This is a genomic window from Nocardioides sp. Soil_C_8 (assembly GCF_057656315.1).
In genome coordinates this window covers 224,429-279,124 of sequence record NZ_JBDGKQ010000005.1, presented here as the reverse complement: position 1 = coordinate 279,124, position 54,696 = coordinate 224,429, and the positions used below count along the sequence as shown (strand labels likewise).

The following is a 54,696-nucleotide window of genomic DNA, read 5'->3' as shown; positions in this document are numbered from 1 at the left end:
CGACGAGGGATCGGCGCTCGACGCCTGGGACGCCGAGCACGCGGCACTGCTCGAGGAGATCGCGCGCGTCGCGGACCTCTCGGCGAGCACGCTCGCCCTGGTGCGCGAGCGACGTGTCCGGTGGCCCGGCCCCTACGACCCCGAGTGGTCGTAGAAGCCGCGTCCGCTCTTCCTGCCGAGACGCCCGGCGGCGACCATGTTCTTCAGCTCGACCGGCGGCCGGAACCGCTCCCCGTGCGCGGCGTGGAGGCCGGTGAGTGCGTCGAGGTAGGTGTCGAGGCCGTTGAAGTCGCCGAGCTCGAGCGGTCCCATCGGATGGTTGAAGGCGAGCTTGACGGCCTTGTCGATGTCCTCAGGCGTGGCCAGACCCTCCTCCAGCATGTGCAGCGCCTCCATCCGGAGGATCGCGGAGAAGCGCGAGGTCAGGAAGCCCGGGCTGTCCTTGCGGCACACCACGGTCTCCTTGCCCAGCGACGCCGCGAACGCCTCTGCGCGGGCGAGGGTCTCGGGCGAGGTCTCCAGGCCGACGACCAGCTCGACGAGCCGCATCAGGACGGCCGGGTTGAAGAAGTGCATGCCCACGACCCGGTGGGCGGCGTCACCGAGCACCGAGGCGATGGCGGTGATCGAGAGCTGGGACGTGTTGGTGCCGAGCACCGCGTCGTCGGGCGCGTGCTTGGCGACCTCTGTCAGCACGTCCTGCTTCACGTCGAGGCGCTCCAGCACGGCCTCGACGACGAGGTCGACGTCGCCGACCGCGTCGGCGATCGAGACCGTCGGGCGGATGCGGGCCAGCACGTCGGCCCGGGCAGCTGCCTCGAGCTTGCCCGACTTCACGAAGCGGTCCAGGCTCGTGCCGATCGCCGCGAGGGCGCCGTCGAGCCGGTCCTGCGACACGTCGACGAGCCGGACGTCGTGACCCCTCATCGCGCTCAGCTGGGCGATGCCGTTGCCCATCACGCCCCCGCCGACGACGGCGACCTTCTGCGTGACGTGCTCGGCGACGTGCTCGGTGACGTGCTCGGCGACGTGCTCGGCGACGTTGTCCACCATGGTTCAGAGCCTCTCGATGATCGTTGCGTTGGCCATGCCCGACCCCTCGCACATCGCCTGCAGGCCGTAGCGGCCCCCGGTCGCCTCGAGGTGATGGAGCAGGGTCGTGAGGAGGCGCGTCCCAGACGCGCCGAGGGGGTGGCCGAGCGCGATCGCCCCGCCGCGGGGGTTGAGCCTGTCGAGCGGCATCCCGAGCTCGCGCTGCCAGGCGAGCGGCACGGACGCGAAGGCCTCGTTGACCTCGGCCGCGTCGATGTCGTCGATGGTCAGGCCGGCCCGCTCGAGCGCCATCCGCGACGCGGCGATCGGTCCCGACAGCATGAGGATCGGGTCGTCGCCGACGACCGTCATCGACACGATCCGGGCGCGGGGACGCAGGCCGAGCTGCTCCGCGGCCCGCTCGCTCGTCACCAGCACGGCCGACGAGCCGTCGGCGAGCTGGGAGGAGTTGCCGGCGGTGACGCCCCACTCGATCTCGGGGAAGCGGGCCTCGTCGGCCTCGTTGCGGAAGACGGTGGGCAGCCCGGCGAGCCGCTGGGCATCGGTGCCCTCACGGATCGTCTCGTCGGTCGCGAAGGTGGCGCCGGTGCCGTCCATCAGGTCGACCGGCACGATCTCGCGGGCGAAGTGCCCATCTGCACGAGCGGCGGCAGCCCGGGCGTGGGACTCGACGGCGTAGGCGTCCATCTCGTCGCGCGTGATGCCCCACCTCGCCGCGACGAGCTCGGCGGCGACGCCCTGGCCCGTCAGCCCGGGTGCGTAGCGCTCCTGCACCGACGGCCCGAACACGTCGGCGCCGGCACGGGCCGATCCCATCGGCACGCGACTCATGCTCTCGACGCCACCGGCGAGCACGACGTCGTGGCAGCCGGCCATGATCGACTGGGCGGCGAAGTGGACCGCCTGCTGGCTCGAGCCGCACCGGCGGTCGATGGTGGTGGCCGGCACGTGCGCGGGGTAGCCGGCACCGAGCCAGGCGATCCGCCCCGGGCAGGCGGCCTGCTCGCCGCCCTGGCTCACGCAGCCGACCATCACGTCCTCCACACGTCCGGGATCGATGCCCGAGCGCTCCACGACGCCCTGGATCGTCTGCCGCAGCAGCTCGACCGCGTGCACACCGGACAGCCCGCCCCCGGGCTTGCCCTTGCCGGTGCCGGTCCGCACGGCGTCGACGATGACGGCGTTGTCCATCCGTTCCTCCTGTGTCCCTGTGGGGCGCTCAGCGGGGCTGCGCGACGACGCGCGCCTCGACCGGGGCCAGCAGCCCGTGCATGTTCAGGCCGAGCACCTGCTCGGTCTCGTCCGTCCCCAGCCCGAGGTCCTGGATGACCTGGATCTCGCGGGCGGGGTCGGCGGTCGGCCAGTCCGAGGCGAAGACCACCTTGTCGGCGCCGTGGCGCCGGATGAAGTCGCGCACCCGGTCGGGGTCCACCTGTCCCAGGCTGGGCGGCCAGGAGGTGTCGACCACGATCCCGGAGCCGCAGATGACCTCGAATGCCTCGTCGAGGTGGTGGTAGCCGCCGAAGTGGCAGGCGATCACGTGGACGTGCGGCACCGCCCTCGCGAGGTCGCGCAGCAGCGCGGGAGTGCTGCCGGCGACCGGCTTCCCGTCGCCTCCGGTCCCGACATGGACCACGGCGACCATGCCCGCGTCCATCGCGTCCATCCGCTCCACGAGCCGTGGGTCGTCGAGGCCGAAGCCCTGGTAGAGCGGGTGCACCTTGATGCCGACGAGGCCGTGCTCACGCAGGTGGCGCACGTTGTCCTCGACGGGCAGGTCGACGTGCACGGCACCCAGGGGTACGACGTCAGCAGCGGCGATCGACGCGCTGAACCGGCATACCTTCTCGACGGCGTCGGCGTCGTTGGCCACGCCGAGCACGACCGAGCGGTCGACGCCCGAGGCGGCCATGCTCGCGCGGAGCCCGGCCAGGGTGCCGTCGCCGACGTGCTCGAACCCGGTGCCGTTGGCCGAGAGCGCGCGGTGGGCGACCTTGTCGGGCCACACGTGGGTGTGCGCGTCGATGATCACGGGAGGTACTCCCCCGGCAGGTCGCGCGCGATGGTGAGGCGGAGGACCTCGTTGGCGCCCTCGTAGATCCGCATCGGCCGCGCCTCGCGGGCGTACCTCTCGATGTCGGAGCCGGCGATGAGCCCGAAGCGGCCCATCACCTGCACGCACCGGTCGGTGACCCGGTCGGCGGCCTCGGTCGCGGCGACCTTGGCCAGCGACGTCATCGAGATCGCCTTCAGCGGGTCCTGACGCGCCGACCAGGCCGCGTAGTAGGTGACCCAGCGGGCCTGCTCGAGGTCGATCTTGGCGTCCGCCAGCAGCGCCGCCACGGCCGGCACGCGAGCCAGCGGCTTGCCCTTGTTCTGCCGCTCCTGCGAGTGCTTGACCGCGAGGGCGAGTGCGCCCTCGGCGAGCCCGACCGCCGCCGCGCCGACCGAGACGCGGAAGATCGCGAGGGTGCCGAGCGCGGCCTCGAGACCCTTGCCGGGCTCGCCGAGCCGGTCGGCGTCGGTGACCCGGACGCCGTCGAAGAAGACCTCACCGATCACGTGGGGCGCGACCAGGTCGGGGGTCTCGCCGAAGGAGACGCCGGGGCTGGTCCTCGGGACGAGCACCAGCGAGAGCGCCTCGTCCTCGCGGACGAGCACGGCGTAGACGTCGGCGTAGGGAGCGTTGGAGATGAACGACTTGGCGCCGTTGATGACGTAGCCGTCACCGTCGCGGGTCATCGTGGTGGTGATGCTGCGCAGGTCGCTGCCGGTCTGGGGCTCGGTGAGCGCGACCGCCGAGAGCGCGTCCATGCTGGCGATCCGCGGCAGCCACTCGGCCTTCTGGGCCTCGGTGCCGACGGTCGTGATCGCGTTGCTGCCGATGCCCTGAAGGGCGAAGAGCGCGTCCGCCGCCGAGCTCGCCGACATCAGCTGCTCCCGGACCAGGGAGATGGCGAGCGGGTCGAGCCGCTCGGTCTCGCCGCCGTAGGCCGACGGCACCATCAGCCGGGCGAGGCCGCTGTCGCGCAGGATGCCGCGCAGCTCGTCGGTGAGCACGTTCTGCTCGTCCCACTCGTGGGCGTGCGGTCGCACCTGGCGGGCCACCTCGGCGGCGCGCTCGCGGATCTTCAGCTCCTCGGGGGAGAACGAGAAGTCCATGTCAGTCCTCCTGGGTCACGGGCGTGGTCATGTGGTCGGCTGGAGCGCGGTGCGGTCGACGGCGCCCTCGCGGCCGGCCTCGCGCAGCGGCGCCTTCTGGAGCTTCCCGGAGGGTGTGACCGGGAGCCGGTCGACCACCTTGAGGAAGCGGGGGACGGCGAAGGCAGGGATGCGCTGGTCGCAGAACGACCACAGGTCCTCGACCTCCAGGGTGGCACCCCCCGAGGCGACGACCACGGCCATCACCTCGTCCTCCGCTCCCATCCCGTCGGCGGGCACCGCGATGACGGCGCACTCGGCGACGGCCGGGTGGGCGAGGATCGCCTGCTCCACCTCGTAGGAGCTGATGTTCTCGCCGCGCCGGCGGATGGCGTCCTTGAGCCGGTCGACGAAGTAGTACCAACCGTCCTCGTCCTTGCGCAGCCCGTCGCCGGTGTGGAACCAGCCGTTGCGCATCGCCTCGAACGACTTCTCGGGCATGTTGTAGTAGCCGCTGCAGATCGTCCACGGGACCTTCGGTCGCACGACCAGCTCCCCCACCTCGCCGACCGGCACCTCCACGTCGGTGAAGGGGTCGACCAGCCTGACCTCGAACCAGTCGGACACCTCGAGGCCGGCCGCACCGGGCGGGCGCGGGACGTCGTACGGCGTCAGGATCGGCATCGACACCTCGGTGAGGCCGAAGTTCTCCACGAGCTCGGCGATGCCGAAGCGCTCCTTGAACTCGTCGGCGATCCGCGACGGGTTGGGCACGGCCCAGACGCAGCGGAGGTCGTTGTCGCCGTCGGCCTCGCCGACCGGCTGCTTCCACAGGAAGTCGGACATCACGCCGACGAGGTTGGTGACGGTCGCGCCGCTGTCGCGGATCCACCCGGTCCACCGGCTCGCGCTGAACTTCTCGTGCAGCACGAAGCGAGACCCCTTGATGAGGGCGGGGTACGCCGCCAGGAACTGCGCGTTGCCGTGGAAGAGCGGTCCCACCGAGAGGTAGACGTCGTCCTCGGTGAGCCGGACGAGCGAGGCGCCCTGGTCGGCGAAGAAGTAGAGCTGGGAGTGCGACATCGCGACTCCCTTGGACAGGCCGGTCGTGCCGGAGGTGAAGAAGATGCCGGCGAGCTCGCGGTAGTCGGCGGTCGGGAGGTCGACCACCTCCTCGGTCGCCCGCAGCGACCCGAACGGCTCGGCGGCGAACCCCGCCTGCTCCAGCGCGGCGATCGCGCCGGTCACCTCGTCGTCGGGCCCGACGAGGTAGAACCGACGGATGGACCCGCACTCGGCGGCGCTCTCGACGAAGCGCTCGGCGAGCTCCGGTGTGATGACCGCGGCCGACGGGCCGGCGGTGCGCACCTGGTGCTCGAGGAAGGACCCGCGGTAGGCGGTGTTGATCGGCACCTCGGCGATGCCGGCGAGCGAGGACCCGAACCACGCGAGGATGTAGTCCGGGCAGTTGGGCATCATGATCAGCAGCCGGTCACCCGGCGCGTGCCCGCGCTGCAGGAGGCCCGACCCGATGCGCTCGGCGGCGGCGAGGGTCTCGGCGTACGTCATCTCGAGGCCCCACGTGGGTGCGTCGAGGTAGACCTTGTCGGGGAGCCGGGCTGCCCGTGAGCGCAGCACCTGCGGCAGGGTCCACTCGGCCTGGTCGGCGTCGGTGGCGGAGTGGTCGCGGTAGGTCTGCACCATCAGATGTCGCTCCTGCTGGTGAAGTCGGGCCGGCGCTTCTCCATGAAGGCCGCGGCGCCTTCGCGCATGTCCTTGGAGCCGATGGCCTGCACGAGCATCCCGAGGCCGCTGGCGTAGGCGTCGCGCGTGGCGTTCCACCACACGTTGGACGAGATCTTCGCGATCTCGAGGTAGCGCGGGCTCATCCGGGCGAGCTCGGCCACCATCGAGTCGACGGCTCCCTCGAGCTCGCCGTCGGCCACGACCTCGTTGAGCCAGCCGAGCTCCAGCGCCTCGCGCGCGGGATAGCGGCGGCAGAGGAAGGCCACCTCCTTGGCGCGCTTCTCGCCGATGTTGATCGCGAGCAGGTTGGTGCCGCCGAGGACGGGGGCGCTGCCCACCTTGACCCCGGTCTGGCCGAGCCAGGCCGACTCGACCGCGATCGCCAGGTCGCACGCGACCACGAGCTCGTTGCCACCGCCGGCGGCGACGCCGTTGACGGCCGCGATGACCGGCTGCGGCGCCGTGCGGATCTGCTCGAACAGCTCCAGGCTGCCGTAGAACATCGAGCGCAGCTCGTGCACGTCGGGGTCGGCCAGGTTGCCCAGGAAGCCGCCCGCGCAGAAGGAGTCCTCGGTCCCGGTGATCACGATCGCGGTGGTGTCGGTGGCCGACGCCTTCTTGATGGCCGCGATCATCGTGGCGCACATGTCGGGGTCGTAGGCGTTCTTCCGGTCGGGCCGGTTGATCCGGATCCAGGTGGCCCCCGCGCGCTCCTCGACGAGGACGTCCTCGTTCGCCTGCGCGCCGGTCGACTCAGCCATGCTCGGGCTCCTCTTCTCGTGACTCCGGTGACGGGTCGTTGCTCCACGCGACCAGCAGCTCGGCTGCCTCGCGGCACGACATCCCTTCGGTGACCCCGGCCGCACGGGCCAGGTCGTTGGCGGCACTGATGACCCCGGTCTCCCAGCTGCTCATCGCGTCGCCCATGCGGGCCGTGCGCGCGTCGACCGCGGCGCCCGGCACCCCCCGGGCGGAGAGCACGGGGAGGGCGGCGACTCCGGAGCGGTCGCGCCCCATCCCGCCGTCGGAGCAGATGAAGGCGTGGGGCATGAACTTCTCGAGGTAGGGCACCGCGCTGCGGCCGGTGTGGCCGGCGGTGACCAGGACGTTGGTGCCGCGGTCCTCGGGGAGGCCGAAGGCGATCGAGTCGGTGCACACCACGGTGCGCCCCGATGGGTGCTCGAGCATCGTGCGGCGGTTGGTCACGTCGGAGGCGGACGCCGGCGCGACCACCGCGCCGCTCAGCATCGCGCGGGCCGCCTCCTCGACGCCCTGCCCCTCGCGCACGCCGAGGTCGCGCGCCGGCTGGTTGGCGAAGGAGATCCGGCCGTGGGTCCAGACGTCGACGCCGTCACCGAGCAGGACGCCCGAGACGTCGACCGTCGCGGCCGGGAGGTCGCGCGCCTCGAGGTACCACAGGCCGGCGATCGACGCGCCCTGCGGGCCGATGCCGCAGTCGAGCCCGATCGAGCCGGCCGGTGCCCGCGCAGCCAGGAACCTGGCCGGCAGCACGCCCGAGTAGGACGCGTTGACCACGACGTCACGGCCCCGGTTGACCTCGTCGACGTCGTAGGCCGAGTCGACGGCCACGACGTGCGCGTCACCGAGGTCGAGCACGATGCGCTGTCCGGCGCTGTTGCGCTCCTCGCCCGTCATGCCACCACCTCTCACCGCGTGCTGTCGAACGTGATGATCGGCACTCTATAGAAAGGGATAATCATAGTCAAGAATTAGCACGCTGGAGGAGGAGCAGGTTGTAGTACTGCGCCCCCGATCCTGCCCCGCCCGCCATGGCCGTGCGCGCACCGACCACCTGACGGTCGCCCGCCTCGCCGCGCAGCTGGCGCACGGCCTCGACGATCCGCAGGGTCGGGGCTCCCCAGCCGATGTGGCTGTGCGACATGAGCCCACCGTCAGTGTTGACCGGCAGGTCGCCTCCGAGCGAGATGTCGGTGTCGTCGAGGAAGTCCGCTCCCTCGCCCTGGCCGCAGAAGCCCAGCACCTCGAGCTGGCGGACGACCTCGAAGGAGTTCACGTCGTACACCGCGAGCACGTCGAGGTCATCGTGGGTGAGCCCGGACGCCTCGTAGGCGCGGCGGGCGGCGTCGGCGCCGATCATCCCCACCTCCTCGTACCGCGCAGGCTGGACGTACTGCTGGCGGTGCCACTCGCACCCGCCGCCCACGATGCGCACGACGGGGCGGTCGAGGTCGCGGGCCCGGTTCTCGGAGGTGATCACCATCGCGGCCGCGCCCTCGTTGGCCAGGCACAGGTCGAGCCTGCCGAAGGGCTCGGCGACCCGCGGCGCGGCCATCACGTCGTCGATCGTGTAGGGGCCGCGACCGTGCATCACCGCCTCGGGGTTGGCATGGCCGTGGTTGCGGATCGCCACCGCGACGCGCGCGATCCGCTCCCACTCCACGCCGTAGGTGTGGAGGTAGCGCTGGGCCACGAGTGCGAACTGGGCCGAGGTGAAGGCGCCCCAGGTCGCGACGAACTCGTTGTCGGGTCGGGTGTACGACGCCACCGAGCCGCCGCCGAGCTCGCCGGCCTGGCCGCCGAGCACCAGCACGTTCGTGCACAGTCCCGCGCCGATCGCCGCGGCGGCCTCGAGCGCCGCCGGGATGCCCTGGGGGTAGGTGTCGGAGATCCAGCGCAGGGGTCGGCCGAGCATGCTGCCCCAGTCGAGGGACCCGGGGTGGAAGACCGTGCCTCCCGGGCCCGGCCAGCGACCCGCGATGCCGTCGATCTCGTCAAGCGTCATGCCGGCGTCGGCGAGCGCCGCCTGCGCGGCCGCCAGGCACGCCTCGAGCGTGGTGGTGCCGTCGAGCCGTCGCGCCTGCCGGGTCACGCCGACGCCGGCGACCGCGACCCGGGGGAAGCTGCTCACGACCCGACCCGGGCGACGATGGCCTTCTTGTCGAACTTGCCGACGAGGTTCTTCGGGAGCTCGGGGAGCACCTCGAACCGGCTGGGCACCTTGATCGAGGCCAGGCCCTGCGCGGTGCACCAGCGTGCGAGCTCGGCCGCGTCGGCCACCTGTCCGTCGCGGAGGACGACGGCGGCGCAGAGGGACTCGCCCCACTCGGGGTCGGGGAGCCCGACGACCGCCACCTCGAGCACGGCCGGGTGGTTGAACAGGACCTCCTCGACCTCCTTGGGCGCGATGTTGTGGCCGCCCCGGATGACGAGGTCCTTGATCCGGTCGACGATGTAGAGGTAGCCCCGCTCGTCAAGCCGGCCGACATCGCCGGAGTGCATCCAGCCGTCGACGAGCGCCTCGCCGGTGCGCTCCTCGTCGCGGTAGTAGCAGCTCATCACGTGGGGGCCGCCGAAGATCACCTCACCGCGCTCCCCCACACCGACGTCGACGCCCGTGGTCGGGTCGACGACCCGCACCACGACGCCCATCGACGCGCGACCCGCCGAGGCGAACAGGTCCGACTCGCCCGCCAGCGCCCGGGCGTGGTCGTCGCGGCGCAGCAGGGTGCCGATCGAGGCGATCTCGGCCATGCCGTAGAGCTGGATGAACTTCGGTCCGAAGCGGTCGACGAGCTGACGGACGCGCTCGGCGGGGATCGAGGAGGAGCCGTAGGCCAGCACGACGAGGGAGTCGAGCTGGCTGTCGTCCTCGACCTGCTCCAGCAGCCGGTACAGCATCGTCGGCACGAGGAACGAGTGCGTGACCGCGTCGCGCTGCACGCGGGCGGCGAACCGACGCGGGTCGAAGCCACGGCTGTCCTCCATCCCGAGGGCGGCACCCCGGAGCAGGCAGGGGGCGAAGGTGATGTTGACGCTCGAGTTGTGGGGCAGCTGCACGAGGTAGCGGCTGTCCGGGTCGATGTCGTACTCCAGCGCGGTGACCGTCGCGTGCTGGAGCATCGCGGCGAAGCTGAACAGGATGCCCTTCGGCACACCGGTCGTCCCGCTGCTGTAGACGATGCACGCGTCGTCCTCGGACCCGGCCTGGAAGCGGGACGGGTGGTCCCCGGCGGGCGCGGCTGCGCAGCGGGCGTCGTACCCCTCGGGGCCGTCGGTGTCCGCGCCGAGGTAGGCGATGTCGCGCTCCGCGCACTCCGGTGCGAGAAGGTCCTCGAACTCCGCGCACCCGATCATCAGGACGGGGAGGGCGTTGCCCAGGACCTGCCCGAGCTCACGTCGGTCGAGGCGGAAGTTGAGGCCGACGTAGACCGCACCGACCTTGGCGCACGCGACCATCACCTCCACGACCGTCCGGCCGTTGGGGACGTAGAGCGCGACCCGGTCGCCGACCCGGACGCCGAGCTCGTCGGTGAGGACGTGGGCCAGGCGGTTGGTCCGCTCGTGGAGCTCGCGGTAGGAGAGGTCGCCGTCCTCGCCGAACCAGGCGATCGCGTCGGGCCGCTGGACCGCGTGACGCGCGACGGCGTGACCGAGGTTCATCAGGGGGCCTCCTCGTCGGGGGCGAACATCGGGAGCGTCACGTCGCCGAAGGACTGCCACGCGACCCGCACCCGCTGGCCGATGCGGACGTCGTCGGGATCCACGCCCACCAGGTTGGTCATCAGCTCGAGGCCCTCGTCGAGGTCCACGACGGCGAGCACGTACGGCGGGTCGAAGCCGGGCTGCGGGGCGCGGTGCACGACCGTGAAGCTGTAGACCGTGCCGCGCCCGGCGCTCTCCACCCACGACCAGCTCGCCGACCGGCACGCCTGGCAGACGAGGTGGGGCGGGAAGAACGCCTGTCGGCAGTCGTCGCAGCGCGGGTGCAGGAGCAGGCCACGCGCCGCGGCGTCCCAGAACGGCTGGGTCAGTGCGGAGGGCTCGGGGAGGGGACGCACCGGCGCCACCCCGCTCAGCGGTGCGTCCACTGCGGGGTCCGCTTGGCGAGGAACGCGTCGATCCCCTCGGCGGCGTCGGCGGACCCGAAGGCGGTGGAGAACAGCGTCCGCTCGGCCTCGACGCCGGCCGTCAGCGGAGCCTCGAAGGCGGTGCGCACGGCCTGCTTGGCGAGCTTCTGCGCGACCGCCGATCGCGACGCGATCGTGGCAGCGACCTCCTCGGCGAGCTCGAGCCAGCCGTCCTCGGGCGCGACCCGCGACACGACGCCCATGGCCAGCGCCTCGTCGGCGTCGAGCACCCGGCCGGTGAGGACGATGTCCATCGCCACGGCCTTGCCGACGGCGCGCGGCAGCATCTGCGTGCCACCGGCGCCCGGCAGCAGCCCGAGCATCGTCTCCGGCAGGCCCAGCTTGAGGGTGGGCGAGGCGACCACGACGTCGCACATCATCGCGAGCTCCGCGCCACCGCCGAGGCAGAAACCGGAGACGGCCGCGACCGTCGGCGTGCGCAGCTCGCGCAGCACGGTCCAGTCCCTGGTCCGGCTGCCGTCGAAGGCGTCCATCGCGGTCCGCCTGCCCAGCGACCGGAGGTCGGCACCGGAGGCGAAGACCTTGTCCGACCCGGCGATGACGATCGCGCGGACGTCGGGGTCGATGTCCGCGGCCGCCGCGAAGTCCGCGAGGCTCGCGAGCAGGTCGTCGGTCAGCGCGTTGCGCGCGGAGGGGTGGTCGATCCGCAGGACGACGTAGCCGTCGCGCGGCTCGACGTGGAGGGTGCCCTGCTCGCTCACGAGGGTCGCTCCGCGAGCAGCAGGGACGCTGCCTCCCTCACGGGCATGCCCTCCCGGACGCCGAGCGCGGCCGCGAGGTCGTTGCACACGCTGATGCGACCGACGGCGTAGCCGCGGAAGGCGTCGCCGATGGGCGCGGTGCGGCCGTCGATGCAGGCGCCCGGCAGGCCGTGCTCCTGCGCGGTCCTCAGACCTGTCGTGCCGGAGTCGTTCTTGGACCGGCCACCGTCGTGGCAGATGAAGCCCCACGGGTCGGCCTCGACCAGGAACTTCGCGCCCGAGCGGCCGGTGTGCCCGGCGGTGACGAGCACGCTGCGACCCTCGTCCTCGGGGTAGGCCCACACGATGGAGTCGGTGACCACGACCCGTCGCCCGGACTCGTGCTCCTCCACGACCTCGCGGCGGATCTTGTTGCCGACCTCGGTGTCGACCGGGTCGACGTCGCGGAGCAGCCGTGCCGCCTGCGCCACGGGCATGCCGACCTCGACGCCGACGCGCTCGGCGGGGTAGTTGACGTAGGAGATCTCGCCGGCCTCGAAGAGGTCGGGCCCGTTGCCGAGCTCGGCGCTCATCCCTGCAGCGGTCGCTGCCGGGATGCCGAGCGCCTCGAGGTACCACAGCCCGGCGATGCCGGCGGCGTCCGCGCCGACGCACGCGTCGTGCCCGATGACGCCTCGTGGGCGGTGGACCGCCATCATCCGCGCCGGCAGCACGCCGACGTACGACGCCGCGACGACGACGTCGCGGTCGGTGTTGGTCTCGTTGACCCACCGGGCGGAGTCGAGCACGACGATTCGTCGGCCGTCCTGCTCCTCCACCACGTCCTGGTGCGACTCGCGCTCCCGCTGCAGCAGGGTGCGCTCGTGGTCGTGGTCGACCTGCGGCATCGCGGCCTACTTCTCGCCGTTGGAACGCAGGCCGAGCTCGATCTCTCCGATCAGGGCACGGTGGACGTCGTTGCTGCCCTCGACGATCTGGAGGATCTTCGAGTCGCGGTAGAAGCGGCCGACGCGGTACTCCGGGGACACACCCGCCGCTCCGAAGACCTGCATCGCGTCGGTGGCGCTGCGCTGGGCGATGTCGCTGGCGTACATCTTCGCCATGCTCGTGAGCTGACGGGCCCGACGCCCCTCGTCCATCGCCTGCGCGGTCTCGCGCACCAGCAGGCGGGCGGTCTCGACGCCGACGACCATGTCGGTGATCTTGGACTGCACGATCTGGAACTCGGCGATGTTGCGACCGAAGACCTCGCGGTCGCGGGCGTAGGCCACCGTGTCGTCGAGGCAGGCCTGGGCGACGCCCACCGAGCGGGCCGCGACGCCGAGGCGCCCGCGCTCGACCGCCGTCATCGCCGCCGGGAAGCCGTCGCCCTCCTCGCCGAGCAGGGCCTCCGGTCCGACGCGCACGTTGTCCAGGGAGATCTCTCCCGTGGTGATCGGGCGGAAGCCGAGCTTGTCCTTGTAGGGGTGGAACGTCATGCCGGGGGTGTCACGCGGGATGATGAACGCCGAGACCCCGCGGTGCCGCAGCGACCGGTCCATGGTGGCGAAGGTGACGATGAAGTCGGCCACGTCGAGGTTGGAGATCCAGGCCTTGGCGCCGTTGATCACGAACGAGTCGCCGTCGCGGCGGTAGGTGGTGGTCATCCCGGCCACGTCGCTCCCCGAGCGGGGCTCGGTGACGCCCGCGCCGCCGAACATGCGGCCCTCGGCGAGCGGCTGGAGCCACTGCTTCTTCTGCTCGGTGGTGCCGAACGCCTCGATCGCTGCCCCGACGAGGCCGGAGGGCATGGAGACGAACGTGCCGAGGATGTGACAGGTCTTCGAGACCTCCTCGATGAGCTCGGCGAAGGTGACGAAGTCGAGACCGAGGCCCCCCATCTCGGGCGGCAGCACGCCACCGAAGAAGCCGAGGTCCGCCATCGAGTCGAGGATGTCGCGCGGGATCTGCTCCTCGAGGTCGTACTGCGCGACACGCGGCGCGACCTCACGCTCCATGAACTCAGCAGCCATGGACAGAAAGGCGCGACGCTCTTCAGGGGTGGCGCTCATGACCCCTCCCGGATCCGTGTCGTTCATAATGATGATTATGATTACTGTCGTTGCGTCCTGTCAACTCGCCTGCCGCACGCCGGCACCAGCTGGCAGGGGTACGGCTACGGCTGGCCGCCGTCGACCGCGATGACGGCGCCGGTGGTGTAGCTCGACGCGTCGGAGGCGAGGTAGAGCGCCGTCCCGACGATCTCCTCGGGCTCGCCGCCCCGGCCGAGCGCGAAGGTCCTGGCCCGCTTCGCGAACACCTCGGCGTCCCAGGCCTTGCTGATGTCGGTGAGGAAGGTGCCGGCCATGATCGCGTTGACCCGGACCGTCGGGCCGTAGGCGTGGGCCAGGCCCGTGGTCAGCGCGTTCAGCCCGGCCTTGGCCGCCGCGTAGGGAAGGATGTGCGGTCGCGGCCGCACGGCGCCCATGCTCGAGATGTTGATGATCGAGCCGCCCGAGCGGGCGGCCATCCGCTCGCCCACGAGCACGGACAGCCGGAACGGACCCTTGAGGTTGACGTCGACGACCTTGTCGAAGAGGGCCTCGGTGATGCTCGTCGCGCTGTCGTAGACGGGCGACATGCCGGCGTTGTTGACGAGCACGTCGATCGGCCCGAGCTCGTCCTCGACGCGGTCGACGAAGGGCTCGAGCGCGTCCCAGTCGCCGACGTGCAGCCCGAGCCCGAGCGTCCGCCGACCGGACTCCGCCGCCACCTCGCGGGCCACCTCCTCGCACTGGCCCGCGTCGCGGCTGGCCACCACGACGTCGGCGCCGGCGCGGGCGAACGCCCCCACCATCGCGCGACCCAGTCCCCGGCTCCCGCCGGTCACCACCACGGTGCGACCGGTCAGGTCGAACAACGACGTCTCCGTCATGCGTCTCCACTCCTCGTGCCGGCGTGAACCCGCCGACCAGTCTTCTGCACGATGTCCTGCACGGCGAGGTAGCCGTAGGCCATGGCCCGGCTCAGCGAGTACCCGGAGTTGTAGCCCACCCCCGCCGCGGCGCGCGCGGACGCCTCGCCGACGACGTACAGTCCCGGGACCTCCCGGCCGTCGGCGTCGAGCAGCCGTCCGACCTCGCCGGTGACCACACCGGACGCCGCGATGCCGGTCGACAGCAGCCGCAGGCGCATGCCGTGGAACGGACCCTCGGAGATCGGACCGACGCACGGGTTGGGCTGCTGGTTGCCGTCGCCGCGGAAGCGGCGGACCGACAGGTTCGAGCCGCGGTCGAACAGCGGGTCCTCGCCGTCGCCGGCGGTCCGGTTGTAGGTCGCGACCGTCGCAGCGAGTGCCGCGCCGTCGACGCCCAGGGCCGCGCCGAGCTCCTCCAGCGTGTCCGCGGAGGTCACCAGGCCGTCGGGGTAGTCCTGCCCGGGCATGGCCGGCCCGAGCCCGTACTTCCGGTGGTGCTGCTCGTCCCAGACCATGAAGATCGGGAAGCGGGTCTCGGCGTCCCCGTCCCCCAGGACGGCCTTGACGATCGCGGAGTGGAAGGAGTCGTCGGCGAAGCGATGGCCCGTGCCGTCGACGATCACGGTGTGGGGCAGGCAGTGCTCGTAGCAGGCGCGGTAACCGCTGTCGCCCTCGAAGGCGGGCGTGGCCAGGCGGTAGCCGGGCAGCACCGGAGCCGCCCACGGCGGCAGCTTGGCGATGCCGCCGCCCAGGCCGGCCACGAGCGCGCGAGCGTCACCGCGCAACGAAGGCGGTACGACGGTGCCGCCGTCCGCGGGCGTGATGCCGGTGAACTCCTCCATGAGCGGGGCGTTCCAGTCGTGCGCGCCGGTCGCGACCACGACAGCACGGGCGTGCAGCTCGGTCCCGCCGTCGGGGGTGTCGCAGGCGACCCGGAACCCTTCACCGTCGCGGACGATCCCGGTCACCCGGTGGCCGGTGCGGACGGGGACACCGCGGTCGAGCACCGCCTTGTAGAAGGGGGCAGCGATGCCGGTGCCGAACGTGAGCACCTTCGCCGCTCGGCGCTCGGCGACGAGGTCGAGGTCCCACGCGGTCTTGCTGGACATGCCGCCCCACGACAGCATCTCGCCGTAGGTCACGCCGACCGGGAAGTGCGGCGAGAACAGCAGCTCGTCGAAGCGCTCGCCGAGCTGGTTGCCGTCGTACGGCGACGAGGTGAGGTAGCGGCCGGTCGGGACCGAGCCGTCCGCGTGCGGGTAGTAGTAGTCGGGGTAGTCGGGCACGAGGTCCCAGGTGATGACCCCGGAGCGTTCGAAGTACTCGGCCGCCTCTGCCGCGGCGCTCATCCACTCGCGCGAGCGCTCCTCGTCCAGGCTCGCGACGTCCTTGCGCGCCGCCCAGCGGACGTAGTCGAGGGTGTCCTCGAGGGAGTCGGGGATGCCGCGCTCGCGGGCGACGTGGTTGCCGCCGACCCAGACCTGCCCGCCGGAGTAGGCCGCTGCCCCGCCGACCTTCTCGCCCGCCTCCAGCAGGACGGCGTCCAGGCCCCGGTCCGCGGCGACGACGGCCGCGGAGAGGCCGCCCATGCCTGCGCCGATGATGGCGACGTCGACCGACGTCACCGGCTGGTCCATGCTCACGGAGCTCCTCCGTCTCGTCGTACGTCGCGTGGTGTGCGCCGGCGCCCCGCCCACGGGACGTCGCCGGCCGGTGGCGGGTCGCCCTCGGGATCACCGAGGCCGTCGCGGCTGATGCCGATCCGCACGAAGCTCAGCTCGATGCCGAGCTCGTGCGCCGCCCGGCGTGCCGGTTCCGCACCGAGGTCCCGGGCGGCGGCAGCCCCGCGCGGCACGTCCACGCGGTAGACCGAACGCTCCCCCACGCCCCCGACGCGCACCGTGAAGACGTCGTCCGCCTCGAAGAGCAGCTCGGCCAGCTCGACCGACTGCTCGCGGTCGGCGACCTCGAACTCGGCGACGACGGTGGCGACGTCCCACCCCTCGGGCCCGGGGTCGTCGCCCACGGCGGGCGGGCGTGATCCTCCGCCGAGGGTGGGACGCCCGGCCACCAGCTCAGATGTAGGCGACAACGTCGTCGCCCTCGACGACGACCTCGTAGGAACGCACCCGCATCCGGTCGGGGTCGGTGACGGAGCGACCGTCCTTCAGCCGGAACTTGTAGCCGTGCCACGGGCACAGCACCACCCGGTGCTCGACGTCGTCGCCGCTGTACTCGTAGGTGTGCGGCTCCGACGGGAGCATGTAGCCCTGCACCCGACCGAAGCAGAGCGGGGCTCCGTGGTGGGGACAGATGTTGCGGATCAGGTGCAGGCGGCCCTGGTCGTTGATGAGCGCGTAGGACCGTCCGGCCGCGGTGACCTCCGTGTTGGACCCCGGAGGGACGTCGGCCGCGGCAGCGAGGACGTGGCGGGTGCCGCGTCGCTGGGCAGGCTGGGTCGTCATCCGGGCTCCCTCACAGACGGTCGCCGTAGACGGCGACCGGGTTGTCGACGCAGATCTTCTGGAGCAGCGCGCGGTCGATGCCCGCGAGCGCGAGCTTGGGGTCGTCGAAGTCCCAGTGCGGGTAGTCGCTGCTGAACAGCAGCGTCTCCTCCGCGTAGACCATCTCCAGCAGGGTGGCGAGGTGCTCTCGCCGGTGGGGCTCGATCATCGGCTGGGTCGTGAAGCGGACGTTGCGACGGATGTACTCGCTGGGCGCCTTCTTCAACCACGGCACCTCGTCGCCGAGGCCCTTGCGGTCACGGTCGAGCTTCCACATGATCTCCGCGGCCCAGGCGAACCCGCCCTCGCAGATGATGTACATCAGCTCGGGGAACTTCTCGAAGACGCCGTGGCAGACCAGGCTCAGCAGGTTGGACTGGTGGATCTGTGCGAGCGCCGTGTGCCACTCGATGTAGTAGGTGGGCGTTCCCGCCATCCGCGGGGCCTGCGCGAAGACGTTCTCCGTGCCGCTGGGGTGCACCATGATCGGCAGGCTGTACTTCTGGGCCGCCTCGAAGATCGGGTAGTAGTGCCGGTCGCCGTGGAGGATCGTGTGCAGCGGCAGGAAGATCGAGGTGATGCCCGGGCGGCCCTGGACGCGCTCGATCTCCTTCACCGCGAGCGACGGGTCCTGCGGCGCGACCGCGAGGGCACCGCGGTAGCGGGGGTCGACGGCGAGCCACTGCTCGCACATCCAGTCGTTGTAGGCCGAGGCCACGGTGGCCGCCACGTCCGGGTCGGGGAAGGCGCCGATGCCGAAGAGCTGCCCGGCGATCAGGATCCCCTTGTCGATGCCGTGGCCGTCGAAGAGCTGCTTGGCGGAGAAGATCGGGTCCGTCGCGGGCGCCTCGCCGTTGTGGACCGCGTCGTCGCGGTAGGCGCCGGCGGAGTTGATGTAGAGGTAGTCCAGCGGGAGCACGTACGACGCTGCCGCGAAGCGGCTCGCCCACGAGGCCTCTCCCCCGATGCCGAGCTTCCGCTGCCACGCCTCGGTCATGTAGGGCCTGAGGTCGCGCAGGCCGTCCTTGAAGTTGGGGTGGACGTCGCTGTCCACGATTCCCGTGATCCCGCGGGGACCCGTCGGGCGCTCGGTCTCGGTAGCGGTCATGCTCCTGCCCTCCAGAACGTCACTTCGTAGTAATGATGATGATGATTACGTGAGATCGACGTCACGTCAACCGTCAGCTGCCGGGCGCCGGGCGCCGAGCCGGGCGGCAGCTGCCGCCGCAAGGGCGGCGGTCAGGGCGCTGGCGAGGAAGGAGGAGCCGTACCGCGCGCCGCCGACCACCGAGGTCGAGGCCACGACCAGCGCGACCTGCGCACCTGCAGCCGAACCCATCCCCCGCATCAGCGAGTTGAGCCCCGCGGCCGCCCCGACACCCTGCGGGGGCACGGCCGCCATGGCGACCGCAGGCAGGAGCGGGAACGCCATCCCGATGCCGATGGCCGCGACCGTCGCGAGCACGAGGACGACGGGCATCGTGCGCGGCAGCACGCCCAGCGCGAGCATGGCCGCGGCGCACACGAGGTTGCCCCACACGATCGTGCGGACGAATCCCGTCCGCCGTCCGGCGAGTGCCCCGACCACGGCCATCGCGACCGCGCCCGGGACCAGGAACAGTCCCGCCGCGACCGGCCCCAGGCCGTACCCACCCAGCCCGTCCTGCACCAGCTGCGGGACCACCACGAAGAGGCCGAACAGGGCTGCGGCGTTGAGCACGGTGGCGACGCAGACCAGGCCGGTGACCGGGCTGGCCAGCACCGAGACGTCGATGAAGGGACTCGGGGAGCGACGCATCCACATGGCTGTTGCGACGAGCGAGGTCGCGGCGACGACAGCCCAGCCGACGGTTGCCCGACCGGTGGCGCCCGAGATCCCGACCTCCGTCAGGGCAGTCAGCACCGCGAAGAGCGAGAGGGCCACCAGGCCCGCTCCCGGTACGTCGACGGCTCCCTCGGCCGCGCCGCCGCTCTCGGGCGCCTGCCACCACAGCAGCGCCGTGGACGCGACGCCCAGGCCGATCCCGGCGGCGAAGAGCGTGGTCACGCCCAGGTGGGCGGTGACCAGCCCGCCGAGGAGGAAGCCCACGGCCGGCCCCACGGCCACCACCCCGGAGAGCACCGCGATGCGCGACGCCCGCGACGCCACCGGCACCAGCTCCTGCAGGGCGGCCACCTGCAGCACGAACACCCCGGCGGAGAAGCCCTGGAGCCCTCGTCCGACGGCGACGACCAGGGCGTGGTCGCCACCGACGAAGCAGGTCGCCGCACCCACGGCGTAGGCCGCACTGACCGCGACGGTCAGCCGGCGGCGTCCCCACAGGTCGCCCAGCCGCCCCATCAGTGGAGCCGAGATCGATGCTCCGAGCAGGAACGCGCTGAGCAGCCACCCGTTCGCGGTCGCCGAGAAGCCGCGTTCCTCGACCAGCACCGGCAGGGCGGGGATGAGCAGCGTCTGGGTGGATGCCGGCAGCGACACCGAGAAGCAGAACGCGAGGAGGGCCCCGTTCTTCACGAGGCCCTCACTCGCGCCGCGCGCCGGGCGGGCCCGCGCTCAGCTGCTGCTCTCGAGGCAGGACACGACACCGGTCTTGTAGTCGGGGTAGTCGCCCTCGGCGTCGGCAACCGCGTCCTGGTAGGCGCTCAGCACCGCGTCGGCGTCGGCTCCCGCCTCGGTGGCGGCGTCCTTCCACTCCTGGAGGACGCCGTCGTAGCCGGCGTCGCGGAGCTTCTCGACCTCGTCCTCCGGCAGCGCGTAGAGCTCGGCGCCCGCCTCCTTCACGGCCTCGCACGAGATCTCGTCGAACTGCGCGTCGAACTCGGCGATCTTGCCGGGCACCTCGGAGTTGACCTCGTCGATGACCTCGCGCTGCTCGTCGGTGAGCGAGTCCCACAGCTCCTGGCTCATCGACAGGGCGTTGGCGCTGGCCACGCCCATGCCGGTGTCGGTGAAGCTGCCGACGACCTCGGGGTACTTCAGCGGACCGACGAAGCCGAAGGGGACTCCGTAGACGCCGTCGAGCAGGCCACGGTCGAGCGAGCCGTAGACGTCGGCGAGCTCCATGTTGATGATGTTGGCACCGGCGGCGCCCATCACCTTCGAGCTGCGGTCGTTGCCACGGATCCGGACGCCCTGGAGGTCGTCGACGCTCTCGACGGGGTCCGTGGTGCCGAGGGCGCTCGACCCGCCGATCGCCCAGGCGAGCGGGTGCAGGCCCTTCGCCCCGAACTCCTCGGCCACGGGCCCGCCCTCGTCCGCCGCCAGCTCGGCCATCGCGGCGGAGACGGCGGGAGAGTTGGAGCTCTGGAACGGCAGCTCGTGGACGCTGGTGACCGGGAACGTCGTGGTGTAGAGGGTCGGCATCACCTGCGACACGTCGACGCGGCCGTCGGTCAGGCTCTCGACGATGTCCGGTCCCTTCACCAGGGTGCCGTCCCAGTAGGCGTCGAAGGTCAGCGACCCGTCGGTGCGCGACTCGACCTCGTCCATCCACCAGGCCCAGACCTGCCCGATGGGGGTCTGCTCGCCGGTGTGGTAGCCGAAGCTCAGCGTGCGCGAGTCGCTCGCCGATGCGCCGTCGCCGTCACCGCCGCAGGCGGCGAGGGAGGCAGAGAGCGCGAGCGCTCCGGCGATCGCGGCGATCCGCGTCCTGCGAGTGGTCGTCCGAGGTGCCATGGGGAGGTCTCCTTCGTCGACGCCTGCATGGGTGCAGGTCGTGATAATCATGATGATGATAATGCGATATCCTCGACGTGTGTCAAGGGTCACAGCCCTCCCGCACGGGCTGGTCTGGAGGAGTGGTGGAGAGATGCTGACGAGTGACGAGTGGCGGCCCGTCCGGGTCGCCGCGGCCCGGACGATCGCCGATGGCGTGGTGGAGCTGCGCCTGTCCGACCGCGACGGCAAGCCGCTGCCCGACTGGGAGCCCGGCGCCCACATCGAGGTCGAGACCACCGCCGGCATCCGGCAGTACTCGCTGTGCGGGGAGCACGACGGCGACTACACGATCGCGGTCCTGGACGAGCCCCGGGGACGCGGAGGCTCACGCGTGCTGCACGAATCCGGCGTCGTCGACGCCGAGATCCGGATCAGGGGTCCGCGCAACCACTTCCACCTCACAGACGACGCCGAGGACTACGTCCTCATCGCCGGAGGGATCGGCATCACGCCGATCAAGGCGATGGCGCAGCACCTCGCCGCGACCGGCCGCCCGTGGCGACTGCACTACGGGGGCCGCACGGCAGCCACGATGGCGTACGTCGACGAGCTGCGCGCGCTCGACGCCGACCTGGTCTCGGTGTGCCCCGAGGACACCGACGGGTTCCTCGACCTCCGCGGCATCCTGGGCGACGCCGACGCGGGCACCGTCGTCTACTGCTGTGGCCCGCCCGGGCTGCTCGACGCCGCCGCCGTGGCGGTCGCGGAGTCACCCGCACGCGAGCTGAGGGTCGAGCGCTTCACGGCCGCGACCCCGGTCGTCACCGACCCGGCTGACGCAGGCGAGGCCGGTGAGGAGACCTTCGTGGTCGAGCTCGCCGCCAGCGGCATCGAGGTCGAGGTCGGTCCGGGCCGGTCGATCCTCGAGGCCGTTCGCGAGCAGCTGCCCGACGTGATGTCGTCGTGCGAGGACGGCTACTGCGGGACCTGCGAGACGCCGGTCATCGAGGGCGTCCCCCTCCACCGCGACACGGTCCTCTCCCCGTCGGAGCAGGAGTCCAACGAGACGATGATGATCTGCGTCGGGCGCTCCTGCACCAAGCGGCTGGTGCTCGACCTCTAGGCCGCGGTCAGCGCGGGACCGGGCCCAGGTGGACGTTGCCCCCGTCGACGGTCAGGACGGTTCCCGTCACCCAGCCGGCACCGTCCGACCCGAGGTAGACCGCGGCGCTGGCGACGTCCTCGGGCGAGCCGAGCCGCCCCAGCGGGACCGCGTCGGCGCGACGCTCGAGGGCCTCGCCCATCCCCTCCTCGCCGTGGCGCTGGCGGAACGCCTCCTCCACGAGCGGGGTGAGGATCGTGCCCGGGGCGATCACGTTGACCCGGACGCCGTCGGGGGCATACTCCCGCGCCAGCTGGCGCCCGAGCGCGATGACGCCCCCCTTGGCCGCGGCGTAGGCCGGGATGTTGGGCAGGCCGACCAGGCCGGCGATGCTCGCCGTCAGGACGACGCTGCCCGCGCGCTGCTGGACCAGGTGGGGCAGGGCGGCGCGGACGGTGAGGAACGCGCCGGTGAGATTGACCGAGATGACCCGCGACCAGTCGTCGAGGGAGATCTCGTGCGCCCTGCCCTCGCCCGGGATCCCCGCGTTGGCGACGACGACGTCGAGACCGCCGAGGCCGGAGATCGCGAGGTCGACCGCGCAGCCGCAGTCGGACTCCGAGGTCACGTCGCCCACGTGGGCCAGGGCTCGCTGTCCTGCCGACCCGATCGCCTCCACGACCCGGCGTACGGCGTCGGCGTCGCGGTCGCTGCACACGACCGCGGCGCCCTCGGCGGCGTACGCCGTGGCGACAGCGCGCCCTAGCCCCGACCCCGCACCCGTGACCAGCGCGACCTTGCCGTCGAGCTGGCCCGGGCGCGGGCTCGTCTCCGGAGTCAGTTGGCCTTCGAGGGCAGCCACGTGACGATCTCAGGGAAGACGATGATGAGGAGCACGACGACCGCCTCGGCGAGGATGAACGGCACCACGCCACGGAACACCGACTCGACCTTCGCCTTCTTCACCACGCCCGAGATCATGAAGACGTTGAGCCCGAAGGGTGGCGTCAGGAGACCGATCTCGATCATCTTCACCGCGATGATGCCGTACCAGAGGCCGTCGAACCCGAGCGAGGTGATGATCGGGTAGGTCAGCGGCATCGTGAGCAGCAGGATCGACATGCCGTCGATGAGCGCGCCGAGGATGAGCAGCACCAGCAGGATGATCGCGACGACGACGTACTTGTTGACGTCGAGGCCCACGATCCACTGGGTCAGGTCCTGCGGGATGCGGGTGGTCACCAGGAACAGCGTGAACACCGAGCCGGCGATGATGAGCGCCATGAGCATGGCCGTGTTGGCGGCCGTCTCCTGCAGGGCCGAGGTGAGCCCGCGCCACACGCCGTTCTCGGTCTGCCGTCCCCGGATGAGCAGGACGAACAGCGACAGCAGCGCGCCGACCGCTCCTGCTTCGGTCTCGGTGAAGAACCCGCCGTAGATGCCGCCGAGCACGGCACCGGCGATGAGCGCGATGTAGAGGATCGACTCGATCTCACGGGGACTGATGAACGGGGCCTTGCCGTCATCGCGGGAGGACGGGAGCACTTCTTCCTCGCGGAGCTCGCCCACGGTCTCGGCGGTGTCCATCACGGCGACCGACGACGAGGCCGAGCCACCGGTGGTGCCGGCCCCGGCGCCCACGGTCGCGACGGAGGGCACGTGCTCGACCGGGGCGGTCTCCATCGAGCGCCTGGCGGTGAGGCTCACGGTGACCATGTAGGCGACCGCGGTGAGGATGCCTGGGACGACGGCGGCGAGCAGCAGCTGGCCGACCGACTCGTTGGTGAGGATGCCGTAGATCACCAGCACGATGCTCGGCGGGATCAGCACGCCGAGGGTGCCGGAGGCGGCCACGATGCTCGCGGCGTAGGCGACCTTGTAGCCGTGCCGGGTCATCTCGGCCACGCACATCCGTCCGAGGGTGACGACAGCGGCCGCGCTGGAGCCGGTGACGGCCGAGAAGCCGGCCGCGGACAGCACGGTCGCGATGCCGAGGCCGCCGGGGAGACGCCGTGTCACCCGCGCGGCGAAGTCGAAGATGTTCGCCAAGATGCCTGCGTTGGCGACGAAGACGCCCATCAGGATGAACATCGGGACCACCACCAGGGAATAGCTGCTGGTGGCCTGGTACGCCGCTGACGAGAGCGTCGCAGCCGTGCGGTCGAAGCCCGAGTTGAGCATCAGGCCGGTGATGCTGGCCGTGAGGAGGGCGGCGGCGACCGGCGCCTCCGCCATCAGCATGACGCCGAAGATGGCGAGGGAGATGAGGACGATCAGCTCGGGGCTCATGCGTTCACCGCCTCCAGCACGATCTCGTCCTCGATCTCCTCGAAGTCCTCACCCGTCCGCAGGGCCCGCAGGTCGTCCACGAGCCGGAAGCCGACGTTGATCGCGAAGAGCGCGAACCCGAAGGGGACCAGCACCTGGGCCGGCCAGGTCGGGTAGGCGATGAAGCCGGGGGTCACGTCGTGGTTCTCGATCGCGGCGAGCGCCCGGTCCAGGGCCTCCCAGGCGACCCAGGCGAGCACGACGACCGAGACGAGCGAGCCGGCCGACCGGAACACCAGGGCGGTCACGCGCGGGAGCCGGCTGGTCACCATCGAGGTCCGCACGTGGACCCCGATCTGCTCGGCGTAGCCCATGCCCAGGGCAGCGGCCGACAGCAGGAGCAGCGGCGCCACCTCGATGACCCCCTGGATCGACCGGTCGGTCAGCGTACGGCGGATGACGTCGGCGACGGTCAGCACCATGATGGCCGCGATGGCCAGCGCCCCGATCGCCGCAACGGCTGCGGTGAGACGTTCCACCACCTGTCGGATCATTGTTGCGTCCTCTCGTGAGTCGGCTCGGTCGCGCTCGCCCCGACTGGGACGTCCACGACGCGGGCCAGATGTTCCCCGATGACCTGCGCGGCGCCAGCCGCCTGCCTCGTGCCCTCGGCGCCTGCCAGCGCCGATGCCACGTCCGGGTACCCGGCGACGCGGACGACGTCCGCAGTGACGGGGAACCGTCCCTCGTGCAGTGCGTGGTCCGCCACGATCGCCCCCGAGCCCGGTTGGTCCGAGCTGCCCGCCAGGCGGTCGGCGAGCTCCTGCGGCGTCGTACCCGGCTCCGCGGTCAGGAGGGTCAGCAGCTGGACGGGCGCCTCGGCAGCCAGGTCGCCGCCGGCGTCCGGCGCCCACCTGCCCACGACGCCACGGAAGCGCGTCTTGTCGACGAACTCCTTCTCGTCGGCCTGCACCGACCCGAGGAACTCCGTCGAGGCGAACGCCTCGTCCATGGCGGAGGCGTCGTCGAACCTGAGCGCGGAGCACGCGTCGAATCCCGGGTAGGGCAGGAGCGGCTCACCACCCTCGAGGACGGCGTGGAACTGCTGGTAGCGACGCAGTCCCGGCATCCGGGACACGACGTCGGCGTGGCTGGTGCGCCAGTGCTGCTGGAAGCCCTCGAAGTCGAGCCCGTCGATGCGCGGGGCGGTGCCGAGCCGGACGATCATGCGTAGGCCCCCTCGACGTGGCGCACGGCGGCGAGGATCGCCTCGGCGGTCGCCTGCGGCTGCTGGTCCGGGAAGAAGTGGCCGCCGGGCACGGTCGCCGGGTGCACCTCGGAGCAGCGCTTGCGCCACTCGGCCTCGATGTCGAAGAGGTCCTTGAGGAGGCCGTCGGCTCCCCAGACCGGGAAGGTCGGCACCGACAGGCTGACGTCGAGGTCGGCCTTGTCGTGCTCGAGGTCGACGGTCGCCCCGGCGCGGTAGTCCGAGCACGAGGCCCGGATCATCTCCGGGTCGCGCCAGGCCGCGCGGTAGGACTCGAGCTGCTCGGCACCGAAGCCGTCCTCGATCCCGACGCCACCGTTGGTGACCAGGCAGTTCTCGAAGTAGTAGTCGGGGTCGCCGCCGATGAGCCGCTCGGGGAAGGGCGCGGGGAGGGGCAGGAAGTACCACTGCCAGAACCTGGCGGCGCGGGCGCGGTCGACGCCGTCGTACATCGCCCACGTCGGGACGACGTCGCACGGCACCAGCGCCTGCACCCGGTCGGGGGCGTCGAGCGCCATGCGGTGGGCCACCCGCCCGCCGCGATCGTGCCCGGCGACGACGAAGCGCTCGTGGCCCAGCTCCGCCATCACCGCGAGCTGGTCGGCCGCCATCGCACGGAAGGAGTAGGTCTCCCCCTCCCCCTCGGGCTTCGACGACCTCCCGTAGCCGCGGAGGTCGGCGCACACGACCGTGCAGTCCGCGGCAAGCACCTCCGCGACGTCGGCCCACTGGGCCAGCGTCTGCGGGTAGCCGTGCAGGAGGAGCACGGCGGGACCCGACCCGCCCTCGACCGCGTTGATCCGGACCTGACCGACCTCGACCGACCGAGCCGTGAAACCTTCGAACATCCAGCCACGCCTTCTCGTTACGGACACCGCGGGAAACCGCCGCGACACTAATCCGTGCCTAATCTGATAATGGTGACTATAGTCTCGGTGTGTGGCTCATCACAACACCCCCGAGCCGACGCAAGTAGACACTCCCCGGGCAGGCGTCAGCAGACGTGCCCACGAACGTCAGGAAGCAGATGAAGAAGTTCCGAGGCGCGACCTTCGCAGCCCTTCTCTCGACCGCAGCGCTCGCCCTGACCGCCTGCGGAGGCGACAGCAGCTCCGCCAGCGAGGGCGGCGAGCAGACGCTGACCTTCAGCTACATGGCCGGTGAGGCAACACCGATCGGCGAGGTGTGGACCTGGTGGATGGACGAGGTCGAGGACCGCTCCGGCGGCTCCCTCACCTTCGACCGCTTCTGGGACGCCACCCTGCTCGGCGCCACCGAGACGGTGGAGGGTCTTGGCGACGGCCGCGCCGACGTGGCCCAGGTGCTCCCCACCGTGTACGCCGGCCGGTTCCCGCTCAGCAGCGTCGGCGAGCTGCCGTTCGAGAGCTCCAACCCCGCCGCGGTCTCCCAGGCGCTCGGTGAGCTGGGCAGCGAGGAGGGCAGCCCGCTCAACGAGGAGTGGGGCGGCGTCGGCCTGGTCCCGCTCGCGTGGTCGATCGGCTCGTCCAGCGCCCTGGCGACCAACGAGCCCGTCGAGACCGCCGCCGACCTCGACGGCATGCGGCTGCGCGCCAACGACCGCGGCAGCAAGGTGCTCGCCGAGGTGGGCGCCAACCTCATCAACATCGAGCTCGCCGAGATCTACGGCTCCATGGACCGCGGCCTCGTCGACGGCATCTACGGCATCCCCTTCAGCTTCACCGGTCCGCTGAAGTACCCCGAGGTCGCCGACCACTTCACCGACCTCGGCATCGGCGTCTCCACCGTGAACGCCCTGTCGATGAGCCAGGACACGTGGGACTCGCTCTCCGACGAGCAGCGTGACGTGATCAGCGAGGTCAACGCGGAGGTCCCGGCCAAGATCGCCGAGGTCGAGCAGGAGTGGAACGACTCCTCGTGCGAGGCCGTGGAGGCGGAGGGCGACACCGCCTCCGTCCTCCCGCAGGCCGAGTCGGACAAGATCCGCGACGCCGGCAAGGAGATGGTGGACGAGGAGTGGCGCGACCAGGTCACCGAGGCCGGCGGCGACCCGGAGGCGTTCTACGACTCCTACCGCTCGGTGCTCGACGCGGCCGAGGCCGACAACCCCGGCGTCGAGACCGGCGTCGCGATCTGCGCGGCCGGCTGAGCGACGTACGCCGCCCAGCGACGCACGAAGGGCGCCACCCCGGTCGGGGTGGCGCCCTTTCGCGTGGCGCTCGGTCAGCGGGTCACGGCTGGACGAGCGGCGTGGTGTAGGTGCCGTCGTAGGCGCGGGCGGCCTTGCGCTGGAGCAGCTCCCACGTCAGGTTGAGGTAGTCGGCCTTCTCCAGCAGCGCCTCGACGGCGAGCGCGTGGTCCTCGGGCATCTCCGGCGCGTCGGCCGGCGACTGCACGTCGAGGCGCGCGACGTAGTCGAGCGTGCTGTGCAGTGCGGCCGCCTCGGCGATGTCGGCGCCCATCGTGATGGACCCGTGCCACGGGATGATGATGCAGACGTCGCCGTCCTTCATGGCCGGGGCGATCGACTTGATCTCGTCGTCGGGCGCGAGCGCGGTGCGCCCGCGGAAGTAGGTCGCCATGTTGTGCAGCACCCGCGGCTCGCGCCCGAGCGCCGCCTGCGCCGTGATCCAGAACCCGTGAGTGTGCACGATCGCGTTCACGTCGGGGCGCAGCATGTAGATGCCGTGGTGGAAGTCGATGCCCGGGCTCACCACGACGTCCGGGTCGGCCGAGCGTCCCTGGAAGTCGAGCAGGACGATGTCCTCGGCCTGCATCTCCTCGAAGGTCTTGCTGAGGCGGTTGGTCCAGTACAGCTCCTCGCCGGGGATCCGGACGCTGACGTGTCCGCCGATGCCGGTGCCGAGGCCCTGCGCGGCCATCGCACGACAGGCCGCGAGGACCTGGTCGCGCTGCTCTTCATAGGCCATGGGTCTGATTCCTTTCGTGGTGCTCTCGGGGAGTCGCCGGCGACCTGCCGACGAGGGGATGGAGGTTCATGGGGTGGCCCGGGCGACCAGGTCGGGTCCGACCGCGTCGAAGGAGGCCACTCCGCTCAGCATGAGGGCCGCGTCGAGCTCCTCGGCGAGGACGTCCACCGCCCGGCGCGCGCCGGCGGTGCCGGCTGCGGCGAGGCCCCAGACGATCGGGCGGCCGACCAGGCAGGCGGTCGCGCCGAGGGCCCGCGCCTTCAGCACGTCGCTGCCGCGTCGTACGCCGCTGTCGAGGTAGACCTCCGCCCGGTCGCCGACCGCGTCGACGACCTGCGGCAGCACGGAGAGGCTGGCCGGCGCCTGGTCGAGCTGGCGGCCGCCGTGGTTGGACACGACGACGGCGTCGGCGCCCAGGTCCACCGCGCGCAGGGCGTCGTCGGCGCGCATCAGCCCCTTCACGACCAGCGGACCCTTCCAGCGGGCGCGCAGCGACCGCAGGTCGTCCCACGACGCCGACGGGTCGAACTGGCTGTCGACGTAGGACGCCACCTCGACCGCGTCGCCGCCGAGGCCGGTGATGTTGGCAGCAGTGACGCGCGAGTGCCTGAGCAGGTCGCGCGTCCAGCGCGGGTGGGTGATTCCGTCGAGCACCGACCTCGGGGTGAGTCGCGGCGGCACCGTGAAGCGGTGCACGCGGTCACGGCGTCGGTCGGAGGACCGCGGCACGTCGACCGTCACGACGAGCGCCTCGTAGTGGCAGTCCCGCGCCCGGGTCAGCAGCCCGTCCACGACGGCAGGGTCACGCCAGAGGTAGGTCTGGAACCACAACCGGCCCTTCGGCGCCGCGTCGCGGACCTCCTCGATGGTGTAGGAGGACATTCCCGCCAGCGTGTAGATCGAGCCCATGTCCTGCATCGCCCGGGCCAGCCCCGGCTCGCCGTCGACGTGCACCAGCCCGCACAGCCCGGTCGGGGCACCCAGGACGGGTACGTCGACGCGTGCGCCGAGGACCGAGGTCGACCGGTCGACCTCGCTGACGTCGACGAGGTAGTGCGGGGAGAGCGCGACGGCGTCGAACGCCTCGAGGTTCCGCCGCATCGTGACCTCGTCAGAGGCCCCTCCGTCGACGAAGTCGAAGATCACCCGCGGGGTCGCCCGTCGCGCGGCCGCGCGGATCTCGGCGACGGAGCCGAGCCGGTCGAGCCGCGACTGCCGGCGGAGGGCTGGGTCACGGGCGTGGGCGAGCGCCTCGGTCGCCTGGCTGCGCGCCACGGTCAGGAGGTCGTGCACGCGCGCTCCTCACCGTGGAGAGACAGGACTGCCGCCGAGATCCATAAACTGTTATAACAATACCCATGAAAGCGTACGAAGCGCTAGCGTCGCAGCTCGTCCACCTGGGGGTGAGCGACGTCTTCGGCCTCATGGGTGACGGCAACCTCAAGCTCATCCCGACGCTCACACACACGCACGGGGTGCGGGTCCACGCGGCTCGCCACGAGGCGGGGGCGGTCGCGATGGCCGACGGCTACGCCCGCAGCAGCGGGCGGGTCGGCGTGTGCACGGTGACGCAGGGGCCGGGCCTGACCAACGCGCTGACCGCGCTGGTCACCGCCCATCGGGGTCGCACCCCGCTCGTCGCACTGGTCGGCGACACCCCGCTCGGCGTCAGGGGCCTTCCGCAGGACATCGACGAGGCCCCGCTGATCGCGGCGGCGGGCCTCACCGTCGCCCCGTTCGACCCGGCGACCGCCCACGCCGACCTGGCGCGCGCGTGGCGTACGGCGCTCGACCTGCGCCGGCCCGTGGTGCTGGTGCTGCCGACCGACGTGCAGGAGCTGCCGGCCGGCGACGCGGTCTGCGACCTGCCGCCGAGCGATCGTGCACCCCTCGCGCCCTCCTCGCTCGCCGAGGCGGCCGCTGCGCTGGAGTCCGCGTGCCGTCCCGTCGTGGTCGCCGGCCGCGGTGCCCTCGAGGCCGGGTGCCGCGACGACGTCGTGGCGCTCGCGGACCACCTCGGAGCGGTCCTGACCACCTCCCTCCCCGTCAACGGCTGGTTCGCCGGCCACCCCTTCAGCGCCGGGATCGCGGGCGGCTTCGCGCACACCGAGATGCGCGAGCTGCTCGGCGAGGCCGACGTCGTGCTGGCGCTCGGCGCCTCGCTCAACCACTTCACCACGCGCGGCGGCGGCCTCTTCTCCCCCGACGCGACGATCATCCAGGTCGACGAGGACCACGAGGCCCACGGCCGCTACACCCGGTTCGACATCGCGGTGGTCGGGGACGCCGGGGTCACCGCGCGCGAGCTCCGCGACCTGGTGTCGGCGGGCGAGCGGTTCCGCACCGGCGAGGTGCGTGCGCGCATCGCGCGAGGCACGGAGCCGGAGCCGGACGCCAGCGACCCGTCGGGCCTCGACCCGCGACTCGTCGCCCGCACCCTCGCCGACGCGTTGCCGACCGGCTCCGCGCTGGCCGTCGACGGCGGGCACTTCATGGGCTTCCCGTCGATGGACGTCCCCGTCGGCCGGCCGGCCGACTACGTGTTCAGCCTCGACTTCGGCTCGATCGGACTCGGGCTCGCCGCTGCGGTGGGAGCAGGGGTGGCCGACCCGTCGCGCACCGTGCTCGCGGCCGTCGGCGACGGCGGCCTGCTGATGAGCCTGGGCGAGCTCGACACCGTCGCGCGGAGCGGGCTCCCGATCGTGGTCGCGGTCTTCAACGACGCCGCCTACGGTGCCGAGCTGCACTTCCTCCGCATGTCCGGCATCCCGGCCGAGACCAGCCAGTTCCCCTCCACCGCACCGCTGGCACCGGTCGCGGAGGCGCTGGGTGTCGCGTCGATGACCGTCGACGACGCCGCCAGCCTCGAGGCGGCCCGCAAGCTCGTGGCCGGTGGCGTGTCGGGACCCACCCTCATCGACTTCCGGATCACCGACACGGTCCGCGCCGCGTGGCTCGAGGAGGCCTTCAACCGCGGGACCCACTGAGGCCTCACCCGCGGCGCCGTCGGGTGGTCACTTCACCCCTCGGAGTGTTGTCGGTCCCCCGATGGCGAGCGACGGTGAAGGCATGTCCAAGCGCATCGCATTCCTGACCGCATCCGAAGGCGTCGAGGAGGTCGAGCTCACCAAGCCCTGGCAGGCAGCCGTCGACGCAGGCCACACCGCCGAGCTGCTCTCCACCGACGAGGGCGAGGTGCAGCTGTTCCAGCACCTCGACAAGTCCAGCACCCAGCGGATCGACCGGCGGGTCTCCGACGTCGCCGTCGCCGACTACGACGCCCTCGTCCTGCCCGGTGGTGTCGCCAACCCGGACGCCCTCCGCATGGACGAGGAGGCAGTCGCGTTCGTCCGCGACTTCCTCGACTCCGGGAAGACCGTCGCCGCCATCTGCCACGCTCCCTGGACCCTCGTGGAGGCCGACCGCGTGCGCGGCAAGCGCCTCGCCAGCTGGCCGAGCCTGCAGACCGACATCCGCAACGGTGGCGGCGAGTGGCTCGACGAGGAGGTCGTCGTCGACGGCAACCTCATCACCAGCCGCAACCCCGACGACATCCCGGCGTTCTCGAAGGCCCTGCTCGACGCGCTGGCCTGAGCTCTGGGCTGAGCGTCACTCCACCAGCCAGCGTCCCAGCAGCGTCCCGTCCTGCTCCAGCAGCAGGGCGGGACGGACCGCGACGTCGACCTCGGCGCCGGTGGCGATGCGTACGGCGTCGCCGCCCGTCAGCGTCGGCACGACCGTCCAGCAGAGCTCGTCGACGACTCCCGCCGCGAGCATGTCGGCGAACAACGACGGACCGCCCTCGCACAGCTGCTCGGTCCAGCCGCGTTCGGCCAGCGTCGCCTTGAGCGCGCCGAGGTCGATCTGCTCCTCGCCGAGGACGAGCACGTTGTCCTCGCCCAGCTCCTCCCGCGCCGCGGCCAGCCCGTCGGTGGTCGCCACCGTCGCCATCAGCACCCGGCCGGGCGGCGCCTCGGCCAGCGTCGGCGGGATGTCGGCGGAGCGACTGACCACCACGATCGGCACCCGCGGGACGTCGTACCCCTCGTCGCGGATCGTGCCCGCCCCCACCACCAGGCAGTGGGCCCGCCGGCGGAGGGTGTCGAAGACCCGTTTGTCGGCGGCGTTGTTGATCGTGCCGCTGAGCCCGTCCGACCCGGTCGCCGCGCCGTCGACGGTGCTCACGAAGTTCACCCGCAGCCACGGCTCGCGCTCCGGCGTGTAGGCCGCCGCGAGGTCGTCGTCGGACAGGTCGGCCAGTCGTTGCAGCCGCAGGTCGAGGGGTCCACTCACGGCGTTCATCCTGCCGCCTACGCTGGAAGGCGTGATCACCCTTGCGGATCTGGCGGCCCTGCACGCCGAGCACGGTGCGGCGTGGGACAGCCCCGTCACGCCGGTCGTCCTCGACGGCCCCCGCGGCCCGGTGACGATCGGCGACGGCGCACTGACCCTGATGGGCTGCATCAACCTCTCGCGCGACTCGACCTACCGCGAGAGCGTGGCCACCAGCCCGGCCGACGCCGTCCGCATGGGCCGGGTGCAGGCCGCGCAGGGTGCCTCCCTCATCGACCTCGGCGCCGAGTCGAGCAACGCCCGCGCGGCACGGGTGTCCGCCGCTGACCAGATCGCCACCCTCGTGCCCGCCGTGAAGGAGCTGGCCACCGAGGCCGTCGTCTCCGTCGAGACCTACGAGCCGGAGGTCGTCCGCGCCTGCCTCGACGCCGGGGCACGCGTGCTCAACATGACCGGCCGCCAGCACGAGGACGCGATGCTCGCGCTCGCCGCCGAGTACGACGCCGCTGTCGTCCTGTGCTTCGGCACCACCGCCAACGTCCGCGAGATCGCCGACGTGCCGCCCGACGCCGACCCGATGCCGGTGCTGCTCGACCACTTCGGGCCCCGGCTCGAGCACGCCCGCTCCCTCGGCGTCGACAAGGTGGTGGTCGACCCCGGCATGGGCTTCTACTACGGCAACCTCGTCGACCCGATGACCCGCGCCCGCCACCAGGCCCGGGTGCTCGCCCAGACCTTCCAGCTCCGCCCCCTCGGCGTACCCGTCTGCAACGTCCTCCCCCACACCTACGACATCTTCGGCGACGAGTTCCGCAAGGCCGAGGGCTTCTACGGCGTCCTCGCCGCGCTCGGCGGCTCCCACCTGCTCCGGATCCACGAGGTCGCCCACCTCCGCGTCGTCCTCCGCGCGATGGCCGAGCTCGACGTCCGCTGACGCCGACACCATGAAGGCAGTTCGCGCTGCTTCGCCGGCCCCACACGCTCAGGCGACCAGCCCGTGGCGCCCAACTGCCTGCATGGTGCGCCACCGGACGACGTCCTCGATGGCCGCGCGCACGTCCTCGGGTCGGAACATGACGTCGGCCCAGGTGAACCTCAGCACCACCAGCCCGAGCCGAGCCGCACTCGTGTAGCGGTCGACGTCGCGCTGGAGACCCGCCTTGGTCCAGTGGTGCTCCAGCGACTCGGCCTCCAGCACCATCCCGAGGCGCCGCTCGAGCAGGTCGACGTACCCCACCCCGGGCACGTGACCCTGGGGGACCACCTCGATCCCGAGCACCGTCATCGCGATCACGTGCAGGCAGGTCTCGAACGGGTTCGCCCGCCGCGCGTCGGCTGCCCGGGCCACCCGCAGTGCCTTCGCGCGACCAGTGCGCGGGCTGCGCGCGGCAGCGATGAGGAGGTCGTCGTGGTCGATGATGCCCTCACGCAGGGCGGAGTCGGCCACGCAGAGGGCGACGTCGAAGTCGTACGACCGCGCGCAATCGATCACCGTGCGCGTGCGGGAGGTGACATGGCGTCGCAGCTCGCGCTCGGAGAGGTCGCTCCAGTGCAGCTCGTACGCGCCTGGCGGCTTGCGGGCACTGCGGGGCAGCGTGATGCATGGCCGTACTGGGTCGTGCTTGAGCTTCCACCCGAACTGCTGCGCCGCGCTCAGGTGCGAGGCCGTGCCCCCGGTCTGTGCCACCGCGCGCATCGAGCCGTCGAGGTCGGCGAGGCAGTAGCGGTTGTGCCGTGGCTTGTGGACCAGGCCGTTGGCGAGGGCCGTGGCGAGCTGCGAGCGGCCCGTGTACGCCAGCAGCTCGCGCAGCGTGCCCACGCCACCGAGCTCCCTGAGCGCCACCACCGGATCCATGCTCCGACACTGGCACTGGTCGGCCGGCCGCCGCTCGGCCCGTCCACAGGGCACCTTGCAGGCAGTTGGGGCGAGCCCCCGCGTCCGCCCACGCTCAGCCGAGCGGACCTACGCACGAACTGCCTGCATGGTGCTCAGCCGAGGAAGCGACGCACCCCGGAGACGAGCCCGCGGGCGTAGCGGGCGCGGCCGGCGGGCGAGGTCATCACCCGCGCCTCGGTGGCGTTGCGCATGTTGCCGAGCTCGACCATCACGGTGGGAACGTCGGAGAGGTTGAGGGTCGCGAGGTCGGAGCGTACGTCGATCCCGTCGCCGCCTGCGGTGTAGGTCGCGACGCCGAAGCGCTGGGACCGCAGGCCGGCCCTCATCGAGGTCGCCAGCCGCATCGAGGGCCGGTGGATGTCGGCGGTCCACGGCGCCCGGTCGGGCGGGGCGATGACGTGGAAGCCGCGGGCGCCGGCGGCGTACGACCCGTCGGCGTGGACGGAGAGCTTGAGGTCGGCGGGCACGGCGTTGCCCGCGCGGCCCCGGACGTCGACACACGGTCCCCACCGGTCCTGGCGGTTGGAGTGCCGGGTGAGCCGCACCGTCGCACCGAGCTCACGCAGCCGGGCCGCGACCAGTCGCGACACCTGCCAGGCGAAGGTCGCCTCGGGGTAGCCGCCGTCGGTCGCGGTGCCGGTGGTGTTGCAGGGCTTGGTGAAGCCGCCGGCGGGCACCGGCCGGTGGATGCGGCGCGGGAAGTTGTTGTTGCCCAGCTGGTGACCGGGGTCGAGGACGACCACCCGTCCCTCCAACGCCGATACCTGAGGACGCGACGGACGCGGATCGGGCGTCTGGGCGACCGCCACGTCCTCAGATACTCCGAGGAGGAGCAGCAGGACGAGGACGACGGCCAGCCGGCGGAGCATCAGCCGGCGAAGCCCCGGGGGTTCTGCGACTGCCAGCGCCAGGTGTCGGCGGCCATGTCGTCGACCGTCTTCTGGGTGCTCCAGCCGAGCTCGCGGTTGGCCTTCGAGGGGTCGGCGAACGAGGTCGCGACGTCACCGGGACGGCGGGCGACGATCTCGTAGGGGATCTCGCGGCCGACGGCCTTCTCGAACGCCTTCACCATCTCGAGCACGCTCGTGCCGTGGCCGGAGCCGAGGTTCCAGGTGTGGACTGCCTCGTCGGTGTCGGCCAGCGCCTTCAGCGCGGCGATGTGGCCGGCGGCCAGGTCCTCGACGTGGATGTAGTCGCGCACGCCGGTGCCGTCGACGGTGTCGTAGTCGCCGCCGAAGACCATGAGCTTGTCGCGCTTGCCGACCGCGACCTGGGCGATGTAGGGCACGAGGTTGTTGGGGATGCCCGACGGGTCCTCGCCGATCGTGCCGGACGGGTGCGCGCCGACCGGGTTGAAGTAGCGCAGCAGCGCGAACCGCATCTCGGGGCGGGCGACCGCGACGTCGCGCAGGATCTGCTCCTGCATGACCTTGGTCCAGCCGTAGGGGTTGGTGGCGTACGTGCGGCGGTCCTCGGTCGCGGCGGCCTGGTCCTCGCCGTACACCGTCGCGCTCGAGGAGAACACCAGCTTGTCAACGTCGTAGCGCTGCATCGCCCGCACGAGTGCGAAGGTGGAGACGAGGTTGTTCTCGTAGTACTCCAGCGGCTGCGCGACGCTCTCCCCCACGGCCTTGTAGCCGGCGAAGTGGATCACGCCGTCGAAGTGCTCGGTCGCGAAGAGGTGCTCGGTCTTGTCGTGGTCGGTGAGGTCGAAGGAGTGCACGGGGATCCGCGTCCCGGTCAGCGCCTCGAGCCGGCCCACCACCGTCGGGTGGGAGTTGCTGAAGTTGTCGACGATGACGACGTCGTAGCCTGCGGCGACGAGCTGGATGACGGTGTGCGAGCCGATGTAGCCGGCGCCGCCGCTGACGAGGATCTTCATGCGGCCCACCCTAACGACGCAGCGCCCTGACAGAATGCGCCGCATGCCGAGCGCCCTCATCACCGGGATCACGGGCCAGGACGGCCTCTACCTGGCCGAGCTCCTGATCGAGAAGGGCTACGACGTCCACGGGCTCATCCGCGGGCAGAACAACCCGCGCCGCGAGCTGGTCGAGGACCTCGTCCCGGACGTCCGGCTGCACAACGGTGACCTCACCGACCTGTCCAGCCTGATGCGCGCGATGCGTGACTCCGAGCCCGACGAGGTCTACAACCTCGGCGCGATCTCCTTCGTCGCCTACTCCTGGGAGAACGCGTTCGTCACCAGCGACGTCACGGGCACGGGCGTGCTCAACATGCTCGAGGCCGTACGACTCCACGCCGGCGACGACCCGTCCGCGATCCGCTTCTACCAGGCGTCGAGCTCGGAGATGTTCGGCAAGGTGCAGGAGGTGCCGCAGTCCGAGCGCACGCTGCTGTGGCCCCGCTCGCCCTACGCGGTCAGCAAGGTCTACGGCCACTACATGACGATCAACTACCGCGAGTCCTACGGCATGCACGCGTCGTCGGGCATCCTCTTCAACCACGAGTCGCCGCGCCGGGGGCCCGAGTTCGTCACCCGCAAGATCAGCCAGGCCGTAGCCCGGATCCACCTCGGCCTGCAGGACTCCGTGGCGCTCGGCAACCTCGACGCCCGCCGCGACTGGGGCTACGCCGGTGACTACGTCGAGGCGATGTGGCGGATGCTCCAGCAGGACGAGGCCGACGACTACGTCATCGCCACCGGTCAGACCTGGTCGATCCGCGACTTCCTCGACCTCGCCTTCGGCCACGTCGGCATCGACGACTGGAGCACGCACGTCACCCAGGACCCGCGCTTCATGCGACCGGCCGAGGTCGAGATGCTGATCGGCGACGCGAGCAAGGCCAGGGACCGGCTCGGCTGGACGCCGACGGTCTCGTTCGCCGACCTGGTCGCGATGATGGTCGACGCCGACATCGCGGCGGCCAAGGCCGGATGGTGACCCCGACCGCCTTCGTCACCGGCATCGGCGGGCAGGACGGGACCTACCTCGCCGAGCGGCTGGTCGCCGACGGCATGGAGGTGCACGCGCTGGTCCTCGAGGCCGACGGCCACCCGGCCCACTGCCCGGACCAGGTCGTCCTCCACCCCGGCGACCTCGGCGACCTCGAGGCCACGCGCCGGCTGGTGCGCGAGATCGCGCCGAGCGAGGTCTACAACCTCGCCGCGATCAGCTCGGTCGCGCAGTCGTGGGACGAGCCCGACCTCACCGCCCACGTCAACGGCCTGGCCGCGGTCGCGCTGATGGAGTCGCTGCGCGCGGTCGACGGCGTACGCCTCGTGCAGGCCTCGAGCGCCGAGATCTTCGGTGAGGCCGCGACCTCGCCGCAGGACGAGACCACCCCGGTCGCACCGGTCAACCCGTACGGCGCCGCCAAGGCGTTCGCGCACCTGTCCGCCCGTGTCTTCCGGCAGCGCGGCCTGCACGTGTCGAGCGCGATCCTCTACAACCACGAGTCGCCGCGCCGGCACCCCCGGTTCGTGACCCGCAAGATCACCTCGACCGTCGCTGCCATCGCGCGAGGCGAGGTCGACGAGCTCGTGCTCGGCAACATCGACGTACGCCGCGACTGGGGCTGGGCCCCCGACTACGTCGACGCCATGGTGCGGGCAGCCCGGGCCGACGAGCCCGGCGACTACGTCGTCGCCACCGGCACCGCCCACTCTGTCCGCGACTTCGTGGCCGCCGCCTTCGCGGCCGCCGGGATCGACGAGTGGGAGCACCTCGTGCGGCAGGACGCCGCGTTCTTCCGCCCGGCCGACCCGACCGAGCTGGTCGGCGACGCCAGCCGCGCGCGCGAGGAGCTGGGGTGGGCGCCCACGGTCGGCTTCGCCGAGATCGTGCGACGCATGGTGGCAGCCGACCTGGCTTGACCCTCGCTCCCCAGCGCTGGTTGAGGAGGTCGCGCAGCGACCGTCACGAAACCCCGCAGGGTGGCCGGGTCTCGTGACGGGCGCCAGGGCGCCCTCCTCGACCAACGGAGAAGGGCCTCAGTCCAGGGGGATGTCCTTGGAGTTGTCGCGCTCGACGGGCTCGGAGTCCTTCGGCACCTCGACCTCGCCGTCCTGGTCGAGGGTGAGCACCAGCTCGCGCTCGCCGACCTTGGTCCAGCCGATGGTGGTGCGGAAGTCGTCGCGCTCGAGCTGCGCCCACGGCTCGGAGGCGTCGAGTCCGTCGGACGTCCGCTTCCACCCGGCCTCCTCGAGCGCGGCCGCCGCCTGCTCGACCTGGTCGCCCTCGGCGCCCTCGCCCACGACGACGGCCGACGCCTTGTAGTCCTCGGCGCGGTAGGTCGACATGCCCTCGCTCTCCACCCGGCCCTGCGCACGCTCGACGGCGAGGCCGGCGCCCGTGATCGCGGCGGCCATGTCGCGGAGCTCGGCGTTGACCGCCTGCTTCATCGACGCCAGGTCGTCGGCGGCCTGCTCGGGGTCCGGGTCGCCGCACGACCCCAGCCCCACGGCGAGCGCGAGGGCCAGCAGCAGCCGCAGTGGAAGGCCCAGCGGGAGGAGTCTCATGCGCTCCATCCTCACCGGTCGGGGCTCGTGTCGGAGCGACCGGGCTGGTTGGCGGTCGGGTCGCGGTCCCACTCGGGGTCCTGGGGCGGGCCCCACCACGGGTCGTAGCTCTGCTCCGCAGTGTTGATGTCGTCGCCGTGGCCGTCGACGATGCGGCCGATGTTGTAGAGCGACTCGGTGTCCTGGTCGAGGTAGGAGCTGTGCGCGTCGCCGGTGTTGCGGTGCCAGCTGCGGTCGACGTCCTCGGCCTCGAAGCGGTTGGCGTCGAAGTCCTCCGACGACGGGTCGGTGCCCAGCCCGATGCCGAACTTGCCCACCCACCCCTCGTCGCCCAGCACGGCCACGAAGTCGCGGCTGTCGCGCCCGACATAGACGTGGTCGGCGCCGGGGCCGAGGTCGCTCGCGTGGTCGGCCGGACCTGCGCCCGGGCTGCCGATGAGGACCACCTCGTCGACGTCGGAGGTGTCCCCGTGGGTGGCGTACGACGTCGTGGTGGAGCCGTAGCTGTGGCCGACGGCGGTGAGGTGGGCGGGGTCGTCGGGCCGGGAGGCACGCAGCCCGTCGATGGCGTCGGCGAGGTTGCGGCCGCCCTCCTCGGCGCGCCCCTCGCTGAGCGTCGCGAGGTCGGTCGGCCCGTGGGGCGCGTCGTAGCCGAGCCAGAACATGGTGGCGACGCTGGAGCCGTCGCCGTTGTAGCGGGTCGACTCGTAGAGGTTCATCATCCGGTCGGTGTAGTAGGTGGTGTCACCCATGTCGGTGTTGATGCCGGGCGTGAAGACCGCGACGTCGGTGGCGTGGTCGAGGTCACCGACCGCCACGGCGACCCGGCCGTCGCCGTCGTAGGCCGCGGGGTCGTAGAGCCACAGCACGCCGCCGGGCTTCAGGTCCGGGTCGAGCGGGTCGGTGTAAGCGTCGGCGTTGGCGACGGCGTCGCGCGCCTGGCCCGCGTTGGCGAGCACCTTGCGCTCCAGCGGCGAGATCGTGCCGTCCTCCTCCTTGGCGGCGAGCCGGGCGAGGTCGTCGTCGAGCAGCACCCGGTTGGCCTGGTCACGTGCCCCGGCCGGGAGTCCGTCGCCCTGCCCGATCCGCTCCGGGTAGGCCGCGATCACGGCCTCGCGCTCGGCCTCGCTGAGGCTCTCCCACCACCGCTGCACCTCCTCGGGCGTCGCGCCGCTGCCGGGGGCGCCGGGACGGTTCATCGCCGACTCCGCCATCGGCGGGATGCCACCGTCGCCCGACAGCGACTCGGGCAGCGAGTCGGCGGCCTGGAAGACCTGGCGCAGCAGGGTCTCGTTGTCACGGACGCGTCGCTGGAGGTCGTCGTCGGCGGTGACCAGCTCGGAGTAGTCGGCGCGCAGGTCGACGGCCCGCTCCCGGAAGGCCGCGATCTCGTTGTCGGTGACGTCGGTGGCGGCGTTGATGTCGGCGATCAGGGCGGTGCGCCGGTCGTCGAGGCCGCGCTTGCGCTCGACGAGGTCCTCGTGGTCGCGCAGCAGGTCGCGCAGGGTGTCGGCGAAGGCGGTCACGCCCCGGCCGACACGGCGTACGGTCGTCGCCATCGCCGTGTGCTCGGTGGACGCCTCGCCGGAGGCCTCCTTGTAGGACTGGTAGGCGATGCCGGCCCAGCTGCCGAGGGTCTGCAGCTCGCGGCACCGGTCGGCGAACTCCTCGTAGCGGCCGGCGGCGGCATAGATGGTCGTGGCGAGCCCGTCGGCCCCGCCTGGGTCGCCCTCGGGCTTCCTGAGCTGTGCCGGGACGGACGCCGGCACCTCGATGGTGACGGTCATCGGGCCGATCCCAGTCGTCCGTCGAGGTCGCTGAACTGCCGGTCGGTCGCGTCGTCGGTGGTCGAGTAGTCGTCGGCGGTGGCGTGCACACCGACGAAGCCCTGGGCGATCGCCGCGCTCTCACCGGCGTAGCCGGCCCAGCGCGTCAGGAACGTCGTCGCGGCCCCCTGCACGCTCGACGGCAGGGCCGAGGCCGAGGCGGCCCCGAGCTCGCGGGCCGAGGTGTCCATCAGCGTCTCCTGCGACTCCCACCCCTGGGTGCCGCGGCGCAGCGTCTCCATCTGCCAGACCAGCGGGTCGCTCATCGGGCACCCCCGGCGGTCGCCTCGGCCGCGGCGGCCTCGCCGACGACGACGAGGGCGGAGCGGATCCGCAGCACCACCCGGCCGGCGGCCGGCACCAGCACCTGCACGTCCTCACGACCGAGGGGCGCCGGGCGACCGGCGAGGACACGGGGTACGCCGTCGGGCGGGGCCAGCACGTGCCAGCCGTCGGCCTCGCCGAGCAGCTCCTCCGCGCGCTGCAGGGTGCCGGAGGCAACGACCGGGTCGAGGTCGTCGAAGGTCGCGGTGCCCTGCCAGCGCAGGGTGCCGGGCGCGGACCCGGCGAACCACACTTCGTCGAGGTGGGTCGGCTCGGCATCGAGCCCGAGGGCCGCCCACAGGCCGGCCATCCGGGCCCGCAGCTCCCGGCGCGCCGCGTCGGGGTCGACCGCCGGCTCGCCGGCAGGGACCTCGGCCCGGTCGGGCTCCTGCTGAGGGAGCACGACGAGGTCGACGTCGCCGTGACGGCGCAGCACCGTCGCCCAGAACGGGTCCTGCAGCACCTGCCTGGTCGCGGGCGCGCCCGAGACGAGGTCGAGCGAGGTCGGGTCGGGCACGTCGCCTCCTACGCGGTGGGCGGGGCCGCGGTGCGGTCCGCTACCCCTGTCCCTCCCCCGCGAGCGACGCTCCCAAACGCGTCAGCCGTGCTGGAGCAGCCCCAGGAGGTACTCGCCGTAGCCGCTCTTGCGCAGCGGCTCGGCGCGCGCGGCGAGCTCGTCGTCGGACAGGAAGCCCATCCGCCACGCGACCTCCTCCGGAGCGCCGACCTTGAAGCCCTGCCGTCCCTCGATGGTGCGGACGAAGTTGGAGGCGTCGTTGAGCGAGTCGAAGGTGCCGGTGTCGAGCCACGCGGTGCCACGCGGGAGCACCTCGACGTGGAGGCGGCCCTCCTCGAGGTAGCGCCGGTTGAGGTCGGTGATCTCCAGCTCGCCGCGGGCCGACGGCGCCAGCTCGGCGGCGTACTGCACCACGTCGTTGTCGTAGAAGTAGAGCCCCGGCACGGCGAAGTCGCTCTTCGGGTTCTCCGGCTTCTCCTCCAGCGACAGCGCCCGGCCCTGCTCGTCGAACTCCACGACGCCGTACGCCCGCGGGTCGGCGACGTGGTAGCCGAACACCGCGGCGCCGTCGAGCTCGGAGAAGCGCAGCAGCTGTTGGCCGAGGCCCGAGCCGTAGAAGATGTTGTCGCCGAGGACGAGGGCCGAGCGGTCGGAGCCGATGTGGTCGGCGCCGATGATGAAGGCCTGCGCCAGCCCGTCCGGCGAGGGCTGCACGGCGAACGTCAGGTTGATGCCGAACTGCGAGCCGTCGCCGAGCAGGCGGTGGAAGCCGTCGGCCTCGTGGGGCGTGGTGATGATGAGGACGTCCCGGATGCCCGCCAGCATCAGCGTGGAGAGCGGGTAGTAGATCATCGGCTTGTCGTAGACCGGCACCAGCTGCTTGCTGATTCCCTGGGTGATCGGGTGCAGTCGCGAGCCGGTGCCACCGGCCAGGATGATTCCGCGCATGGGTGAACCCTAGGGGGCGTCAACGATTCTCGTGCGTTCTCGCCCCTTTGGCACCATGTGCGCATGCCGTCCTCCCGTCGCGCCGCGCCGCGACGGCTGATCCGGCCGGCGACCGTCGTCGGCGGGCTGCTCCTGCTGCTCGTGGTCCTCGCCCTCCTGGCGATCCCGTTCCTCTCGGCCCCCGGCCACGCGGAGGACGCGCGCGCCGAGCTCACCGCGGCGAAGGCGGCGCTCGACGCCGGAGACACCGAGGCCGCCGCCGACGCCGTCGAACGAGCCCGGGAGCAGACCGACGACCTGCAGGGGTCGGTCCAGGGCATCGGCGGCGACGTGTGGAGCTGGGTGCCGGTCGCCGGCGGCCCGGTGCGCGACGTACGCCACCTCGGCAACGCGCTCGACCAGCTCGTCGCGGTCGCGGAGACCGGCGTACGCGTCCTCCCGCAGGTGCGCGGCGAGGACTCGACCCTCGTCGACAACGGCAACGTCGACATCGACGTGCTGGAGGACGTCATCGGCGACCTGCGCGACGTGGCGACACGTGTGGGCGACGCGCAGGCCGAGCTCGCCGGTGTCGCCGACTCGCGTGCGGTGGTCGGCGACCGGCTCGCCGATGCCCGCGACCAGGCCCAGGGCGAGGTCGACCCACTGGCCGACGGCCTCGCGACCATCGACCCGCTGCTCGACCACCTGCCCAAGATCCTCGGTCGCGACGCCGGCCGGCAGTACCTCGTGGCCCTGCTCAACCCCGCCGAGATGCTCTACTCCGGCGGCACCCCGCAGACGTTCGTGCCCGTCGACCTCGACCGGGGCCGGCTGTCGATGGGCGAGACGGTCGACCTGTCGACCGCGCCGGGCGCCGCGCAGCCCCGCTACTGGCGCAAGGTCAGCGGCAACCCCCTGCACCGCGGCCAGATGAAGCCGGCGCTGGCCACCATGGCCCCCGACTGGGAGGTCTCGGGCAACGAGCTGGCCAACGCGTGGCGCAGCCTGCGCGGTCGCCGGCTCGCGGGCGTCGTGGTGATCGACGTGGTCGCGCTGTCGGAGCTGGTCGAGCTCACCGGCCCGATCGACGTGCCGACCCTCGGCACGCTGACCGGCGACAACCTGGTCGAGAAGCTCATCGGCAGCTACGACGACTACCCCGACCCCGCCGCCCGCAAGGCGGTCAATCGCGCGCTCGCCCCGGTCTTCGTCGAGCGCCTGCTGTCCGGCAACGACCCGGTCGGCACCGGCCGCGTGCTCGGCGGGGCCGCCGACGAGCGGCGCTTCGCCCTCTACTTCCGCAGCCCCGAGGAGCAGGCGGCCTTCGACGGCCTCGGGCTCACCGGCCGGCTCTCCGACACCGAGCACGACTACATCGGCGTCTTCACGCAGAACAAGGTGCCCAGCAAGTCCGACTACTGGCAGCGGCGCACGGTCTCCACCGACGTGGCGCTGCGCGAGGACGGCAGTGCGCGCGTGCGGATGGAGGTCGAGGTCCACAACGACTCCCCGCCCTACGTCCAGCCGGTGCCCGACCAGCGCAACGGCTACTTCACTCGATGGAACACCCTCAGCATCGCGCCGTTCCTCCCCACCGGCGCGACCTTCGACTCGGTCGAGGTGGACGGCGAGCCAGTCGAGACCTCGCCCCGCAACTTCTTCGGCCGCTACTTCATCCGCCCGGAGATCGAGTTCGCGCCGCAGGCCCGCCACACCCTCGCGGTGACGTACGACGTCCCTGCCGCCGCTGTGCGCGACGGCGACGGGCTCGCCTACCGGCTGGCGCTCGACCCCCAGGGCATGGTCGACCCGCAGGACGTGCGGGTCCGCGTCAGCTTCCCGCGCGGCTACGCCGTCGAGGGCGACCTGCCCGACGGCTGGTCGACGCGCGGCGGTCGCGTCGCGACGTACACCACCGACGCGCTCGACGTGGCCGAGTCGTTCGAGATCGTCGCGCGGCCCTAGACTCCGCGGCATGGAACGCCTTCTCGTGACCGGGGGCGCGGGGTTCATCGGGTCGAACTTCGTGCACCACCTCGTCGACCACACCGACCTGAAGATCACGGTGCTCGACAAGCTCACCTACGCCGCCTCCAAGGAGTCGCTGGCGGGGCTGCCCGAGGACCGGGTGCAGCTGGTGGTCGGCGACATCGCCGACGAGGACGTCGTCGACCCGCTGGTCGCGGCCCACGACGCGGTCGTCCACTACGCGGCCGAGTCGCACAACGACAACTCGCTCAACGACCCGAGCCCGTTCATCAAGACCAACATCCTCGGGACCTACACGATCCTCGAGGCGGTGCGGAAGCACGACAAGCGCCTGCACCACGTCTCGACCGACGAGGTCTACGGCGACCTCGAGCTCGACGACCCGAAGCGCTTCACCGAGGACACGCCCTACAACCCGTCCTCCCCCTACTCCGCGTCCAAGGCCGGCTCCGACCACCTGGTCCGCGCCTGGGTGCGCAGCTTCGGCGTCCGCGCGACCGTCTCCAACTGCTCGAACAACTACGGGCCCTGGCAGCACATCGAGAAGTTCATCCCGCGCCAGATCACCAACGTCATCGACGGCGTGCGCCCCAAGCTCTACGGCTCGGGCGAGAACGTCCGCGACTGGATCCACGCCGACGACCACTCCTCGGCCGTGCTCACGATCCTCGAGAAGGGCTCCATCGGCGAGACCTACCTGATCGGCGCCGACGGCGAGAAGAACAACCTCGAGGTCGTCCGCCTGATCCTGACGCTCATGGGCAGGTCCGCCGACGACTTCGACCACGTCAACGACCGCGCCGGGCACGACCTGCGCTACGCCATCGAGTCGGGCAAGCTGCGCCAGGAGCTCGGCTGGCAGCCGCAGTTCCAGGACTTCGAGGCGGGCCTCGCCAACACCATCGAGTGGTACCAGACCCACGAGGACTGGTGGCGCCCCCACAAGGACGCGGTCGAGGCGAAGTACGCGGAGAAGGGGCAGTGAGCTCGGGCCTCCCCTCGCTCGAGACGACGCCCATCCCGGGCCTCGTCGTCGTACGGCTCGACCGCCGCGACGACTCCCGGGGGTTCTTCAAGGAGAACTGGCAGCGCGAGAAGATGCTCGCGATCGGCCTGCCCGACTTCGGGCCGGTCCAGAACAACGTCTCCTACAACGCCGACCGCGGCGTCACGCGCGGCATCCACACCGAGCCGTGGGACAAGTTCGTCTCGCTGGCCACCGGCCGGATCTTCGGCGCGTGGGTCGACATGCGCGAGGGCGACTCCTTCGGCGCGACCTTCACCCTCGAGATGGACACCTCCGTCGCGGTCTTCGTGCCGCGCGGCGTCGGCAACAGCTACCAGGTCCTCGAGGACGCCACGGCCTACACCTACCTCGTCAACGCGCACTGGCGCCCGGGCATCACCTACCCCGCCCTCGCGCTCGACGACGCCCAGGCCGCGATCGAGTGGCCGATCCCGCTGTCCGAGGCGATCATCAGCGAGAAGGACCAGAACAATCCCGGCCTCGACCCGTCGACGGCGATCCCCGCCAAGAAGACGCTCGTCCTCGGTGGCGGCGGCCAGCTCGGCCTCGCCCTCGCCGACGCCTTCCCGGGCTGCGACGCGGTCACCCGCGCGCAGCTCGACGTGACCGACGCCGACGCCGTCGCCGCCTGGCCCTGGCACGAGTACGCCGTCGTGCTGAACGCCGCGGCCTACACCGCCGTCGACGCGGCGGAGACGCCCGAGGGCCGGGTCGCGGCCTGGGCGGCCAACGCCACCGGCCCCGCCACCCTCGCCGGCCTCGCCCGCGAGCACGGGTTCACCCTCGTCCACTACTCCTCGGACTACGTCTTCGACGGCACAGCGCCCCTCGACCCCGGCCACACCGAGGACGAGCCGCTCTCGCCGCTCGGCGTCTACGCCCAGACCAAGGCCGCCGGCGACGTCGCCGCCTCGCTGGCTCCCCGCCACTACGTCCTCCGCACGTCGTGGGTCATCGGCGAGGGCAAGAACTTCGTCCGCACGATGCAGTCGCTCGCCGAGAAGGGCGTCTCCCCCAGCGTCGTCGACGACCAGGTCGGCCGGCTCACCTTCACCGACGAGCTGGTCCGGGCCACCCGGCACCTCCTCGACAGCGACGCCGCGTTCGGCACCTACCACGTGTCCAACGGCGGCCCCGCGATGTCGTGGCGCGAGATCGCGCAGGCGGTCTTCGAGCGCTCCGGCCGCAGCGCCGACGACGTCTCCGGCACGACCACGTCGGCGTACGCCGAGGGGGTCCTGGCCCAGGGCAACCCCTTCGCCCCCCGCCCGCTCAACTCCGCGATGTCCCTCGAGAAGCTCCGCGCCACCGGCTTCGAGCCCGAGGACGCGATGGCCGCCCTCGACCGCTACCTCTCCTGACGCCCGCTCGCCCAGGGTGGCGGCATACGACATCCGAGCGGGCGATCTCGATGTCGTACGCCGCCAGGGTCGCGGCGCCGCCGATGGGGGTGGCGGCTGGCGACATCCCGGCGGGCGATCTCGATGTCGTACGCCGCCAGGGTCGCGGCGCCGCCCGACGACCAGCGAGCGGTCAGCGGCGGGACGTGACCTCGGCCAGCGCCGGACGGACGTCGGCGATGTAGACGAGCGAGGCGATGGTGAAGACGAGGTGGATCAGCCCGAGGGGCGAGGAGCCGATCAGGATCAGCTGGGCGGCGAAGCCGAGGCCGGTGATCGCGCACCACGCCTGCTTGGTGAGCTTGCCGGCTGCCTGGTAGGCCTCGGCGGAGTAGGTGAGCGAGTTGATGAACGCGAACCCCTTGATCGCGAGCAGCGCGACGAGCACCACCAGCATGAGGGTGCTCTGGAACGCGTAGATGTTCACGGCACGAGGGTAGCCGCCCGCCCGTGGTGGGGGCGAGCGCTCAGTCGTGGGCGCGGTAGTCGACCGGACCCATCATCTCCCCCGCCTCGTCGGACTCGGCCGGTACGTCCTCGCGCGGGGCCGGCACCGCCGGGGGCTCGCCCACGCGCGAGTCCAGCGGCTCGTCCAGCGGCCGACCGAGGGTCCGGCTCGCCAGCCACTCCACGGCGTCGTCCCAGTCAGGGGACAGGGCGAAGTGGCTGTGCTCCATCATCGAGGTGAGGGGCTCGGCGCGCAGCTGGCGGTCGGGCGGGCTCGGGTCGAGCAGCCGCCAGTCCCGTCCGCACTCGCGTCGCCCGGTGCGGGTGGCGGGCAGGTGGTCGGGCTCCAGCGGCCACGGGTCCTGCGCGCTCGAGCGAGGCGCGAGGCGCCGCGAGCGCAGCACCCCCTCCTTCTCCTCACCGGTGTGCGCCCAGCTGAGCACCGGGCCGGCGATGGGGTCGGTGTCGCGGAAGAGGTTGATCCAGCGACCGTCGAGCGCGCGGTCGAGCTCGGTGAGGACGCGATAGCTGGTGAACGCCGGGAACGCGCGCGGGAAGATCACCTGCAGCTGCGACCCGAAGGTCAGGAACCCGACGCGTGACAGCTCCTGCGGGTTCAGCCAGAGCAGCGCCGCGACCGAGATGAAGCTGCCCTGGCTGTGCGCCTCCACGACGACCGCGTCGGCGACCTCGGTGGTGGACGGGTCCTCGCTCGCGCAGGTGCCGAGGTGGTGGCGGATCCGGTCGCGCAGCGACTGCACGGCGAACTGGGAGTACGGCGGTGGGACGAAGGGGTGCACCGACCTGGGCCAGAACGACACGACGTCCCACACGACGTTGACGACCCGCTGCCGGTCGCGGGCGCGCAGGGACTGGCGCGCCGTGGTCATGAGCAGCCCGGCCAGGGCGATCAGCGTGAGGGCACCGAGCCGGGAGATCACCGACACCCACGCGTCGGGCAGCCCGTCGTCGGGCGCGCCCACCCCGGTCATCAGGTCGACGGCGAGCAGCACGGCGAGGGCCATGCCGAGGAACGAGAAGCACACGAGCACGACGGGCAGCCCGAGCTTGACCCGCGCGACCGCGCTCGCGGTCGCGATCCGGCGTACGCGCTCGTCGGTGAGCCAGGTCGGCCCACCGGCGCCGGACCCGTCGCCGGACGTCGGTCCGTAGACGAGGCCGTAGCTGCGCCGCACCCGTTCGGTACGCCAGTCGCGGTCCGTCCACGTGCGGAGGCCGAGGACGACGCCGACGGCCACCAGGAGCAGCACCGAGACGCCCCAGATGAAGGTGACGCGCTCGACCATCGTGGGCAGCGCGGCGTCGTCGACCAGCAGCTCGGCGCTGGCCAGCAGCAGCGCCGCCGAGTAGCCGAGGGCGAGGAACGCGCCGAGGGCCGCGACGACCGGCGCCGCCATGCCGGCGGCGTAGCGGCGGAAGGGCCGGGGCACCTCCTCGTCGACGTGCCGGGTCGCGCGCGCGAGCCCCGCGGCGGCGGCGAAGAGGACCAGCAGCGTGGCCGTCAGGACCACCACGAGCGTGTGGGACACCTCGTCGACGGCTGCGAGCGGGTTGTCGGGGTTGACCCCGCGCTGCACCAGCATGACCACGGACGACAGCAGGACCCCGAGCGCGAGGAGCGCGGCCGTCCGGCCCACCGCCGGGCGCTGGAGGACCCGGTTCCAGTGCTCCCACGCGGAGTCGCTCTGCCACGACCGCGGCGCGCTGTGCTCGGGGTCGCCCAGCACGGCCACCAGCACCCCGAGGGCGGCGAGCAGCCCGGCGCTGGCGGCGTGCACGAACGAGCTGAGGCCGGTGGCCAGCTGCGCGTCCCCGTCGCTGAGGCTGCCGACGAGGGCCACCGTCGCCCAGCCGCCCGCGAGGTGGAGGCGTCCGAGGCTGGTGGCGTCGGGGTCGCCGGCGTAGAACTGTTCCCGGGTCAGGCCCGAGGTGTCGCCCAGGGAGCGGCCCAGGGTGTCGGCGGCGTCGGGCGGCTCGGGCACGGTCGTGTTCCGGCGCCCCAGCCGGTAGAGCAGCAGCACGCCACCGGCCGCGAGCAGCGCACCGCCCGCCATCAGCGTGCCCTCCCCGACCGCTTGGCCCAGCCGGGTGGTGGCGAGTCGCTGCCGCGCGACCAGGTCGATGCTGATCGAGGCCGCGGCCAGCGCGAAGGTCGCGGTGAGGCCGAGCGCGAGCAGCCGCAGCGCCCCGCCGACGACGGTGTGGAAGAACCGCTCGCGCCACGTCGTGGGCGGGCTGAGCATGAACTGCGCGGCATTGACCATGCCGAACGGGACCAGCGCCAGCCACAGCGCCTGCCGCCAGTTGCCCGAGGTGTAGCGACCCCAGTGGAAGCCCTCGAGCCGCGTCGTACGCACGTGCGGTCCCGTGCCGTCCTCGACGGGGTCCGGTGGCTTGTCGCCGAAGCAGTCGACCGCGACGAAGAAGCGCGAGTACTCGTCGCCGGCCTCCTGCCGGGCGTGGTGCGTCTCGAGCATCTCCTCGGGCGGCGTCCCGCTGACGCCGTGGACCCGCAGCTCCACGATCTTCGCGTTCGTGACATCCATGGCCAGCTCCCGCGGCCTCCCGCGGCGGGTCGAGAACTCACCGCTGCCGCCCCTCCCATTGGAGCGGAGTTGCCCACGGTTGTCCATGCCGGGCAAAGGCCGGCAACGACAGAGGGCCCCCGCCCTGTCGGACGGGGGCCCTCGGCCTGGTCAGAACAGCATCAGCTGCTGCTCATCGGCTGGTGCTCTTCAGTCGCCGACCTTCTCGGCGGCGTCGACGACGGCCTTGGCCGCGTTGGTCGCGGTCGCGGTGGCGGCGCTGGCGGTGGCCTTGGCGCTGCTCTGCGCGGTGGCGGTCTTCTTCGCCGCGGTCTTGCGGGCGGTGGTCGCGGAGGCCTTCTTGGCCGCGGCCTTCTGGGTGGCCTTCTTCGCGGTCGGCTTCGGCTTGGGGGCGACCTTGGTGGCGGCGGTCTTGTCCGCGGCGGTGGTGGTGGCCTCGGCGGCCTTCTTGGCCTGGGTGGCGGTGGTCTTCGCCTTGGTGACGGTGGTCCTGGCGGAGGTCACGGTGGCCTTGGTCGACTCCTGGCGGCGGATGCGGCCCACGAGGGACTCGCCGCGCTTGACCAGCTCGGCGTAGGTGGCGTTCGCCGCGGCGACGTTCTCGTCGACGAGCGCGGAGAACTGCGTGGTCACCTTGGCCGGGTAGGCCCGGGCCTCGGTCTGCAGCTCGGCGACGCGGGACTCGATGAGGGCGCGGCGGGCCTGGGCCTGCTTGCGCAGCACCTTCGGGTCGGTCGCGGTCTTCTGCACGTCGCTCACGCGGGTGGTGACGTCCTTCTGCACCGCGGCGACGCGCTTCTGCACGTCGGCCACGGCCTCGCGGACGGCCTCGACGGCCAGGTCGGTGACGCCGACGCCGGCGAGGACGGGCTTGAGGGCCTCGGTCTTGAGGTCGCGCTTGGTGGTGGCCATGTGGTTCTCCTTCGGGTGGGGGTGTGGCTGACGGTCAGGACTGGTCGCGCTCGTTGAGCGCGAGGAACGAGGCGTAGACGTCGAGCAGCGAGTGCTTCTGCCGCTCGGTCAACGCGGAGTCGGCGAGGATCGCGAGCTCCACCGACCCGGGCTGGCCGGGGTCGGGGTGGACGATGCCGGCACGGACGTAGAGCTGCTCGGCGCTGACGCGCAGGGCGCGGGCCAGCTGCTGCAGCACCTCGGCCGACGGCTTGCGCAGGCCACGCTCGATCTGGCTGAGGTAGGGGTTGCTCACCCCGACCTGGTCGGCGAGCTGGCGCAGCGAGAGCTGCGCGGCGAGGCGCTGCTCCTTGAGGTAGTCACCCAGCGTGCCGAGCGAGCCGACGACCGCCTTGCTGGTCTTGCCGGGCTGCTTGGAGGTCGTCCTGCCGCTCACCTTGGCCGGGGTGTGCTTGTCCTTGGCCATGTCCCCATTGTGCTAACAGCAGTTAGCAGATTTCAAACCCGACGCGGGTGAGACCACTCACAAGTCCTTTGCCGAAGAGCGTTTCGGCGCTAGCAGCGGGTTCGCACAGTCTGTCGAATGCTGCCGCGACCTAGGATCCAGCCGTGTCCGCCACCACCCTGAGCCGCCGCGCGCGTACGGCGGTGTGCGCCGCGCTGGTCGCCTGGGTCGTGCTGCTCGCGGTCGTCCTGCTGGCGCCGACGTCGAGGGGCCCGGACTGGGTGATCTTCCACCTGACGGACGCCCTGCGGGGTCTCGGCGTCCCGGAGGTCCTCGCGCACCCCGGACGGGTCGAGTCGATGCTCAACGTCGTGGCGTTCGTGCCGCTCGGCCTGCTCGGCAGCCTGCTGTGGCAGCGCCCCACCTGGCGCGACTGGACCGCAGCCGGCTTCGTGGTGTCGTTCCTCGTCGAGGTCGTGCAGGCGGTCGCCCTCGGCGCGCGGCAGGCGACCAACGGCGACGTCGTCGCCAACACCCTCGGCATGCTGGTGGGCGCGCTGCTCGCCGTCCTCGTCAGGCGGCTCCTGCGCGCGACGGCCTCAGAAGGCCGCGCGGATCTCCCCGACCGGCACTCCTCCGCCGAGGAGCTCGAGCCGCCCGGTTGAGCGGACCGCCTCGGCGTCCACGCCGTCGTCCTCGAGCACGCCCGAGCGGCGCAGCGCCTCGGCCATCAGCACCGGCCGCACCCGCGCCGCGCCGTCGTCTGTCTTGAGCGCCCACGCCCGCCCGTCGGGCAGCGCGACGGCGTAGCAGGACTCCGCGCCCGCCTTGCCGATCAGCCCGGGGACGGCCCGGTGCAGCGCGAGCTCGTCGCGGGTGGTGCCGCTGACGAACTCGGGGTGGCGCCGGATGGCGTCGGCGACCCGACGCTCGGGCCCGTCGGTCGCGGTGGCGAGGGTCGAGAACGCCCGCGCCAGGCCGGTGAGCGACGTGGACAGCAGCGGCGCACCACAGCCGTCGACGGCGACCGCGTCGACCGGCTCGCCGGTGAGCCGGGCGAAGGTGTCGGCGATCGCGACCTGCAGCGGGTGGGCGGGGTCGAGGTAGGTGGCGGTGTCCCAGCCGCGCAGCACGCACGTCGCGAGCATCGCCGCGTGCTTGCCCGAGCAGTTCATCAGGACCGGAGCCTTCGCGCCCCCGGCTCGTACGACGCCCTCGCGGGCGTCGTCGTCGAGCGGGTAGTCGGGGGGCGTCTGGAGCGCGGACTCGTCGAGCCCGGCGGAGGCCAGCGTGCGGCGTACGCCCTCCACGTGGAACGGCTCGCCCGAGTGCGAGGCGCAGGCCAGCGCGAGCAGGTCGTCGGGCAGGTCGAGGCCGAGCTCGACCATGGCCAGCGCCTGGACCGGCTTGTTGCTCGAGCGCGGCAGCACGTGGGCCGCGACCTCGCCCACCGACCAGTCCACCGACCCGTCCGCGGCCAGCGCGACGACGGAGCCGTAGTGGTGGCCCTCGACGAACCCGGAACGGACGATCTCGGCGACGACGGGGCGGCCAGCGACGGACCCAGCAGCAGACATGGCGGCAGGCTACTCACCGCGGTTCTGAGAGGATGCGCGGGTGATCCAGCACTGCCCGACGCCGACCGAGCTCGACGACCTGGAGCTCCTGGTCTCCGGCGCCTACGCCCCGCTCACCCGCTTCAACGAGGACGGGAGCGTCGTCACCCTCGACCTGCCCGACGGCGCCGCCGAGGCCGAGCTCGTCGACCCCGAGGGGCTGCCGCTGGCCCGGGTCGCCGAGGACGGCTCGCTGGAGCCGCTGACCCACGCGCAGTACGGCCCCTTCCGCCGGCTGCACCTCACCCCCGCCGAGGCTCGCGAGCAGCACGCCGGCGCCACCTTCGTCCCCGTCGTCGACGCGCTCACCGAGGCCGACCTCGAGGAGCTGCGCAGCCTCGGCCGGGTCGCGCTGCTGGCCCTGATGGGCACCGGCACCTCTTCGCTGTCGCCGGTCGCGCTCGTGCGCGCCACCCTCGCGGCCGCCGACCTGCTCGACGACGCCTCCGTCGTGGCGATCCCACTCCCCTCCCACGGCGACGCCGAGGCCGACCACGCCCTCGGCGCCCAGGTGGTGGAGACCTACGCCGCCGGCGACCCGGTCCACGCCCTGGCGGACCGCGACTCCGGCTACCCCGCCGCCATCGCCGCGATCGTCGACGAGGACCAGCCCGAGCCCGAGGACCAGGGCCTGGTGCTGTTCTTCACCGGCCTGTCGGGCAGCGGCAAGTCCACTCTCGCGCGGGCACTGATGGACCTGCTCCTCGAGCAGGGCGGCCGCACGGTCACCAGCCTCGACGGCGACGTCGTACGCCGTCACCTGTCGGCGGGCCTGACCTTCAGCAAGGCCGACCGCGAGACCAACATCCGCCGCATCGGCTGGGTCGCCGCCGAGATCGCCCGCCACGGCGGGGTCGCGGTCTGCTCGCCGATCGCCCCGTTCACCGAGACCCGCGAGCAGGTGCAGGACATGGTCGAGTCCGCGGGCGGCGCGTTCTTCCTCGTCCACGTCGCCACCCCGCTCGAGGAGTGCGAGCGCCGCGACCGCAAGGGCCTCTATGCCAAGGCGCGCGCCGGCGAGATCCCCGAGTTCACCGGCATCTCCTCGCCCTACGAGGAGCCCGTCGACCCGGCGGTTCGCGTCGACACCACCGGCCGCACCATCGAGGACGCGCTCGACGACGTCCTGGTCGCGCTCGACAAGGCCGGCTACCTCCACCTGCGGGGCACCGATGCCTGAGCCGCTGAAGGTGCTGTTCGTCTGCACCGCCAACATCTGCCGCTCGCCCTTCCTCGAACTGACCGCGCGGAGGCTGTCGGGCCCCGGCTCCGGCGTCGAGTTCTCCAGCGCCGGCACCCACGGCTTCGACAGCCACGCGATGGACGAGGTCATGGTCGCCACGCTCGTCGAGGACACCTCGTCCGGCTTCGCGAGCCGCCGGCTGACCGGCGCGATCCTCGCCGAGGCCGACGTGGTGCTCACTGCGGAGGCCACGCACCGCAGCTTCATCCTCGAGGAATTTCCCCAGCACCTCCGCAAGGTGTTCACCGTCGGCCAGTTCGCCGCCGCGGTCGAGGAGCACCCCGACCTGCGCGGGCGCGAGCTGGTCGCGGCGGTCGGCGCACGTCGTACGGCGGCGCGCCGCGAGCACGACATCGCCGACCCCTACCGGCGCGGGGAATCGGCTGCGGCGACCGCAGCAGACACAATGTCGAGAATGTTGGGTGTGATCGTTCCTCGGCTCGCTGCAGGAGGCTCCGGTGGCTGAGCTCATCACCGTCACGTTCTTCTCGATCCTCGCCGCCGGCTTCCTCGTCGGCATCGTCGTCGGGCTGACCGGGATGGGCGGTGGAGCGCTGATGACGCC

General features: G+C 72.0%; 56 protein-coding genes (2 of these 56 only partly in view). 15 read left to right on the top strand and 41 right to left on the bottom strand.

Going from position 1 to position 54,696, the window contains the following annotated elements; genetic code table 11:
* Nucleotides 1-154, top strand: partial view of an EthD domain-containing protein gene (locus AC3A3L_RS20845; RefSeq protein ID WP_487641958.1) — the 3' end only. 524 nt of this gene lie to the left of the window's left edge; the window shows 154 of its 678 coding nt (coding positions 525-678); the start codon falls outside the window, past its left edge; it ends in the stop codon at nucleotides 152-154.
* Here AC3A3L_RS20845 and AC3A3L_RS20840 read toward each other — a convergent pair.
* The 20 genes from AC3A3L_RS20840 to dctP (AC3A3L_RS20745) form a co-directional block, all read right to left on the bottom strand.
* Nucleotides 133-1,053 carry a 3-hydroxyacyl-CoA dehydrogenase family protein gene (locus tag AC3A3L_RS20840; RefSeq protein WP_487641957.1) on the bottom strand — a complete coding sequence of 307 codons (921 nt, stop codon included), beginning with the start codon at nucleotides 1,051-1,053 and terminating at the stop codon, nucleotides 133-135. The two genes, AC3A3L_RS20845 and AC3A3L_RS20840, sit on opposite strands and share 22 nt — an antisense overlap.
* Before the next feature lie 3 nt (nucleotides 1,054-1,056).
* The gene (locus tag AC3A3L_RS20835; protein ID WP_487641956.1) at nucleotides 1,057-2,244 is read right to left on the bottom strand and encodes a thiolase family protein; all 1,188 of its coding nucleotides are present in this window, start codon (nucleotides 2,242-2,244) and stop codon (nucleotides 1,057-1,059) included.
* A 28-nt stretch (nucleotides 2,245-2,272) separates the two neighbouring features.
* A complete protein-coding gene (locus tag AC3A3L_RS20830; RefSeq protein WP_487641955.1) occupies nucleotides 2,273-3,085 on the bottom strand; it encodes an amidohydrolase family protein in 813 nt (270 codons plus the stop codon).
* Entirely contained in the window at nucleotides 3,082-4,215 is a 1,134-nt protein-coding gene (locus AC3A3L_RS20825) for an acyl-CoA dehydrogenase family protein (protein WP_487641954.1), read from the bottom strand. The genes AC3A3L_RS20830 and AC3A3L_RS20825 overlap by 4 nt, the downstream gene beginning before the upstream one ends.
* 27 nt (nucleotides 4,216-4,242) lie before the next feature.
* On the bottom strand, nucleotides 4,243-5,898 hold the full coding sequence (locus AC3A3L_RS20820) for an AMP-binding protein (RefSeq protein ID WP_487641953.1): 1,656 nt from the start codon (nucleotides 5,896-5,898) through the stop codon (nucleotides 4,243-4,245).
* Nucleotides 5,898-6,701: an enoyl-CoA hydratase/isomerase family protein gene (locus AC3A3L_RS20815; RefSeq protein ID WP_487641952.1), complete on the bottom strand. Its 804-nt coding sequence runs from the start codon at nucleotides 6,699-6,701 to the stop codon at nucleotides 5,898-5,900. Before AC3A3L_RS20815 ends, AC3A3L_RS20820 begins: the two co-directional genes overlap by 1 nt.
* Nucleotides 6,694-7,596, bottom strand: a complete 903-nt coding sequence (locus AC3A3L_RS20810; RefSeq protein ID WP_487641951.1) for a hypothetical protein — start codon at nucleotides 7,594-7,596, stop codon at nucleotides 6,694-6,696. Before AC3A3L_RS20810 ends, AC3A3L_RS20815 begins: the two co-directional genes overlap by 8 nt.
* Before the next feature lie 67 nt (nucleotides 7,597-7,663).
* Nucleotides 7,664-8,830 carry a thiolase family protein gene (locus AC3A3L_RS20805; protein WP_487641950.1) on the bottom strand — a complete coding sequence of 389 codons (1,167 nt, stop codon included), beginning with the start codon at nucleotides 8,828-8,830 and terminating at the stop codon, nucleotides 7,664-7,666.
* On the bottom strand, nucleotides 8,827-10,362 hold the full coding sequence (locus AC3A3L_RS20800) for a class I adenylate-forming enzyme family protein (RefSeq protein WP_487641949.1): 1,536 nt from the start codon (nucleotides 10,360-10,362) through the stop codon (nucleotides 8,827-8,829). Before AC3A3L_RS20800 ends, AC3A3L_RS20805 begins: the two co-directional genes overlap by 4 nt.
* Nucleotides 10,362-10,760, bottom strand: coding sequence for a Zn-ribbon domain-containing OB-fold protein (locus AC3A3L_RS20795; RefSeq protein WP_487641948.1), 399 nt, complete (start codon nucleotides 10,758-10,760; stop codon nucleotides 10,362-10,364). Before AC3A3L_RS20795 ends, AC3A3L_RS20800 begins: the two co-directional genes overlap by 1 nt.
* A 14-nt stretch (nucleotides 10,761-10,774) precedes the next feature.
* Complete coding sequence (locus tag AC3A3L_RS20790) at nucleotides 10,775-11,551, bottom strand: enoyl-CoA hydratase-related protein (protein WP_487641947.1); 777 nt, start codon at nucleotides 11,549-11,551, stop codon at nucleotides 10,775-10,777.
* The gene (locus AC3A3L_RS20785) at nucleotides 11,548-12,438 is read right to left on the bottom strand and encodes a hypothetical protein (protein WP_487641946.1); all 891 of its coding nucleotides are present in this window, start codon (nucleotides 12,436-12,438) and stop codon (nucleotides 11,548-11,550) included. The genes AC3A3L_RS20790 and AC3A3L_RS20785 overlap by 4 nt, the downstream gene beginning before the upstream one ends.
* Before the next feature lie 6 nt (nucleotides 12,439-12,444).
* Nucleotides 12,445-13,602, bottom strand: a complete 1,158-nt coding sequence (locus AC3A3L_RS20780; protein ID WP_487641945.1) for an acyl-CoA dehydrogenase family protein — start codon at nucleotides 13,600-13,602, stop codon at nucleotides 12,445-12,447.
* Between the two features lie 104 nt (nucleotides 13,603-13,706).
* On the bottom strand, nucleotides 13,707-14,465 hold the full coding sequence (locus AC3A3L_RS20775) for an SDR family NAD(P)-dependent oxidoreductase (RefSeq protein WP_487641944.1): 759 nt from the start codon (nucleotides 14,463-14,465) through the stop codon (nucleotides 13,707-13,709).
* The gene (locus AC3A3L_RS20770) at nucleotides 14,462-16,144 is read right to left on the bottom strand and encodes an FAD-dependent oxidoreductase (protein WP_487642025.1); all 1,683 of its coding nucleotides are present in this window, start codon (nucleotides 16,142-16,144) and stop codon (nucleotides 14,462-14,464) included. The genes AC3A3L_RS20775 and AC3A3L_RS20770 overlap by 4 nt, the downstream gene beginning before the upstream one ends.
* A gap of 2 nt (nucleotides 16,145-16,146) precedes the next feature.
* Nucleotides 16,147-16,533: a hypothetical protein gene (locus tag AC3A3L_RS20765; RefSeq protein WP_487641943.1), complete on the bottom strand. Its 387-nt coding sequence runs from the start codon at nucleotides 16,531-16,533 to the stop codon at nucleotides 16,147-16,149.
* A gap of 49 nt (nucleotides 16,534-16,582) precedes the next feature.
* Nucleotides 16,583-16,972: a Rieske (2Fe-2S) protein gene (locus AC3A3L_RS20760; RefSeq protein ID WP_487641942.1), complete on the bottom strand. Its 390-nt coding sequence runs from the start codon at nucleotides 16,970-16,972 to the stop codon at nucleotides 16,583-16,585.
* A 10-nt stretch (nucleotides 16,973-16,982) separates the two neighbouring features.
* Complete coding sequence (locus tag AC3A3L_RS20755) at nucleotides 16,983-18,119, bottom strand: amidohydrolase family protein (protein ID WP_487641941.1); 1,137 nt, start codon at nucleotides 18,117-18,119, stop codon at nucleotides 16,983-16,985.
* Nucleotides 18,120-18,185: 66 nt separating this feature from the next.
* A complete protein-coding gene (locus AC3A3L_RS20750) occupies nucleotides 18,186-19,526 on the bottom strand; it encodes an MFS transporter (RefSeq protein ID WP_487641940.1) in 1,341 nt (446 codons plus the stop codon).
* A 39-nt stretch (nucleotides 19,527-19,565) separates the two neighbouring features.
* Nucleotides 19,566-20,687, bottom strand: coding sequence for a TRAP transporter substrate-binding protein DctP (gene dctP, locus AC3A3L_RS20745; protein ID WP_487641939.1), 1,122 nt, complete (start codon nucleotides 20,685-20,687; stop codon nucleotides 19,566-19,568).
* 133 nt (nucleotides 20,688-20,820) lie between these two features.
* On the opposite strand from dctP (AC3A3L_RS20745), the gene AC3A3L_RS20740 reads away from it, so the two are divergent.
* Nucleotides 20,821-21,792, top strand: a complete 972-nt coding sequence (locus AC3A3L_RS20740; protein WP_487641938.1) for a PDR/VanB family oxidoreductase — start codon at nucleotides 20,821-20,823, stop codon at nucleotides 21,790-21,792.
* Between the two features lie 7 nt (nucleotides 21,793-21,799).
* On the opposite strand, the gene AC3A3L_RS20735 is transcribed toward AC3A3L_RS20740, so the two are convergent.
* The 5 genes from AC3A3L_RS20735 to AC3A3L_RS20715 are packed head-to-tail and all read right to left on the bottom strand — an operon-like array spanning nucleotide 21,800 to nucleotide 26,154.
* A complete protein-coding gene (locus AC3A3L_RS20735; protein ID WP_487641937.1) occupies nucleotides 21,800-22,633 on the bottom strand; it encodes an SDR family NAD(P)-dependent oxidoreductase in 834 nt (277 codons plus the stop codon).
* Nucleotides 22,609-24,060 carry a TRAP transporter large permease gene (locus tag AC3A3L_RS20730; RefSeq protein ID WP_487641936.1) on the bottom strand — a complete coding sequence of 484 codons (1,452 nt, stop codon included), beginning with the start codon at nucleotides 24,058-24,060 and terminating at the stop codon, nucleotides 22,609-22,611. The genes AC3A3L_RS20735 and AC3A3L_RS20730 overlap by 25 nt, the downstream gene beginning before the upstream one ends.
* Nucleotides 24,057-24,593, bottom strand: a complete 537-nt coding sequence (locus tag AC3A3L_RS20725; protein WP_487641935.1) for a TRAP transporter small permease subunit — start codon at nucleotides 24,591-24,593, stop codon at nucleotides 24,057-24,059. The genes AC3A3L_RS20730 and AC3A3L_RS20725 overlap by 4 nt, the downstream gene beginning before the upstream one ends.
* Nucleotides 24,590-25,267, bottom strand: coding sequence for an EthD domain-containing protein (locus AC3A3L_RS20720; RefSeq protein WP_487641934.1), 678 nt, complete (start codon nucleotides 25,265-25,267; stop codon nucleotides 24,590-24,592). The genes AC3A3L_RS20725 and AC3A3L_RS20720 overlap by 4 nt, the downstream gene beginning before the upstream one ends.
* On the bottom strand, nucleotides 25,264-26,154 hold the full coding sequence (locus AC3A3L_RS20715; protein ID WP_487641933.1) for an alpha/beta fold hydrolase: 891 nt from the start codon (nucleotides 26,152-26,154) through the stop codon (nucleotides 25,264-25,266). The genes AC3A3L_RS20720 and AC3A3L_RS20715 overlap by 4 nt, the downstream gene beginning before the upstream one ends.
* A gap of 179 nt (nucleotides 26,155-26,333) precedes the next feature.
* On the opposite strand from AC3A3L_RS20715, the gene dctP (AC3A3L_RS20710) reads away from it, so the two are divergent.
* Entirely contained in the window at nucleotides 26,334-27,434 is a 1,101-nt protein-coding gene (gene dctP, locus AC3A3L_RS20710; RefSeq protein WP_487641932.1) for a TRAP transporter substrate-binding protein DctP, read from the top strand.
* An 82-nt stretch (nucleotides 27,435-27,516) separates the two neighbouring features.
* Here the strand turns inward: dctP (AC3A3L_RS20710) and AC3A3L_RS20705 are convergent, their stop codons facing one another.
* Together AC3A3L_RS20705 and AC3A3L_RS20700 are read right to left on the bottom strand one after the other, a co-directional pair.
* Entirely contained in the window at nucleotides 27,517-28,215 is a 699-nt protein-coding gene (locus tag AC3A3L_RS20705; RefSeq protein ID WP_487641931.1) for a class II aldolase/adducin family protein, read from the bottom strand.
* Between the two features lie 66 nt (nucleotides 28,216-28,281).
* Nucleotides 28,282-29,508: an alpha-hydroxy acid oxidase gene (locus AC3A3L_RS20700; protein WP_487641930.1), complete on the bottom strand. Its 1,227-nt coding sequence runs from the start codon at nucleotides 29,506-29,508 to the stop codon at nucleotides 28,282-28,284.
* Between the two features lie 65 nt (nucleotides 29,509-29,573).
* On the opposite strand from AC3A3L_RS20700, the gene AC3A3L_RS20695 reads away from it, so the two are divergent.
* On the top strand, nucleotides 29,574-31,202 hold the full coding sequence (locus tag AC3A3L_RS20695) for a thiamine pyrophosphate-binding protein (protein WP_487641929.1): 1,629 nt from the start codon (nucleotides 29,574-29,576) through the stop codon (nucleotides 31,200-31,202).
* An 82-nt stretch (nucleotides 31,203-31,284) separates the two neighbouring features.
* Entirely contained in the window at nucleotides 31,285-31,809 is a 525-nt protein-coding gene (locus AC3A3L_RS20690) for a type 1 glutamine amidotransferase domain-containing protein (RefSeq protein WP_487641928.1), read from the top strand.
* A gap of 15 nt (nucleotides 31,810-31,824) precedes the next feature.
* Here AC3A3L_RS20690 and AC3A3L_RS20685 read toward each other — a convergent pair whose 3' ends face one another.
* Nucleotides 31,825-32,508 (bottom strand): dihydrofolate reductase family protein, encoded by a 684-nt coding sequence (locus AC3A3L_RS20685; protein WP_487641927.1) that lies wholly within the window; start codon nucleotides 32,506-32,508, stop codon nucleotides 31,825-31,827.
* 31 nt (nucleotides 32,509-32,539) lie between these two features.
* On the opposite strand from AC3A3L_RS20685, the gene AC3A3L_RS20680 reads away from it, so the two are divergent.
* Nucleotides 32,540-33,442 (top strand): dihydropteroate synthase, encoded by a 903-nt coding sequence (locus tag AC3A3L_RS20680; RefSeq protein ID WP_487641926.1) that lies wholly within the window; start codon nucleotides 32,540-32,542, stop codon nucleotides 33,440-33,442.
* A 48-nt stretch (nucleotides 33,443-33,490) separates the two neighbouring features.
* Here AC3A3L_RS20680 and AC3A3L_RS20675 read toward each other — a convergent pair whose 3' ends face one another.
* The 3 genes from AC3A3L_RS20675 to galE form a co-directional block, all read right to left on the bottom strand.
* The gene (locus AC3A3L_RS20675) at nucleotides 33,491-34,363 is read right to left on the bottom strand and encodes a hypothetical protein (RefSeq protein WP_487641925.1); all 873 of its coding nucleotides are present in this window, start codon (nucleotides 34,361-34,363) and stop codon (nucleotides 33,491-33,493) included.
* Nucleotides 34,364-34,497: 134 nt separating this feature from the next.
* A complete protein-coding gene (locus AC3A3L_RS20670; protein ID WP_487641924.1) occupies nucleotides 34,498-35,148 on the bottom strand; it encodes an N-acetylmuramoyl-L-alanine amidase in 651 nt (216 codons plus the stop codon).
* 125 nt (nucleotides 35,149-35,273) lie between these two features.
* Nucleotides 35,274-36,287, bottom strand: a complete 1,014-nt coding sequence (galE, locus tag AC3A3L_RS20665) for a UDP-glucose 4-epimerase GalE (RefSeq protein WP_487641923.1) — start codon at nucleotides 36,285-36,287, stop codon at nucleotides 35,274-35,276.
* 43 nt (nucleotides 36,288-36,330) lie between these two features.
* On the opposite strand from galE, the gene gmd reads away from it, so the two are divergent.
* Nucleotides 36,331-37,311 (top strand): GDP-mannose 4,6-dehydratase, encoded by a 981-nt coding sequence (gene gmd, locus AC3A3L_RS20660; RefSeq protein WP_487641922.1) that lies wholly within the window; start codon nucleotides 36,331-36,333, stop codon nucleotides 37,309-37,311.
* Nucleotides 37,308-38,243 carry a GDP-mannose 4,6-dehydratase gene (locus AC3A3L_RS20655; protein WP_487641921.1) on the top strand — a complete coding sequence of 312 codons (936 nt, stop codon included), beginning with the start codon at nucleotides 37,308-37,310 and terminating at the stop codon, nucleotides 38,241-38,243. Before gmd ends, AC3A3L_RS20655 begins: the two co-directional genes overlap by 4 nt.
* Nucleotides 38,244-38,360: 117 nt before the next feature.
* On the opposite strand, the gene AC3A3L_RS20650 is transcribed toward AC3A3L_RS20655, so the two are convergent.
* The 5 genes from AC3A3L_RS20650 to rfbA form a co-directional block, all read right to left on the bottom strand.
* A complete protein-coding gene (locus AC3A3L_RS20650) occupies nucleotides 38,361-38,888 on the bottom strand; it encodes a hypothetical protein (RefSeq protein WP_487641920.1) in 528 nt (175 codons plus the stop codon).
* A gap of 11 nt (nucleotides 38,889-38,899) precedes the next feature.
* Nucleotides 38,900-40,675, bottom strand: a complete 1,776-nt coding sequence (locus AC3A3L_RS20645; protein ID WP_487641919.1) for an alpha/beta hydrolase — start codon at nucleotides 40,673-40,675, stop codon at nucleotides 38,900-38,902.
* Complete coding sequence (locus AC3A3L_RS20640) at nucleotides 40,672-40,980, bottom strand: hypothetical protein (RefSeq protein WP_487641918.1); 309 nt, start codon at nucleotides 40,978-40,980, stop codon at nucleotides 40,672-40,674. Before AC3A3L_RS20640 ends, AC3A3L_RS20645 begins: the two co-directional genes overlap by 4 nt.
* Nucleotides 40,977-41,555 carry a hypothetical protein gene (locus AC3A3L_RS20635; RefSeq protein WP_487641917.1) on the bottom strand — a complete coding sequence of 193 codons (579 nt, stop codon included), beginning with the start codon at nucleotides 41,553-41,555 and terminating at the stop codon, nucleotides 40,977-40,979. The genes AC3A3L_RS20640 and AC3A3L_RS20635 overlap by 4 nt, the downstream gene beginning before the upstream one ends.
* A gap of 81 nt (nucleotides 41,556-41,636) precedes the next feature.
* Nucleotides 41,637-42,503 (bottom strand): glucose-1-phosphate thymidylyltransferase RfbA, encoded by an 867-nt coding sequence (gene rfbA, locus AC3A3L_RS20630; RefSeq protein ID WP_487641916.1) that lies wholly within the window; start codon nucleotides 42,501-42,503, stop codon nucleotides 41,637-41,639.
* Between the two features lie 63 nt (nucleotides 42,504-42,566).
* On the opposite strand from rfbA, the gene AC3A3L_RS20625 reads away from it, so the two are divergent.
* From AC3A3L_RS20625 to AC3A3L_RS20615, 3 genes are read left to right on the top strand one after another with little or no spacing between them, the layout of a single operon-like run.
* The gene (locus AC3A3L_RS20625; RefSeq protein WP_487641915.1) at nucleotides 42,567-44,450 is read left to right on the top strand and encodes a DUF4012 domain-containing protein; all 1,884 of its coding nucleotides are present in this window, start codon (nucleotides 42,567-42,569) and stop codon (nucleotides 44,448-44,450) included.
* A 10-nt stretch (nucleotides 44,451-44,460) separates the two neighbouring features.
* Complete coding sequence (gene rfbB, locus AC3A3L_RS20620; RefSeq protein WP_487641914.1) at nucleotides 44,461-45,459, top strand: dTDP-glucose 4,6-dehydratase; 999 nt, start codon at nucleotides 44,461-44,463, stop codon at nucleotides 45,457-45,459.
* Nucleotides 45,456-46,862 (top strand): sugar nucleotide-binding protein, encoded by a 1,407-nt coding sequence (locus tag AC3A3L_RS20615; protein ID WP_487641913.1) that lies wholly within the window; start codon nucleotides 45,456-45,458, stop codon nucleotides 46,860-46,862. The genes rfbB and AC3A3L_RS20615 overlap by 4 nt, the downstream gene beginning before the upstream one ends.
* A gap of 172 nt (nucleotides 46,863-47,034) precedes the next feature.
* On the opposite strand, the gene AC3A3L_RS20610 is transcribed toward AC3A3L_RS20615, so the two are convergent.
* The 4 genes from AC3A3L_RS20610 to AC3A3L_RS20595 all read right to left on the bottom strand — a co-directional run bounded on the left by AC3A3L_RS20610 (nucleotide 47,035) and on the right by AC3A3L_RS20595 (nucleotide 51,293).
* Complete coding sequence (locus AC3A3L_RS20610) at nucleotides 47,035-47,328, bottom strand: DUF2516 family protein (RefSeq protein WP_487641912.1); 294 nt, start codon at nucleotides 47,326-47,328, stop codon at nucleotides 47,035-47,037.
* A 40-nt stretch (nucleotides 47,329-47,368) separates the two neighbouring features.
* On the bottom strand, nucleotides 47,369-49,915 hold the full coding sequence (locus AC3A3L_RS20605) for a hypothetical protein (protein WP_487641911.1): 2,547 nt from the start codon (nucleotides 49,913-49,915) through the stop codon (nucleotides 47,369-47,371).
* 189 nt (nucleotides 49,916-50,104) lie between these two features.
* Entirely contained in the window at nucleotides 50,105-50,827 is a 723-nt protein-coding gene (locus tag AC3A3L_RS20600) for a hypothetical protein (RefSeq protein ID WP_487641910.1), read from the bottom strand.
* Nucleotides 50,828-50,861: 34 nt separating this feature from the next.
* Nucleotides 50,862-51,293, bottom strand: coding sequence for a helix-turn-helix domain-containing protein (locus AC3A3L_RS20595; RefSeq protein WP_487641909.1), 432 nt, complete (start codon nucleotides 51,291-51,293; stop codon nucleotides 50,862-50,864).
* A gap of 143 nt (nucleotides 51,294-51,436) precedes the next feature.
* Here AC3A3L_RS20595 and AC3A3L_RS20590 point away from each other — a divergent pair, with 143 nt between their 5' ends.
* Nucleotides 51,437-51,937: a VanZ family protein gene (locus tag AC3A3L_RS20590; protein ID WP_487641908.1), complete on the top strand. Its 501-nt coding sequence runs from the start codon at nucleotides 51,437-51,439 to the stop codon at nucleotides 51,935-51,937.
* Here AC3A3L_RS20590 and AC3A3L_RS20585 read toward each other — a convergent pair.
* Nucleotides 51,872-52,849 (bottom strand): asparaginase, encoded by a 978-nt coding sequence (locus tag AC3A3L_RS20585; protein ID WP_487641907.1) that lies wholly within the window; start codon nucleotides 52,847-52,849, stop codon nucleotides 51,872-51,874. The genes AC3A3L_RS20590 and AC3A3L_RS20585 overlap by 66 nt on opposite strands.
* A gap of 40 nt (nucleotides 52,850-52,889) precedes the next feature.
* Here AC3A3L_RS20585 and cysC point away from each other — a divergent pair, with 40 nt between their 5' ends.
* The 3 genes in view from cysC to AC3A3L_RS20570 are tightly spaced (each overlapping or abutting the next) and all read left to right on the top strand, a layout consistent with a single transcriptional unit that may run on beyond the window.
* Entirely contained in the window at nucleotides 52,890-54,068 is a 1,179-nt protein-coding gene (cysC, locus tag AC3A3L_RS20580; protein ID WP_487641906.1) for an adenylyl-sulfate kinase, read from the top strand.
* Nucleotides 54,061-54,597 carry an arsenate reductase/protein-tyrosine-phosphatase family protein gene (locus AC3A3L_RS20575; RefSeq protein WP_487641905.1) on the top strand — a complete coding sequence of 179 codons (537 nt, stop codon included), beginning with the start codon at nucleotides 54,061-54,063 and terminating at the stop codon, nucleotides 54,595-54,597. Before cysC ends, AC3A3L_RS20575 begins: the two co-directional genes overlap by 8 nt.
* Nucleotides 54,590-54,696, top strand: partial view of a sulfite exporter TauE/SafE family protein gene (locus AC3A3L_RS20570; protein ID WP_487641904.1) — the 5' portion only. It continues 904 nt past the right edge of the window; the window shows 107 of its 1,011 coding nt (coding positions 1-107); it begins with the start codon at nucleotides 54,590-54,592; its stop codon lies off the right edge, out of view. The genes AC3A3L_RS20575 and AC3A3L_RS20570 overlap by 8 nt, the downstream gene beginning before the upstream one ends.

What these genes read in the sequence shown, in the direction of transcription:
- AC3A3L_RS20840 (WP_487641957.1), bottom strand. Translation starts at nt 1,053, where the DNA reads ATGGTGGACAACGTCGCCGAGCACGTCGCCGAGCACGTCACCGAGCAC.
- AC3A3L_RS20835 (WP_487641956.1), bottom strand. Translation starts at nt 2,244, where the DNA reads ATGGACAACGCCGTCATCGTCGACGCCGTGCGGACCGGCACCGGCAAG.
- AC3A3L_RS20825 (WP_487641954.1), bottom strand. Translation starts at nt 4,215, where the DNA reads ATGGACTTCTCGTTCTCCCCCGAGGAGCTGAAGATCCGCGAGCGCGCC.
- AC3A3L_RS20820 (WP_487641953.1), bottom strand. Translation starts at nt 5,898, where the DNA reads ATGGTGCAGACCTACCGCGACCACTCCGCCACCGACGCCGACCAGGCC.
- AC3A3L_RS20815 (WP_487641952.1), bottom strand. Translation starts at nt 6,701, where the DNA reads ATGGCTGAGTCGACCGGCGCGCAGGCGAACGAGGACGTCCTCGTCGAG.
- AC3A3L_RS20810 (WP_487641951.1), bottom strand. Translation starts at nt 7,596, where the DNA reads ATGACGGGCGAGGAGCGCAACAGCGCCGGACAGCGCATCGTGCTCGAC.
- AC3A3L_RS20800 (WP_487641949.1), bottom strand. Translation starts at nt 10,362, where the DNA reads ATGAACCTCGGTCACGCCGTCGCGCGTCACGCGGTCCAGCGGCCCGAC.
- AC3A3L_RS20785 (WP_487641946.1), bottom strand. Translation starts at nt 12,438, where the DNA reads ATGCCGCAGGTCGACCACGACCACGAGCGCACCCTGCTGCAGCGGGAG.
- AC3A3L_RS20780 (WP_487641945.1), bottom strand. Translation starts at nt 13,602, where the DNA reads ATGAGCGCCACCCCTGAAGAGCGTCGCGCCTTTCTGTCCATGGCTGCT.
- AC3A3L_RS20775 (WP_487641944.1), bottom strand. Translation starts at nt 14,465, where the DNA reads ATGACGGAGACGTCGTTGTTCGACCTGACCGGTCGCACCGTGGTGGTG.
- AC3A3L_RS20770 (WP_487642025.1), bottom strand. Translation starts at nt 16,144, where the DNA reads ATGGACCAGCCGGTGACGTCGGTCGACGTCGCCATCATCGGCGCAGGC.
- AC3A3L_RS20760 (WP_487641942.1), bottom strand. Translation starts at nt 16,972, where the DNA reads ATGACGACCCAGCCTGCCCAGCGACGCGGCACCCGCCACGTCCTCGCT.
- AC3A3L_RS20755 (WP_487641941.1), bottom strand. Translation starts at nt 18,119, where the DNA reads ATGACCGCTACCGAGACCGAGCGCCCGACGGGTCCCCGCGGGATCACG.
- dctP (WP_487641939.1), bottom strand. Translation starts at nt 20,687, where the DNA reads ATGGCACCTCGGACGACCACTCGCAGGACGCGGATCGCCGCGATCGCC.
- AC3A3L_RS20740 (WP_487641938.1), top strand. Translation starts at nt 20,821, where the DNA reads ATGCTGACGAGTGACGAGTGGCGGCCCGTCCGGGTCGCCGCGGCCCGG.
- AC3A3L_RS20730 (WP_487641936.1), bottom strand. Translation starts at nt 24,060, where the DNA reads ATGAGCCCCGAGCTGATCGTCCTCATCTCCCTCGCCATCTTCGGCGTC.
- AC3A3L_RS20725 (WP_487641935.1), bottom strand. Translation starts at nt 24,593, where the DNA reads ATGATCCGACAGGTGGTGGAACGTCTCACCGCAGCCGTTGCGGCGATC.
- AC3A3L_RS20720 (WP_487641934.1), bottom strand. Translation starts at nt 25,267, where the DNA reads ATGATCGTCCGGCTCGGCACCGCCCCGCGCATCGACGGGCTCGACTTC.
- AC3A3L_RS20715 (WP_487641933.1), bottom strand. Translation starts at nt 26,154, where the DNA reads ATGTTCGAAGGTTTCACGGCTCGGTCGGTCGAGGTCGGTCAGGTCCGG.
- dctP (WP_487641932.1), top strand. Translation starts at nt 26,334, where the DNA reads ATGAAGAAGTTCCGAGGCGCGACCTTCGCAGCCCTTCTCTCGACCGCA.
- AC3A3L_RS20705 (WP_487641931.1), bottom strand. Translation starts at nt 28,215, where the DNA reads ATGGCCTATGAAGAGCAGCGCGACCAGGTCCTCGCGGCCTGTCGTGCG.
- AC3A3L_RS20695 (WP_487641929.1), top strand. Translation starts at nt 29,574, where the DNA reads ATGAAAGCGTACGAAGCGCTAGCGTCGCAGCTCGTCCACCTGGGGGTG.
- AC3A3L_RS20690 (WP_487641928.1), top strand. Translation starts at nt 31,285, where the DNA reads ATGTCCAAGCGCATCGCATTCCTGACCGCATCCGAAGGCGTCGAGGAG.
- AC3A3L_RS20675 (WP_487641925.1), bottom strand. Translation starts at nt 34,363, where the DNA reads ATGGATCCGGTGGTGGCGCTCAGGGAGCTCGGTGGCGTGGGCACGCTG.
- galE (WP_487641923.1), bottom strand. Translation starts at nt 36,287, where the DNA reads ATGAAGATCCTCGTCAGCGGCGGCGCCGGCTACATCGGCTCGCACACC.
- gmd (WP_487641922.1), top strand. Translation starts at nt 36,331, where the DNA reads ATGCCGAGCGCCCTCATCACCGGGATCACGGGCCAGGACGGCCTCTAC.
- AC3A3L_RS20650 (WP_487641920.1), bottom strand. Translation starts at nt 38,888, where the DNA reads ATGAGACTCCTCCCGCTGGGCCTTCCACTGCGGCTGCTGCTGGCCCTC.
- AC3A3L_RS20645 (WP_487641919.1), bottom strand. Translation starts at nt 40,675, where the DNA reads ATGACCGTCACCATCGAGGTGCCGGCGTCCGTCCCGGCACAGCTCAGG.
- AC3A3L_RS20640 (WP_487641918.1), bottom strand. Translation starts at nt 40,980, where the DNA reads ATGAGCGACCCGCTGGTCTGGCAGATGGAGACGCTGCGCCGCGGCACC.
- rfbA (WP_487641916.1), bottom strand. Translation starts at nt 42,503, where the DNA reads ATGCGCGGAATCATCCTGGCCGGTGGCACCGGCTCGCGACTGCACCCG.
- AC3A3L_RS20625 (WP_487641915.1), top strand. Translation starts at nt 42,567, where the DNA reads ATGCCGTCCTCCCGTCGCGCCGCGCCGCGACGGCTGATCCGGCCGGCG.
- rfbB (WP_487641914.1), top strand. Translation starts at nt 44,461, where the DNA reads ATGGAACGCCTTCTCGTGACCGGGGGCGCGGGGTTCATCGGGTCGAAC.
- AC3A3L_RS20605 (WP_487641911.1), bottom strand. Translation starts at nt 49,915, where the DNA reads ATGGATGTCACGAACGCGAAGATCGTGGAGCTGCGGGTCCACGGCGTC.
- AC3A3L_RS20600 (WP_487641910.1), bottom strand. Translation starts at nt 50,827, where the DNA reads ATGGCCACCACCAAGCGCGACCTCAAGACCGAGGCCCTCAAGCCCGTC.
- AC3A3L_RS20595 (WP_487641909.1), bottom strand. Translation starts at nt 51,293, where the DNA reads ATGGCCAAGGACAAGCACACCCCGGCCAAGGTGAGCGGCAGGACGACC.
- AC3A3L_RS20585 (WP_487641907.1), bottom strand. Translation starts at nt 52,849, where the DNA reads ATGTCTGCTGCTGGGTCCGTCGCTGGCCGCCCCGTCGTCGCCGAGATC.
- AC3A3L_RS20575 (WP_487641905.1), top strand. Translation starts at nt 54,061, where the DNA reads ATGCCTGAGCCGCTGAAGGTGCTGTTCGTCTGCACCGCCAACATCTGC.